The following is a 50,477-nucleotide window of genomic DNA, read 5'->3' on the forward strand; positions in this document are numbered from 1 at the left end:
GCAAGGGCGCCTCCGACCACGCTCCGGTGGTCGTCGATCTGGAGGTGTGACGCTCCCACGCTCCCCGGCCGGGTCCCCGGCGGTGCGGTTCAGCCCGCGAGCAGCCGCAGGTCGACCGACTCGCCGAGGGCGCGCAGTCCCGCGTCACCGGGGTGCAGATGGTCGCCCGAGTCGTACTTGGGCGCCATCCGCTCCGGGTGGGAGGGGTCCCGCACCACCTTGTCGAAGTCCAGGACGGCGTCGAAGCGGCCGCCGTTGTCCCGGACGAAGGCGTTGACCTTCGCCCGCTTGGCCTCGACCTCCGCCGTGCAGTCGTGGTAGCCCTCACACGGCGTGATCGTCGCCACCACGACCCGCGTCCCGCGCTCGGCCGCCCGCGCGGCGATCGCCTTCATCCCCGCGATCACCTGCTCGGCCGAGGCACCCCAGCGCACGTCGTTGATGCCTTCGAAGAGCACCACCGTCCGCACATTGGTCTGGGCCAGCACGTCCCGCTCCAGCCGGTGCTGCGCGCTCACCCCCGCGGTGTCGCTGCTGACGCCGTCGCCGGGATAGCGGTCGGTGACGATGCGGTTGGCGGAGATGCCCTCGTTGAGCACCCCGAGCCGCGGCACCCTGCTCTGCGCCAGCAGCCGCCCGGCCAGCACGTCCGGCCAGCGCCGGTTGGCCCCCTCCGTGGAACGGACGCCGTCCGTGATGGAGTCCCCGAGGGTGACGACCGAGCCGGGGCCGCCCCGCACGTCGACGCCGGTCAGGAACGGCCACCGGGACAGCGAACCGGTGAAGGCCGACCCGCCGGTCTCGCCGGTGCGGTCGCCGCTGCCGTCCTCGCTCAGATACGACCGCTGCTGCGCCACGCTGTGCACCGGAGCCGCGGAGACCGGGCCGGGCAGATGGATGCTCACCAGCAGATTGGTCTCCGAGGGCACGTCGAAGCCCACGGGATCGCTGACGGCGCGTGCCCCGGCCGGGATCCGGGTGCCGGGACGGCCGCCGTCGAAGGTGAGCGGGGTCGGTCGCCGGTGTGCGGCGGCGCCGTTCTTCTGCACGGCGATCGAGGCGTGCCCGATCCGGACCGGCTGCGCGGCGAAGGTGTTCTCCAGGCGGATCCGCGCCCGGGGGCCGCCCGCCGAGGTGTGCACGACCAGCCGCAGCGTCCGGTCCCGCCACTCGCCGGTGCCGGTGTAGCCGCCGGTACCGGCGGACCAGCTCCCCGTCCACTCGGTGGCCTCGGGCCGCACGGCGAGGTCGAAGACGTGCAGGTCGGCGTCGGCGCCCGGGTCCCGGGGAAGAGTGACCGAACCGACCGTGCGGCCGTGCTCCAGGGGCACGGTGACCGCGTAGAGCCGCGCCTTCTCCGCGACCTGCCCGCCCTGCCGGGTGTTGAGGTGGGGCAGTGCGACGGCCTTGGTGGCCAGCGGACCGCCGCGCCAGTCGCCGGCGGTGAGCGTGTAGCTGCTCCGGGATCCGTCCCGGTACCGGACGGTGCCCTTGCCGCCCGCGGCGTTCGCCGGGCCGTGCGGGGAGGTGGCGGCCACCAGGAACGTGAGCGCTTCGCCCCGGCCGCCGACCCGCACCCGCTGCCCGTCCGCGCGGACGTTGTCGGGGCGGCCGGGTGCCCGGTCCGGCCAGCGGAGTTCGGCCGCGTCCAGGTCCAGCCGGGCGCCGGGCCCCCAGCCCGCGGCCTTGAGGTCCTGCGCGGAGAGGGAGCGTCCGGCACCGTCGAAGTCGGCGGCGTCCGGTGCGGTGTCGTCGCTGACCGCACGGTTGTCGTAGAGGCGTTCCAGGGGGAGCGGCCGCTCGGCGCCGGGGCCGGCGGGCGCCGTCTGCCGGGTGCTCTGCTGCGCGGTGGCCGTTGCCACCAGGGTCGGTGCCGTCGCGGCCACGGCGGCCACCAGGACGGTGAGGGACCGGGTCCAGGTACGTCTGCGCACGTGATGCCCTCTCGTGGGACTCCGACTGCTGCGTGCACCCCGGATTCCACCGAGGCGGGGTGAAGTTAGAGAGGCCCTGACGCGGCGTCAAGGTGTCCGGCGGCCCAAACCGGCCGGGCTTCGCACCCAGCGCGCCTATAGTGCCCACGGGCGCGAGGATGCCACGCTGATGCGCATGCACTTCCCCTTTCTGGACAACTGGCGCAAGCCCCACCCGGATGCCGAGGGGGCGGTCGCATCGAGCCGCCGGCTGTCGGAGGATCCGGAGGACGCGGCGCAGCTCCTCTCCGAGTGCGAACTCCTGCGCGAGCAGGCTCGCGGGGCGGGTGTCGAACTCGACGACTCGGTGGAGTCCCTGGCCGCGCTGGACCAGCTGCTGCCGCACTGGCGCGAGGACCCCGAGGTCACCCCGTGGCTCGGCACGGACGCCGGGCTCTACCTGGGGACCGTGATGGTGCGGTCGGTGCCGGGAGCCCGCTGGGTGCGGTGGCCGAACGGGCAGCCGGTGGTGCGGCTGCCGTCCGGACGGGAGGCGGACGTGCTGGAGGAGGGCACCAACTGGGCCGAGACGGGCTCGCCGGAGCTGTCCCAGGCGTACGCCGAGGTCAGTGAGGACTGACGCACTCCGACGGGTATGTCGCTTCGCGTGCGTGTCATCCCGGTGATGACCCATTCGGCCCGATAGTTTCCGTTCCCTATGGAACCGCTGATCGAGCTGCGCGGAGTCAACAAGCACTACGGCACGCAGCACGTGCTCAGGGACATCGACCTCACCGTCGGCCGCGGCGAGGTCGTCGTCGTCATCGGACCGTCGGGCTCCGGCAAGTCGACGCTGTGCCGCACCATCAACCGCCTGGAGACCATCGGGTCCGGCACCATCACCCTGGCGGGCCGCCCCCTCCCGGAGGAGGGCCGGGAGCTGGCCCGGCTGCGCAGCGAAGTCGGCATGGTTTTCCAGTCCTTCAACCTCTTCGCGCACCGGACCGTGCTGGACAATGTGGCGCTCGCGCCGCTGAAGGTGCGCGGCAGGAAGAAGGACGCGGCGCACGCGCAGGCCCGTGAACTGCTGCGCAGGGTCGGACTGGCCGAGCACGCGGACAAGTACCCGGCGCAGCTCTCGGGCGGCCAGCAGCAGCGGGTGGCCATCGCGCGCGCCCTGGCCATGGATCCGCAGGCGCTGCTCTTCGACGAGCCCACCTCCGCGCTCGACCCGGAGATGATCAGCGAGGTCCTGGAGGTCATGCAGCAACTCGCCCGGGACGGCATGACCATGGTCGTGGTCACCCACGAGATGGGCTTCGCCCGCTCGGCGGCGAACCGCGTGGTGTTCATGGCCGACGGCCGGATCGTCGAGGACCGCGCCCCGGGCGAGTTCTTCACCGCGCCCCGCAGCGAGCGCGCCAAGGACTTCCTCGCCAAGATCCTCCAGCACTGAGGGGGCCCGGTCGTGCCCACGCCTGCTCCGTCCACCGGTACCCGTGCCTCCCGCCGGGGTGCCGTGCACCGCCTCGCCCGCTGCCTGGCCGCCGGGCTGCTGCTCGCCGTCGCCGGGTGCGGAGCCTCCGGCAGCCCTCCCGCCCGCGGCCCGCAGCCCGGCAGCCTCCCGCACTACGCCGTCGACCGGGACTTCTCGCTGCCCGCCTCGCCCACCTGGCGGAGCGCGCACCGCAGCGGGAAGCTGACGATCGGCGTCAAGGAGGACCAGCCGGGGATGGGGGAGAAGAACCCGGCCACCGGCGTGTACAGCGGCTTCGACATCGAGATCGCCGAGATGACGGCGGCCTCGCTCGGCTTCGATCCGGACCGGCAGATCACCTACAAGGCCATCGCCTCCGCGAACCGGGAAACCGCCCTGCAGAACGGCCAGATCGACTACTACGTCGGTACCTACACCATCAACGAGGGCCGCAAGAAGCTCGTCGGCTTCGCCGGGCCCTACTACATCGCCGGGCAGCGGCTGCTGGTGCGCCGGGACGAGAAGCAGCTCACCGGCCCCGGCGGGATGGCCGGCCGGAAGATCTGCTCGGCGGTCGGCTCCACCCCGCTGCAGCGCGTCCAGTCCGACTACCCCGGTGCCGACGCGGTCGCCTACGACAGCTATGCCATCTGCGTGGACAACCTCCTCAACCACCAGGTCGACGCGGTCACCACGGACGACACCATCCTGCTGGGCTACGCGGCCAAGGACCCGGCGCAGCTGAAGGTGGTCGGCAGGGCGTTCTCCGAGGAGCCGTACGGCATCGGCGTGCCCCGCCGGGACCGGGCGCTGGCCCGCGCGCTGGATCAGGCCCTCGTGGCACGGGAGCGGAACGGCGACTGGAAGCGGGCCTACGACGTCACGCTCGGCCTCTCCGGCCGCCCCGCACCGCGGCCGCCCCGTGTCGATCCCGCGCTGACGCGCTGAGAGGAGTGCGAACAGTCTCATGGACGTACTGACAGAGAACTTCTCCCTCTACGGCGAGGGCTTCTGGGGGACCGTGCGGCTGACCCTCTACTCCTCGCTGCTGGCGCTGGCCGTCGGCGTGCTGACGGCCGGATTCCGGGTGGCGCCGGTGCGCGCGCTGCGCGCCGTCGGCACCAGCTGGGTGACGGTGTTGCGCAACACCCCGCTGACGCTGCTGTTCTTCGCCCTGCTGCTGGGACTGCCCCGCTTCGGCGTCGCGCTGCCGTTCGAGCTGTTCGCGGTGCTGGCACTGGGCTGCTACACCTCCGCGTTCATCTGCGAGGCGGTGCGCTCGGGCATCAACACGGTGCCGGTGGGGCAGGGCGAGGCGGCCCGCAGCCTGGGGATGACCTTCGGACAGACGCTGGGCGCCGTCGTCCTGCCGCAGGCCTTCCGCACCGTCATCGCGCCGATCGGCTCCACCCTGATCGCGCTCGCCAAGAACTCCGCGATCGCCGGCTCCTTCAGCGTCGTGGAACTGCTGAGCACCTACAAGACGCTCAGCGAGAACGGGTACAGCGTGATCTGGAGCTTCGTGTGGATCGCGGTCGGCTATCTGATCCTGACCCTGTCGATCAGCGCGCTCTTCCACGCCATGGAGCGGCGCTGGGGGGTGGCCCGGTGAGCCCCCGCTTCCGCTCCCGGCGGCACGCGCCGCCGGCACCCTCCGCGCTCTACGACATCCCCGGCCCCAAGGCGCGGGCCCGGCACCTGCTCTACGGGGTCCTGACGGCTCTCGCCCTCGCGGCGCTGGTGGCCTGGGTGGTCCAGCTGCTCGTCGTGACCGGGCAGTTCGCCTTCGTCAAGTGGCGGCCCTTCGGCTACACGGGGATCCAGGAACTGCTGCTGCGCGGTCTCGGCAACACCCTCAAGGCCTTCGCACTGGCGGCCGTCCTGGCGCTGGCCCTGGGCGGCCTGCTGGCCGCCGGACGGCTCTCCGCGCACCGGCCGGTGCGATGGTGCAGCACCCTGCTGGTGGAGTTCTTCCGGGCGATGCCCGTACTGGTCATGATCTTCTTCGTCTTCGTCGCCCTGGAGGTCCGGCCGCTGCCGGCCCTGGTGACCGGGCTGACCCTCTACAACGGCTCCGTGCTCGCGGAGGTCTTCCGCTCCGGTGTACTCTCCGTCGACCGCGGCCAGCGGGAGGCCGCCTACGCCCTCGGGATGCGCAAGACCCAGGTCATGGTGCATGTCCTGGTGCCGCAGGCGGTGCGGGCCATGTTGCCGGCGATCATCAGCCAGCTCGTCGTCGCACTCAAGGACACCTCGCTCGGATACCTGATCACCTACGAGGAGTTCCTGCACGCGGGGCGGCTGATCGCCATCAACATGGACTACACCATGCCGTTCATCCCCGTCGTGATCGTGATCTCGACGGTCTACATCGGACTGTGCATGCTGCTGTCCTGGTTCGCCAACTGGGTCGCACGGCGCGAGCGCGGCAACGTCAAGAACGAGGCCGTCCCGGTGGCTCCCGCCGAAGCCGCCCCCACCATGCCCGGCTCCGAACCGTGAGCACCGCCCGCCTCACTCCGCCGCCGGCGCCGTCGCCGCGCGGGTCACGTCGGCGACCAGTTCGACCACATCCGGCCCGTACGCCCGCGAGTTGACGACCTTCAGCAGCAGACAGAAGGTGCCGTTGCGGCCGTGCTTGCGGGCCAGCTTCGCATGGTGGCGCACCAGATACCGGGCGGCGGCCTGGTTGTCGACGGGCCGCTGCCCGCATATGAGGAAGACCGGCCGTGCCCCGGGCCCGTCCTGGTTCCCGGTCAGCCGGGCCAGCAGCACATGTTCGACCGTCCCCTTCTCCGCCCGGTAGCGGTCGCTGCCGATGGCGAAGACCCCCGGCGCCTCGCCGTCCATGACCACCGAGACCCCCGGCAGCAGCGACTGCAGATGCGCGGCGGTGCGCCGGTTGGAGGCCGGGCCGCCCAGGCAGAACTCGGTGCGTTCGCCGAACCCCTGGCGGGTCGTGTCGTGCCCGACGATGTCCGCCCGGGCACCGCAGTCCTTGATGATGCCGGACAGCTCCAGCAGCGCGAACACGTCGTCGGGCGCCACCTTCCACTCCTCGACGCCCGGATCCCGGTTGACCACGAGCAGGCAGGAGGAGTTCTCCGGCATCCCGAAGAAGCGCTGCTTGCGGTGGAGTACGCGGCGCCACAGGGAGCTGCGGGCCAGCCAGCCCGCGGCTGCCGTGAGCGCGGCGGCGATCAGTCCGAGTGCGAGCTCTCTCAGGTTCTCGTCCATGGGGGCGCAGCGTAGGCCCTCGGAACGGCGGAGTCCGGCCGGGTGGCCGTCCGTCCGGCTCGCCGCGGGGTGCTGACGCAGCCGAGTCGACCGCACTACGCTGCGCGGATCACGCGCGTTCCCCGGAGCACGCCCCAAGGAGGCCCGCATGACGCCCTCTCCCGCCGGCCACCCGCCGCGCCCCGACGACGGCCCACCCGCCCGCGCGGGCGGGCCCACCGCAGCCGGACCCGCCCGCCCCCGCCGTACGGCGCGCCGTCTCGCCGCAATGCTCGGCACCGGGGCCGTGGTGGCGGGTCTGCTGGGCGCGGCGCCGGCCCAGCCCGACCGGCACCCGGCCGGGCACGGTCACCCGCACGGCAAGTCCCCGGTGGCGACGGGCTACGGGGGCGCCGTCTCCAGCGTGGACGCCGACGCCTCGGCGGCGGGCATCAGAGTGCTCAAGAACGGCGGCAACGCGGCGGACGCGGCGGTGGCCACAGCCGCGGCGCTCGGGGTGACCGAGCCGTACTCGGCGGGCATCGGCGGCGGCGGGTACTTCGTGTACTACGACGCGGCCACCCGCAGGGTGCACACCCTCGACGGCCGTGAGACGGCGCCCCGCAGCGCGGACCGGAACCTGTTCACCGAGGACGGCGAACCCCTCCCCTTCGACCAGGCCGTCACCAGCGGCCTCGGCGTCGGAACCCCGGGCACCGCCGCCACCTGGGAGAAGGCGCTGCGCGTCTACGGCACCAAGTCGCTCGCCCAGGCGCTGCGCCCGGCGACTGAACTGGCGCGGCGCGGCTTCACGGTCGACCGGACCTTCCGCGACCAGACCGCGCAGAACGAGGACCGCTTCCGCGACTTCCCGGCGACAGCGAAGCTGTTCCTGCCCGGCGGTGAACTGCCCGAGGTCGGCTCCCGGCTGCGGAACCCCGACCTCGCCCACACCTACCGGGAACTCTCCCGCAAGGGCACCGACGCGCTCTACCGCGGCGGAATCGGCCGCGACCTCGTACAGGCCGTGCGCAAGCCGCCCGTGGCCGAGGGCACGGACCGCACCGTGCGGCCCGGCGATCTGACGGCCGAGGACCTGCGCGCCTACCGGGTGCTCTCCCAGCGCCCGACCCGGACCGCCTACCGCGGTCTGGACGTGTACGGCATGGCGCCCTCCTCGTCCGGCGGCACCACCGTCGCCGAGGCGCTCAACATCCTCGAACGCAGCGATCTGGGTTCCCTGAGCCGGAAGGCGTATCTGCACCGCTACCTGGAGGCGAGCCGCATCGCCTTCGCCGACCGGGGCCGCTGGGTGGGCGACCCGGCCCAGGAGGACGTACCGACCAGGGGACTGACCTCGCAGCGGTTCGCGGACGCGCGGGAATGTCTGATCGACGACGCCGCGGCCCTCCGGAGCCCGGTGGCGCCGGGCGACCCGCGGCGGCCGGAGTCCTGCGAGCGCGGGGACGCCGACCAGGCGGCGCCCACCACCTACGAGGGCGAGAACACCACTCATCTGACCGTCGCCGACAAGTGGGGCAACGTCGTCGCCTACACCCTCACCATCGAGCAGACCGGCGGCAGCGGCATCACCGTCCCGGGCCGGGGGTTCCTGCTCAACAACGAGCTGACCGATTTCTCGTTCGTGCCCAGCGCCCCCGGGGTGCACGATCCGAACCTGCCCGGGCCGGGGAAGCGTCCGCGCTCCTCGATGTCGCCGACCGTCGTCCTGCGGCACGGCGAGCCGGTGCTGGCGCTGGGCTCGCCGGGCGGATCGACGATCATCACGACGGTGCTGCAGACCCTCACCAACCATCTCGACCGCGGGATGCCGCTCCTCGACGCCATCGCCGCGCCGCGCGCCAGCCAGCGGAACACGGCGAAGACCGTCGCCGAGCCCGCGCTGATGGACAGTCCGGTACGCCGCCGACTGGCCGCGCTCGGGCACTCGTTCGAGGAGACGGCGGAGATCGGCGCCGTCACCGGAGTGCAACGGCTGCCCGGGAGGGGACACTGGCGCGCGGCGGCCGAGCCGGAACGCCGCGGCGGCGGTTCGGCGATGGTCGTACACCCGGCACGGCACTGACGGACCGGCACGGATCCGGCGGCGGGCGGGGCCGCGATGCCCTCCCGCCCGCCGGGCTCCGGCCGCTCGGTCGTCCGGCGGCCGACCGGGAGCGGCCGCCCTGCCTGCTCCGGGCCGGAGGCGGCCCGCGCCCGGCGGTCGGCAGCCCAACACCCCCGCCCGGCGGCCGGCAGCCCAACGCCCCGCGCCCGGCGGCCCGTTCCGCACCCGACCGCCGCTGCCGACCGGTTCGCGTACGCCCTGTGCTCCGTATCCCCCTGCGTCGTCCGTACGAGTCCGGCAGGTGCGCCCGCGGGCCCGTCCGGCCGGACGGGCCGGGAGCGCCGAACCGGGACGGACCGGCGTGCACCGTGCGTGGTTGCCGCCTGATCACAGGCCGTACGATCGCTCTGCAAAGCTGTGTGACGGCCCGTCGCGGCCGAACGGACCGGGGGAGAGGGCATGAGGTCCCTGCGTGCGGACGATCCTGAACGCATCGGCCAGTACCGGCTGCTGGGGCGGCTCGGCGAAGGCGGGATGGGCAGCGTCTATCTCGCCCAGTCCCCGCGCGGCCGTACCGTCGCCGTCAAGCTGGTCCGGCCGGAGCTGGCCGGACACGCCGAGTTCCGGCACCGCTTCGAGCAGGAGGTCGGCGCAGCGCGCCGGGTCGGCGGCGAGTGGACGGCGCCGGTGCTGGACGCGGACACCGAGGCGGACCCGCCCTGGGTCGCCACCGGTTACATACCGGGCATCACGCTGTACGAGGCCGTCGCCGACCGGGGGACGCCGCTGCCCGCGCGCACCCTCCGCATCCTGGCCAACCGGCTCGCCCGCGCGCTCGGTGCGGTCCACGAGGCGGGGCTCGTCCATCGGGATGTGAAGCCCTCGAACATTCTGGTCACCATCGACGGCCCGCGCGTCATCGACTTCGGTATCGCACGGGCGCTGGAGACCGTGGCGGACGCGCATCTGACGCGGACGGGCGCCGTCGTCGGCTCGCCCGGGTTCATGTCGCCCGAGCAGGTGCGCGGCGACCGGGTGACCGGGAGCAGCGACATCTTCTCGCTCGGCTCGGTGCTCGCCTTCGCCGCGACGGGACGCACCCCCTTCGGGGGCGACGGAGCCGCCGGGCACGTGCAGTTGTACCGGATCACCCAGGAGGAGCCCGACCTGGCGGGCGTTCCGGGAGAGTTGCGGGACCTGGTCGCCGACTGCCTGGCCAAGTCCGCCGCGCAGCGGCCGGGGCTGCCGCAGATCCTGGACCGGACGGCGGACCCCGAGGGCGAGCCCGGCCCCGGCGCGTCCGGTTCGGAGACCGCCGACCCCTGGCTCCCGGCAGGTCTGGTGGCCCAGTTGGGCCGGCACGCGGCACGTCTGCTGGACGCGGAGGTGCCCGGCGCCCGGGCAGCGGCGGCCCGGGTCGCCGAGGCGCCCGCCGTCCCGCCCGCTACCGGCGCCGGGCACCGGGAACCCTCGGAGCCGCCGACCCCGGCCGCGCCGGACGCTTCGCCGCCGGAGGAGCGCGCCACGGGGACGGACGGCACCGGCCCGGCCGGGTCCGAGCCGGCGGCCACTCCGGCGACCGGCTCTCCGGCCACTGCCGTCACCCCGCTGCGGCCGGCGGGCACCGACCCCGCGGCAGCCCGCCCTTCCGGCGGTACCGCCGCGACCGGTGACCCCGAAGGCGCCGGAGCCCACGGCAGCCCCGAAGCCGCCGAAGGCCCGCGCGTGTCCGGGGACGCCGGGCCGCACCAGGCCGCCGCGGCGTCCGGGGCCGGGGTGCCGCCCCCGGCGCCCGGCGAGGAACAGATGCACGGCATGCGGACCGTCACGGGACCGCCGGCCGCGCCCGTCGGCCCACATCCTCCGCCCGGCGGCGAGCCCCCCGACCCCGGCCGGCCCACCACGCCGCCGTACACCGTGCGCGACTCGGCCGCGGCCCGGCCCGGGCGCGCGCACGGGCGCGGCATGCTGCTGGGGGCGCTCGGTGTGGTGCTGGCGCTGGTGTCCGGCCTCGGCACCTTCGTCGCGCTGCGCGTGTACGACAACGGAGGGGACACCGCGCGGCAGCAGCCGGATGCCGCGGCGGAGGCGTCCCCCGGTGACGGGTCGGGAACTCCGTCGCCGGAGGACATCGGCAGCCCGGCCCCGGGCGGCGCGCTGCCGAAGGGGTACCTGGGCGCCTGGCAGGGCAGTGTCCAGGACGCCGACGGCTCCACGATCACCCGGCGGTTCGAGATCCGGCAGGGCGAGCAGGGCGAGGTCGTGGCCAAGACCGTCAACATCCGTGCCGACATGATGTGCGAGGGCGAGGCGACACTGGTGGCCTTCGACGGCGCCGACACGGGGCTGCGGATCACCAGCCGGATCACCGGCAGCCATCCCGCGTCCAGGACCTGCTCCCCCTACCAGGAGCAGAAGCTGCGGCTGCGCACCGACGGCACCCTCTCCTGGATCTATCCGAGCGGGTCCCTCTCGGCGAAGCTGCGCAAGGTGGGCGACCCCGCGGCCCCGGTGCCCCGCAGCATGGCGGGCGAGTGGCAGGGGACCACGGCGCAGGGCGAGGAGCGCACTCTCACCCTGCGCCGCGGCCGGGTCGGGACCGCCAGCGTACGGCTGGCCGGGGAGCACGCGGGCGTGTCCTGCGTGTGGGAGAACACCCTCGGCGGTGCGGAGGAGGACACCCTGACGTACGGGCCGGACCGGGTGGACGGGGCCTCGGGGCCCGGGTGCGTGGCGTCGGCCGAGTCGCTGCGGATCACCGCGGTCGGCGGCGACGCGATCCGGGTCGCCCGGGTCGGGGAGCCCGACGGGGCGGGGCGCGTCTACCGCCGGGGCGGTTCGGACTGACCCCGCCGCGGCCGGGACCCGCCGGGAGGGTCAGTGCCTGCCGCGCGTCGGCACCGTCAGCCGCGAGGGGTCGTGCGCGGGCGAGGTGAACTCCAGCCGGGCGCCGTCCGGGTTGTACTCGGCGTACAGCGGGTCGACCGTGTCGACGACGACGGCGAGCCGGTGGCCCCTGGGGACGTCGTACGCGGTGGAGAACAGCTCCAGATCCACCGGGAACGGCTTTCCGGGGGTGCGGTCGTGGAACGTGTAGGGGGCGTGGGTGATCAGCTTGCCGGTGCCCAGCGGGCCGACGTCGTAGAGGTAGGCGTAGTAGGTGCCGCTCGCCTTGTTGCTGGCCACCGTCGTGTGCAGGGTCGTCGTGCCGCGCACCGCGGTCTTTGCCCAGTAGCGCTCCGACTGCCATACGGCGGCCCGGGAGCGCGGCAGCAGCGGTACGTACACCAGGGGTGGCAGCTTGAGGAACTGGTCGAGGACGCCGGTGAGCAGTACCGTGCCGCCGTTGGCGCCGGAGTCCTTGCCGGTGGAGACCGTCTTCGTCCCGTCCAGCGGGACGGTGCGGCGGCCGCTGGAGATCTCCCGCCAGCTGCCGAAGCCCTCGTAGCCGCCGCCGGAGCGGGACTTGAGCTGCACGGGGGCTTCGGTGGCGATGCCGTTGCGCTCGCCCTTCAGGTAGCGGTCGAACCAGCGCCTGGCGTGCGACCAGGTGTCGTTGGGGAGCCCGAGCAGGCCGGTCGCCTCGGCAGTCGCGTGGTCGCCGGGGCGGAACTCCAGCCGCTTGGGGCCGCGCAGCTTCTCGTAGAAGTCGGCGTACTGGTTCGGCGGGAAGATCGAGTCGTTCCAGGCGTTGCCGAGCATGATGGCGGCGCCGTTGTCGTTGATCCGGTCGAGGTAGGTCGCGGGGGAGCGCTTCTCTCCCCACGCGATCATCTCGTCCTCCTTGTCCAGGTTGGAGGAGCGGAAGTTCTTCAGGATCTCCCGTAGTTCGGCGCTGGGGCGGCCGGTGAGCTCACCCGAGGCGCCGAGCAGTCCGGCCGCCTGGAGGTGCTGGGTGCGGCCGCTGTAGATGGCGCCGATCAGGTCGGCCCAGCCGCTGAGCGCGGTGACCGCCTTGATCCGCGGATCGTGTCCGGCCGCCAGCAGGCTGATGCCGGCGCCGTAGGAGACTCCGCCCATGCCGATACGGTCCTCGTCGGCCGGGGTGTGGGCCAGCGCCCAGTCGATGACGCGGGAGGCGTCGGCGATGTCCTTCGGCCCGCCGGTCTCGATGCGGCCGCCGGACTGCCAGAAGCCGCGCGAGTTGTAAGTGACCACTACATACCCGGAGTCGGCGAGCTTCCGGGCCTGTGCGAAGTACTCGATCTGCGGGGTGGCCCAACTGGTGGGCAGCACGATCAGCGGGTACTGCCGGGTGCCGCCGGTGGAGGCGCCCGCGGGAAGGAGCACGTTCGCCTTGAGGGTGATGCCGCCGGCGCCCTCGATGTCGACGAAGTCCGGCAGGGAGGCGGTTGCCGGGGTTCGCGCGGGCTGTGCGGCGGCGGTGGGGGCTGCGGCCAGACCGGTGGCGGCGAGCGTTCCGGCGAGGAGCGCCGAGGCGGTCCGCACGGAGGTGGGGGAGGGGTGCATGCACTGCTCCAGATGTCGTCGGCGACCCGGGTGGGGGAAAGTGACTGGAGAGTAAGCGGGTTGGGCTACCGGGGGTAACCCACCAGTAGGTTACGGACGGGTAAAGAGGCGGGCCGCTCGCCGCTCCGTACGGGTTCTTGCCAGGCGGGCAGAGGCGACTTACGGTCTCAACCTCACGTATGTCTACGCGTGTCGAACAGGCTGCCGCCCCGAGAGAACACCTCGTGAAGGAGCTGCTCATGCCCGACCTCGTACGTGCCGCACTCGTGCAGGCGACCTGGACAGGCGACACCGAGTCGATGATCGCCAAGCACGAGGAGCACGCCCGGGAGGCCGCCCGCCGGGGAGCGCGGATCATCGGCTTCCAGGAGGTCTTCAACGCGCCCTACTTCTGCCAGGTCCAGGACCCCGAGCACTACCGCTGGGCCGAGCCGGTACCGGACGGGCCCACCACCCGGCGGATGTGCCGGCTGGCGCGGGAGACCGGCATGGTGATCGTCTCGCCCGTCTTCGAGACCGACGGCTCCGGCTTCTACTACAACACCGCCGCCGTCATCGACGCCGACGGCACCGTGCTGGGCACCTACCGCAAGCACCACATCCCGCAGGTCCAGGGGTTCTGGGAGAAGTACTACTTCCGCCCCGGCAACCTCGGTTGGCCGGTGTTCGACACCGCGGTCGGCAAGGTCGGTGTCTACATCTGCTACGACCGGCACTTCCCCGAGGGCTGGCGCGCGCTCGGCCTGGCCGGCGCGCAGCTCGTCTACAACCCCTCGGCCACCTCGCGTGGGCTGTCGGCCTACCTGTGGCAGCTCGAACAGCCTGCGGCCGCCGTGGCCAACGAGTACTTCGTCGCCGCCATCAACCGCGTGGGCACCGAGGATCTGGGCGACAACGACTTCTACGGCACGAGCTACTTCGTCGACCCGCGCGGCCGGTTCGTCGGCGACGTCGCCTCCGACAAGGAGGAGGAGCTGCTGGTCCGCGACCTGGACCTGAGCCTGATCGAGGAGGTGCGCCGGCAGTGGGCCTTCTACCGCGACCGGCGGCCGGACGCCTACCAGGGACTGGTGCAGCCGTGAGCCGCGGGGAAGCTGCCCCGGCCGCTGCGGGATCCGGCGTCCACCGCGAACTGCTCGCCCGCCACCGGGCCGTGCTGCCCGACTGGCTGGCCCTCTACTACGCGGAGCCGCTGGAGATCACGCACGGCGAGGGCCGCCACGTGTGGGACGCCGAGGGACGCCGCTACCTCGACTTCTTCGGCGGCATCCTCACCACGATGACCGCGCACGCGCTCCCCGAGGTCACCAAGGCCGTCGCCGAGCAGGCCGGGCGCATCCTGCACACCTCCACCGTCTACCTCGACCGCCCGATGGTGGAACTCGCGGAGCGGATCGCCGCGCTCTCCGGCATCCCCGACGCGCGGGTCTTCTTCACCACCTCGGGCACCGAGGCCAACGACACCGCACTCCTGCTGGCCACAGCGCACCGGCGGTCCAACCAGGTCCTGGCGATGCGCAACAGCTACCACGGCCGCTCCTTCTCCGCCGTCGGCATCACCGGCAACAGCTCCTGGTCGCCCACCTCGCTCTCGCCCCTCCAGACCCTCTACGTCCACGGAGGTGTCCGCACCCGGGGGCCGTTCGCGCACCTGGACGACGACGCGTTCGTCGCCGCCTGCGTCGCCGACCTGGCCGACATGCTGGGCCAGGCCCGCTCGGACGTCGCCGCGCTGATCGCCGAACCCGTGCAGGGCGTCGGCGGATTCACCTCACCGCCGGACGGGCTCTACGCGGCCTTCCGCGAAGTCCTGCGGCAGCACGGCATCCTGTGGATCAGCGACGAGGTGCAGACCGGCTGGGGCAGGACCGGCGACCACTTCTGGGGCTGGCAGGCGCACGCCGCAGCCGGCCCGCCGGACCTGCTCACCTTCGCCAAGGGCATCGGGAACGGCATGTCCGTCGGCGGGGTCGTCGCCCGCGCCGAGATCATGAACTGCCTGGACGCCAACTCGCTGTCCACCTTCGGCGGCAGCCCCGTCACCATGGCCGCCGCCAACGCCAACCTCGCCCACCTCCTCGACCACGACCTCCAGGGCAACGCGCGGCGCGTCGGCGGCCTGCTGCTGGAGCGGCTGCGCGCCGCCGCGGCCGGGCTCGGGGTCGTCCGGGAGGTGCGCGGGCGCGGTCTGATGATCGGGGTCGAACTCGTGGAACCCGGCACCGACACGCCCTCGCCCGAGGCTGCCTCGCTCGTACTGGAAGCCGCCCGGGAGGGCGGGCTCCTGCTCGGCAAGGGCGGCGGCCATGCCACCGCGGGCGTGCTGCGCATCGCGCCGCCGCTCACGCTGACCGTCGCCGAGGCCGAGGAGGGCGCCGCGGTACTGGAGCGCGCCCTGCGTACCGCCGAGTCCGCACTGGCAGGAGGGCAGACCGCATGACCTCGACCCTGATCAAGGGCGGCCTCGTCGTCACCGACGCCGAGGAGACCCAGGCCGACCTCCTCGTCCAGGACGGCCGGATCGCCGCCCTCGCCGCCCGCAACAGCGCCGCCGCCGCGGCGTTCACCGCCGACCGGACCCTGGACGCCACCGGCAAGTACGTCATCCCGGGCGGTGTGGACGCCCACACCCACATGGACTTCCCCTTCGGCGGGACCTTCTCCAGCGACGACTTCGAGACCGGTACCCGGGCCGCCGCCTGGGGCGGCACCACGACCATCGTCGACTTCGCCGTGCAGACCAAGGGGCAGGCGCTCCGCGAGGGGCTGGACCGCTGGCACGCCAAGGCCGACGGCCGGTGCGCCGTCGACTACGGCTTCCACATGATCCTCTCCGACGTCGACGAGGGCACGCTCCAGGAGATGGACACCCTGGTCGAGGAGGGCGTGACCTCGTTCAAGATGTTCATGGCCTACCCTGGTGTCTTCTACAGCGACGACGGCCAGATCCTCCGCGCCATGCAGCGCACCGCGGACAACGGCGGCCTGACGATGATGCACGCCGAGAACGGCATCGCCATCGACGTGCTGGTCGAGCAGGCCCTCGCCGCGGGCCGCACCGACCCGCGCCACCACGGGGAGGTCCGCAAGGCGCTGCTGGAGGCCGAGGCCACCCACCGGGCCATCCAGTTGGCCCGGGTCGCCGGGGCACCGCTCTACGTCGTGCACGTGTCCGCCGCGGAAGCCGTCGAGCAACTGGCCCTCGCCCGCGGCAAGGACCTCCCGGTCTTCGGCGAGACCTGTCCGCAGTACCTCTACCTGAGCACCGACAACCTCGCCGAGCCCGACTTCGGCGGCGCCAAGTACGTGTGCAGCACCCCGCTGCGGCCGCGCGAGCACCAGGCGGCGCTGTGGCGGGGCCTGCGGACGAACGACCTCCAGGTCGTCTCCACCGACCACTGCCCCTTCTGCTTCACCGGCCAGAAGGAGCTGGGCCGGGGCGACTTCTCCCGAATCCCCAACGGGATGCCCGGGGTCGAGCACCGGATGGACCTGCTCCACCAGGCGGTCGTCGACGGGCACCTCACCCGGCGCCGCTGGATCGACCTCGCCTGCGCCACCCCGGCGCGGATGTTCGGGCTGCACCCCAGGAAGGGGACGCTGGCACCCGGAGCGGACGCCGACGTCGTCATCTACGACCCGCACGCCGAGCAGACCCTCTCCGCCGCGACGCATCACATGAACGTCGACTACTCCGCCTACGAGGGCAAGCGGCTCACCGGCCGCGTCGAGACGGTCCTCTCCCGCGGCGAGCCCGTGCTGGAGCGGGGCACGTACACGGGCAGGGCCGGGCACGGACGGTACGTCCCGCGCGGGACCTGCCAGTTCCTCGGCTGACGGCGCCGAACCGCCCATCCGCCGCGGCCGCGGCGTCACTCCACGTCGAACTGAGGGGCAACTGCATGGACTTCGGACTCGTCCTCCAGACGGATCCCCCCGGCGCCGCGACCGTCGGGCTGATGCGGCGCGCCGAGCGCAACGGGTTCCGCTACGGCTGGACCTTCGACTCGCCGGTGCTGTGGCAGGAGCCGTACGTCATCCACAGCAGGATTCTGGCGGAGACGGACCGGCTCACCGTCGGGCCCATGGTCACCAACCCGGGCACCCGCTCCTGGGAGGTCACCGCCTCCACGTTCGCCACTCTCAACGAGATGTACGGCAACCGCACCGTGTGCGGCATCGGTCGGGGCGACTCGGCGATGCGGGTCGCCGGGCGCCCGCCCACCACCCTGGCCCGGCTGGGGGAGGCCATGCGGACCATCCGCGAGCTGGCCGAGGGTCGCGAGACCGTGGTGGACGGCACCCCGCTGCGGCTGCCGTGGGTGGTGGGCGGCCGGCTCCCGGTGTGGATGGCCGCCTACGGGCCCAGGGCGCTGGCCCTGGCCGGACGGGAGGCGGACGGCTTCATCCTCCAGCTCGCCGACCCGCTGCTGACCGCCTGGATGGTGCGCGCGGTACGGGAGGCGGCGGCGGGTGCCGGCCGCGATCCGGCGGAGGTCACCGTCTGTGTGGCCGCGCCCGCCTACGTGTGCGAGGACACCCCGGATGCGCTCGCGCACGCCCGCGAGCAGTGCCGCTGGTTCGGCGGCATGGTCGGCAACCACGTCGCCGACCTCGTCGCCCGCTACGGCGAGCACTCCGGCGCCGTACCGGAGGCCCTCACCTCCTACATCAAGGAGCGGGACGGCTACGACTACGCGCACCACGGGCGGGCCGGCAACCCCGACACCGCGTTCGTACCCGACGGGATCGTCGACCGGTTCTGCCTGCTGGGGCCCGTCTCCGCGCAGCTGGCGCGGCTGCGGGAGCTCGCGGAGCTGGGGGTCGACCAGTTCGCCCTCTACGCCATGCACGACGCGAAGGAGGCGACCGTCGACGCCTACGGCGCCTCAATCGTCCCGGAGTTGACCTGAGGCACCGAACCGGTCCCCCGGGGGGCCGACGCTGTCCTGCTGCTTCTCGTAGACCAGCGGCTGGTAGTCGGGATGCCTGCGGATCCAGTTCGCCACGAACGGGCAGACCGGCGCCACCTTCTCGCCCGCCTCCTGCGCGGACTCCAGGATGTGGTGGGCGAGGGCGCCGCCCACCCCCCGGCCCTCGTAGGCGGGCTCGACCTCGGTGTGCGTCACCGCGAGCACCCCGGGGGCGCGCAGGTACTGCGCGACGCCCGCGAGGGCGCCGTCGATCCGGGCCTCGAAGCGGCCCTCGGCGGTGTTGTCGGAGATCTCGAACTGCTCGTCCACGGCCATCCCTCCTCGTTCTTCCCGGCGGTTCCGGCGGTTCCGGCGGTTCCGGTTCCACCGCCGCAGCCGCGGGCCCGGCGGCCGCGGCTGCTTCCTGCCCCGGTCGTCCCGGCTGCGGGCCGTCAGCCGGCGGTGTGGTGGATCTGTGCCAGGAACCGTGTCGGCTCCACGGCCTGCCCCCGGTCGTCGAGCACGGCGACGGGTTCCCCGCGGAAGAGCACGGTCGGGGTGGCCGCGACGCCGCTCTCGTCGAAGACGCGGCTGACCCGCCTGGCCCACACGCGGTACGCGCCCTCCAGCACCGCGTCGTCGAACGTGTGGCGGCGCAGCCCGGGGACGTCGTTGGCCAGGCCGAGCAGCGTCCGGTCCTCGGCGAATCCGTCGTGGCTCTCGTGCGGCTGGTTGCGGAAGAGGGTACGCAGATACCCCAGGAACTGGGCCTGGCCCACGTCGGCCGCGGCCCCCGCGGCGGCCAGCGCGTGATGCGAGCCCTGCCCGCCGAGCTGGTCGTCGAGGAACGTACCGAAGTGGTGGTGCAGCACCACTTCGCCGTCGTCGGCGAGCTGCTGCAGCGTGCCGCCCAGCCTGTTCTCCGTGCGGGCGCAGTACGGGCAGCGCAGATCCAGGTAGAGGTCCAGCACCGGCGGCCCCGGCTCGGGAGTCTCGGGGCCCGTCCCGTAGACCACCGTCGTGCCGCCTGCGCCGATCGTGTTCGCCGGGATCATGCCTCCAGCCTCGCCGTACCGTCCGCACCCGGCAACGGAGGAGCGCCCATCGGAGTGGGCCCCGGTCCGTCCCGGCAGCCCGGGTGACGCCCGCCTCGCATTGACTTCAACCTCACTTCAGCTTGCAGGCTGGAACCCTTCCGGCGCCCCGGTTCCCCCGCGGGACCGCGGCGCACCGAGACGTCCGTCCGCGGCCGGGGAGCCCGTCCGCAGTCATGAAGGAGAAGCGTGTGTTCGTGGTCATCGGAGCGACAGGCAAGGTCGGCGGACAGGTGGCGGCGCAGCTCGCGGCCCGAGGGGCCGGGGTGCGCGCCCTCGTCCGGGACCCGGCGGCCGCCCGCCTCCCGGACGGTGTCGAGGCCGTGCGCGGCGATCTGACCGATCCCGCGAGCCTGACCCGTGCCCTTGAGGGAGAGGACGTGGCCGGCGTCTTCCTCGTGTGGCCGTTGGCCGGTCCGCGGGGTGCGGCCGAGGCAGTCGGCGCCCTGGCCGCGCACACCCGCCGGATCGTCTACCTCTCCACCCGTGGCGTACCGGAGGACGACACGGCCGAACCCGCCGAGGACATCCCCGGCACCCATGCGGCGCTGGAGCGCCTCGTACGCGCCTCCGGTGCGGAATGGACGCTGCTGCGGCCCGGCGGTTTCGCGGGCAACACCCTGATGTGGGCCCCGCAGATCCGCGCCGGGGCACCCGTGCGCACCGCCTCGCCGCAGGCGGCCCGCACGCTGGTGCACGAGGCCGACATCGCCGCCGCCGCGGTTCGCGCGCTGCTGACCGGGGACCTGGTCGGGGCGGCGCCCGAGCTGACGGGACCCGAACTGCTCACCCAGGCCGAGCAGACAGCCCTCATCGGTGAGGTGCTCGGCCGTTCCGTGCCGGTCGAGAAGATCACGCGCGAGCAGGCCCGAGCCGACCTCGTCGCGGCGGGACTGCCGGAGTCCTACGCGGACGGCATCCTCGACGCGCACGAGGCGATGGAGACCCGGCCCGAGACGGTCGCCCCCGGAATGGCCGAGCTGTTGGGCCGCCCGCCGCACGACTTCCGCCGCTGGGTCGCGGACCACGCCGCCGACTTCCGGTGACGGCGGGCGCGCCGCCCCGACTTCGGGAACGGGGCGCGCGCCGCGATCCGGGCGGCAACACGGTTGCCTAAGAGTGCGAACGATCGTACGTTTAGTTCGATCCGAAGGAGGCATCCGTGCACGAGCGACGCATGGTGGAACTGGCGCAGGCGCTGGCCGACGCCAAGAGCAGGCAGGACGTGTCCGCGGCGCTGCGGCTCTTCCACCCCGACATCCTGCTGGAGGTCCCGGCGTTCGGAACCACCGCCCGGGGTACGGCCGCGAACGGGAAGGCGCTGCGGAGATTCTTCGCCTCGTTCCCGGACTACGCCGTCACACTGGAGGGTTCGGCGAGCGACGGGGACTCGCTCGTGTGCTGGGGGACCGCGCGGCTGACGATGACCGGAGACCGGTTCGGGGTGCGTCCCGACGGCAGCTGTGCCGTGCTGCCGGTGTTCATCCGCTTCACCTTCCGGGACGATCTCATCGCGAGCGAGCGGTTCTTCTTCGACCTGTCGGTGCTCTGCGCCGGGTCCGGGGTCTCCACGGACGCCGTGCGGCGCACACTCTTCCCCGGAACCCCCGGAACCGAGCGGAGCGCGCGATGAACCGGAGCCCGGACCCCGTCGCCCCCGTCCCGGCCACCGGCCCGCACGCGGAGTCGGCCGAGCGCGCCCCGTACGCGGACGGGTTCCGCACCGTGCACCTCTTCGACCTCGTCGTCGATCTGGACCCCCCGCTGTCCGTCGGCAGGGGCCTGTACGGCCGGCGGGTCGTCTTCGGGGCCGCCGGAGGCACCTTCCGCGGCCCCCGGCTGCACGGTGAGGTGCTGCCCGGGGGCGGCGACTGGGCGCTGTTCGGCCCGGACGGGACGATGACCCTGGACGTCCGGCTGACCCTGCGCACCCACGACGCGGCGCTGCTGCACATGTCCTACGGGGGCCGCCTGGTCACGCCGCCCGCCGTACGCGACACGCTGGGCGATCCCGCCGGACGGCACCGCGTCGACCCGGCCGACTACTACTTCCGTACCAACCCGCTGTTCGAGACCGGGGCCGAGCGCTACGCCTGGCTCAACGGCACCGTCGGCGTCGGCTCGGGGCACTTCGTCGAGGGAGGGGTCGCCTACCGCGTCTCCGAGGTGCTGTAGCCGAGCCGCCCGCAGCCGGGTCACCCTGCGTGCGGGGGCCGCGGCGTCCCTCAGGGCACTCTGGCGGTCCACCCCTCACTGCTGTACTTGGTGAGGGCGAGCTCCTCGGCGCGGGCCGCCTCCTGCGGGGCCACCCGGCCCTCGGCGAGCCCGTGCCGGGCCCGGAACGAGTCGACCATGCGCGCGATGACGTCGGCGCGGGGCAGGCCGGTCTGCCGGCGCAGCGGATCGACCCGCTTCTTCGCGCTCCTGGTGCCCTTGTCGGACATCTTCTCCTTGCCGATCCGTAGCACGTCGAGCATCTTTTCGGCGTCGATGTCGTAGGACATGGTCACGTGGTGCAGGACGGCACCGCCGCCGGCGGTGATCCGCTTCTGGGCGGCCCCGGCGATCTTGCCCTCCTTGGAGGCGATGTCGTTCAGCGGCTGGTACCAGGCTGTGATCCCCATGTCGGCCAGCGCGGTGAGCACCCAGTCGTCCAGGTAGGCGTAGGAGTCCGCGAAGGACATGCCGGAGACCAGCGAGGCGGGCACCGAGAGGGAGTAGGTGATGGTGTTCTCGGCCTCCACGAACATGGCGCCGCCTCCGGAGATGCGCCGTACGACGGTGACTCCGTGCCGTGCCGCGCCCTCGGGGTCCACCTCGTTGCGCAGCGACTGGAAGCTGCCGATGATCACCGCCGGGGAATCCCACTCCCACACCCGGAGTGTGGGCGAGCGGCGTCCGGCGGCGACCTCCGCGGTCAGGATCTCGTCGAGGGCCATGTGCAGCGCCGGGGACTGCGGAGGCTCGTGGACGAGCTGCCAGTGGTGGTCGCTCCAGTCGGTGGCCCGGGTCAGGGCGCGGCGTACGCAGACGGCCACTCCCTCGGCGGTGAGGCCGTACATCGCGGTGCCCGGCGGCAGCGCCGCCTCGATCCGGGCGGTGAGTCCCGCCGTGTCGGTGTCCGAGGGGGCGCCTTCCAGCGCCCGGTCGATGGCGTCGAGCGCCTCGTCCGGCTCCAGGAAGAAGTCGCCGGCCACCCGGACGTTGCGCAGCACGCCGTCCTGGTCGTCCAGGTCGACCACCACCAGCTTGCCGCCGGGGACCTTGTATTCGCCGTGCATGGAGCCGACCGCCCGTCCCAAACCGTCCGCGAACCGTTCCTGCCGGCCGCTCAGCCTACGTCGGTGACCAGCCGCCGCGCGTGGCGGGTGTGACTGACCAGCAGGAACGTGGACATCACGAGCGTGATGCCCTGGGCCACCGCGGCGAGTCTCTTGTCGTCGAACCAGACCGGGTCGTACATGTTCGGGAACGGTCCCAGCTTCCCCACGTCGATGTAGAGGTAGGCGAGCAGCAGCGCCAGCCCGCCGGCGGAGACCAGCCAGGCGAACGCGTCGGAGGGGATCCGCCACCACACCAGGACCAGCAGCGCGGCGAGCGACGCCAGCCCGGCCTCGACGCGGAAGAGGTCGCCCTGGCTGATGGTCGCCCCCACCCCGTCGTACTGGTCGGCGAGGGCGGCGTGGATGTAGGCGTTCACCACCAGCCCGCCCGCGGACAGCACCCGGGCGCCGCCCTGGACGATGCGGTACGCCCCTCCGTGGGGTGCCGGCGGAGGCGTGGGTGTCTGCGCGGTCATGGCCGCTCCTCCTCTTCTGCTGTCCGGACGTGCGGGGCACCTGCTCGCGTCAGTACCCGCCGTCGCTCTTCTGCGGCTTCTCGGAGGGCTTCTTCTTCTCCTTCTTCCCGTCGGTGATCTTCTTGCCGGACGGGTCGAGCACGAACCACTTGGCGCCGAACTGGTCGAGCCCCTGCCCGGCGGTGTCGCCGGGCTTGTCGTCCCCCTGGTAGCGGTAGAGCGGATGGCCGTCGTAGGTGAGCTGCCGACTGCCGTCCTTCCGCTCGGTGGTCCCCAGCAGCCCGCTCTCGGCGCCGTCCCCCGCCCTGGGCTTGCCCTTCCCCTCGACCACGACGGGGGGCCACGCCTTCGCACAGCCTCCCTCGCAGGTCGACTTGCCCGAGGTGTCGGCCTCGAACAGGTAGAGGGTGCGGCCGGAGCCGTCGGCCAGGATCCTGCCCAGGTCGCCTGAGCGCACCTCGACGGTCGCCGCCTCCTTCGAGGACGAGGGGGAGGGCGAGGAGCCGCCGTCCCCGCCGCCGTCCGAGCAGCCGCCGAGCGCGGCGGCCCACAGCACGGCAGTCCCGGCGTACACGGCTGTCCTGCTGGTCTTCCGCATGAAGGTTCCTCCGGTCGCCCCGCGGCCCGCAGCAGGCCGCGGGACCAGCGCATCACGCGCCTGGGGGAGCGGCCACTCGGCGGGGGCCGTCCGCGTGGGCGGCCCCCGCCGGGTCAGGCGGCGAAGCCGCCGTCCACCGCGAGCAGGGCCCCGGTGACGTACCGGGCGCCGTCGCCGACGAGATGGGCCACCGAGTCGGCGATCTCCTCCGACGTCCCGTACCGGCCCAGCAGGGTGAGGGCGGCCTGCGCCGTGCCGCTCTCCCCGTCCGCGGGGTTCAGGTCGGTGTCGACCGGCCCCGGCGACACCTGGTTGACGGTGATGCCGCGCGGCGCCAGTTCGCGGGCCAGGCCCTTGGTGAGTCCGGTGACGGCTGCCTTGCTCATGGCGTAGAGCACCATGCCCGGGAAGGGCACGTGCGCCGAGACGCAGCTGCCGATGTTGACGATCCGGCCGCCGTCGGCCATCCGGGAGGCCGCCGCCTGCGCCACGAGGTAGGCCCCCCGCACGTTGGCCGCCAGCACCCGGTCCACCTCCGCCACCGGCACCGAACTGAGCTCTCCCTGGGTGCCGGTCCCCGCGTTGTTCACGAGGATGTCCAGCCGCCCGAACGCCTCGGCTGCCCCGTCCGCGGCCGCCCGTACCGAGTCCGCGTCGGCCAGCGAGGCGCGCACCGTCCAGGCCCGGCCGCCGAGTTCCTCGATCCGCGCGGCCACCTCGCGGGCCCGGTCGGCGTTCGCCTCGTAGGTCAGCGCCACATCCGCGCCGTCCGCCGCCAGGCGGAGGGCCACGGCCGCTCCGATACCGCGGCTGCCGCCGGTGACGAGGGCGGCCCTGCCGCCGAGGGGCTTGTCCGGGGCGCTGCTGTGCATGGATTCTTTCCGTTCGCCGTGTGTTGCTCCGGTTGACATGACTCGATCCTGGTGCGGTGCGCCCCGCGGTGCTGGCGCTCTTCGGACGGCACATTCCGAGTCACGTATGATGCACTGCGTAGTACGGTGAAATGAACCAATCGCGTCGGTTGCGCACCCGGGCCGACGCGGACCGCGCGCCGGGGACGGCGAGGCCGGCGAGGACGAGGAGCGACCCAGAGATGAGCACGACCGAGGACTGGCTGGCGGCCGCCCGGATCGACCCGTCGGTCGGCGCCCTGCGCCCCGACTACCGCGCCCTGCTGATCGTCGCGGAGGGGCTGGTCCCCGGGCCGAGCGACGCCGTCAGCGAAGAACTCCTGGCCAAGGCCGAGGCGACGGCCTGTGATCCCGAGCAGCACCCGCACGCGGCGGCGTGGCGGGAGGCGTTCCGGGCATTCGGCGCCAAGCCCAAGCGCACCCGGCCCAGCGTCGACGCGCTGTTGCGACGTGCCCCCGAGGGCCTGCCCCGCATCGACCGGCTCACGGACATCTACAACGCGGTCTCCGTGGCGCACGTCGTCCCGCTCGGCGGCGAGGACCTGGACCGCTACGCGGGACCCCTGCGGCTCACCCGCGCCGAGGGCACCGAGCCCTTCGAACTGATGTCGGGCGGCGAGCCGGTGACGGAACACCCGCGGGCCGGGGAAGTGGTCTGGCGCGACGACGCGGGCGTCACCTGCCGCCGCTGGAACTGGCGGCAGTGCGTCCGCACCCGGCTGACGACCGAGACCACCCGCGCCGTCTTCCTCCTCGACGCCCTCGGCCCGATGGACGACACCGCGCTGCGCGAGGCGGGCCGTGCCCTGACCGACGCGCTGTGCGCCGCCGCCCCCGGAGCGGTGACCGCGTCCAGGCTGCTGCGCGCGGCCTGAGCCCGACCGCGCCCCGGCCTCCGGGGCGCAACGGCGCGGCGGCCCCGCCTCAGCGGTGCAGCGCGGCGAGCAGCCGGGGCAGTGCGGTGCCGATCGGCTCCCGCACCACCTCGTCCGCGAGCGGGTCGTAGGGCGTGGACTCGGCGTTCACGACGACGAGCCGGGCCCCGTGCTCGGCCGCCAGCCCGGCCAGGGACGCGGCGGGCTGCACCTGGAGACTGGTGCCGACGGCGAGGAAGACGTCGCAGGCCCGGGCCACCGCCACCGCCGCGGCCAGCACCTCCCCGTCGAGCTGCTGGCCGAACATCACCGTGGCGGACTTCAGCACGCCCCCGCACATCTCGCACGGCGGATCCGGCTCGCCCGCCGCGACCCGCTCCAGCGCCCGCGCCATGGTCGAGCGCTCCCCGCACGCCGTGCACAGCACCGTACGCGCGTTCCCATGCAGCTCCAGCACCTTGCGCTCCGGGACGCCCGCGGCCTGGTGCAGCCCGTCGACGTTCTGGGTGATGACCCGTACCGGGGTGCCGGAGCGCTCCAGCCGGGCCACCGCCTCGTGCGCCGCGTTGGGGACGGCCTCCCACACCGGGCTCTCGCCGCGCATCCGCCACGAGCGGCGCCGGATGTCCGGGTCCCCCATGTAGGAGTCGTAGGTGACCAGCTTCTCGGCCTCCGGATCGGTGCGCCACACCCCCTGCGGCCCGCGGTAGTCGGGGATGCCGGAGTCGGTGGAGATCCCGGCGCCGCTGAGGATCGCCACCAGCGGCGGACCGCCCCCGGACTCCCCCTTCCGTGGCGTGCTGTCACGTTCGCCCATGCGGCCAGCCTAGTGCGCCTCCGCACCGGCAGGCGCGTGCTTCCATGGTGGGGTGATCGACGACGAGCTGACGACAGCGGTGGAACGGGCGGTCCGCGAGGCCGTGGACGCGCAGGTCATGCCGCGCTGGCGGAAACTCGCCGAGCACGAGATCACCACCAAGACCGGCAGCCACGACCTGGTCACCGTCGCCGACCGGGAGGCGGAGCGGCAACTGGGCGACGCCCTGCGCCGGTTGCTGCCCGGCTCCGCGGTGGTCGGCGAGGAGGGCGTGCACGCCGACCCGGCCTCCTACACGGCGCTCTCCGGGCCGGACCCGGTATGGATCATCGACCCCGTCGACGGCACACGCCAGTTCGTCGCGGGCGGCGAGGGCTTCTGCACCATGGTCGCGCTCGCCCACCACGGCGAGACGCTGGCCGGATGGATTCGGGCGCCGGTCCTCGGCCTGGCCGCCACGGTGCGGCGCGGCGGCGGGGTGCTGCTCAACGGGGAGCCGCTGTACGCCGGTTCCCCCGAAGCGGGTGCACCGCTGCGCGTCGCCGTCTCGCATCCGGACTACACGGACGAGTGGCAGGAGCGCTCGCTGCGCGGGCTGCACACCGCGGGGCTGCAGGTGCGGTCCACCGGCTCGGCGGGGCTGGAATACCTCGCCATCGCCCGCGGGCGGCTGGACGCCGTCGCCTACACCTGGGAGGCCGCCTGGGACCACGCCGCGGGGCTGCTGGCGGTGGCCGAGGCGGGCGGCGCCAGCATCACCGTCGAGGGCGCGCCCTTCCGCCTCGCGGGAGGCAACGCGCTGCCGTTCACCGCGGCGCGTGACGCGGACACGACCCGGCGTATGGTGGGGCTGCTGCGGAACAAGAGCGAGGACCACCGGAGCCGACCCCGCTGACCGGGGTCCGGCGAGCCGGGCGAGGGGAGCCGCAAGTGCCATCGATCCGGGACGCGGTGGTCGTGGGAGCCGGCCCCAACGGGCTGACGGCAGCCGTGGAACTGGCCCGGCGCGGCTTCCGGGTCGAGGTGTTCGAAGCGGGCGGCACCGTCGGCGGCGGCGCCCGTACCGAGGAGCTGACCCTGCCGGGCTTCCGGCACGACCCCTGCTCGGCCGTCCACCCCACCGGCGCCGGGTCACCCGCCTTCGGCTCGATGCCGCTGGAGCGGTACGGGCTGGAGTGGCTGCATCCCGAACTCCCGCTGGCGCACCCGTTCCCGGACGGCACCGCTGCCGTGCTGGCCCGGTCGGTCGGGGAGACGGCGGCCTCCCTCGGCCCGCGCGACGCGGGCGCCTACCGCCGCCTCGTCGCGCCCTACCTCGGCCGGTGGAGCACCCTGGCGGAGGACTTCTTCGGCTACGGCTCCGCGTTCAACGGCCGGTTCCCCGCCGATCCACTCCAGCTCGTGCGGTTCGGGCTGACCGGGCTGCAGCCGGTCACCTGGGCCAGGGCCCGCTTCCGGGACGAGAAGGCGCGGGCGCTGCTCGCGGGCATGGCCGGGCACGTCATCGCGCCCCTGAACAACCTGTTCATGACGGCCCCCGCCCTGGTCTTCGCGCTCGCCGCACACGCGGTCGGCTGGCCGTTCCCGCGCGGCGGCTCGCAGGCGATCTCCGACGCGCTGGCCGGGTACCTGCAGGCGCTGGGCGGCACCATCCACACCGGCACCGAGGTCAAGCGCCTGGACGAGCTGCCGCCCGCCCGCGCCTACGTCTTCGACACCTCGCCGACCGCGCTCGCCCGGATCGCCGGGCTGGGCAGCGCCTACGACTCGGTCCGCTACGGCGCCGGCGTCTTCAAGCTCGACTACGCGCTGGACGGACCCGTCCCGTGGACCTCTCCGGACGCGGCGCGGGCCGGGACGGTGCACATCGGGCCGACCCTCGGGGACATCGACACCGCGCTGCGCGACGCCGTGGTACGCGGCCGGGCCCCCGAGCGGCCCTTCCTGATCACCGCCCAGCCCAGCCTGACCGACTCCACCCGGGCTCCCGAGGGCAAGCACGTCTTCTGGGCCTACGGCCATCTGCCCAACAACTGGCAGGGGGACGCGACCGAGGCGGTGGAACGCCAGATCGAGCGCTTCGCGCCGGGGTTCCGGGACCGGGTGCTGGCCCGGGCCGCCGCGGGGCCGCCGCAGCTCGCCGCCCGCAACGCCAACTACGTCGGCGGCGACATCTCCTGCGGTTCGGCCGCCGGGCTGCGGCTGCTGATCCGGCCCAAGCTCAAGCGCGTCCCGTACGAGACCGCGCACCCGTCGGTCTACCTGTGCTCCTCCGCTGCGCCGCCCGGCCCCGGGGTGCACGGGATGGCGGGTCATCATGCCGCCCGGGCCGTGTGGCGCCGCCTCCGCCGGGAGCGGTGAGGCCGGGGACAGTGCGGCGTCCGGCCGCGCGGCGCGTAGGGTGCGGTGCGGCGCGTGCGCGGCGGAGGGGACGCGCCCCTGCGGCCATGGCGCCATGGTCGGGGGAGGCGTCGGACAGATAGGGTCCCCAAGGCGCGACTGCCTGTTCGAACAACAGAGAGACCCAGGGGCAGAACCATGACAACGACGGCGCGAACCACATCGGCGCGCGTGCTGATCGCCGCGGACAAGTTCAAGGGATCGCTGACGGCCGTCGAGGTCGCAGAGCATCTCACGGCGGGCATCCGGAAAGCGCGCCCGGAAGTGGACGTCGAAGCTCTGCCCGTGGCCGACGGCGGTGACGGCACCGTCGCGGCGGCGGTCGCCAACGGCTTCACCCGCCACGAGGTCGAGGTGACCGGGCCCCTCGGCGCCTCCGTGACGGCCGCCTTCGCGCTCCGCGAGGGCACCGCGGTGGTGGAGATGGCCGAGGCGTCCGGCCTCCAGCACCTGCCGCCCGGGGTCTTCGTGCCGCTGACGGCCACCACCTACGGTGCCGGTGAGCTGCTGCTGGCGGCCGTCGAAGCGGGCGCGACCACGATCATCTTCGGCGTCGGCGGCTCCGCGACCACCGACGGCGGTGCCGGGATGCTCGACGCGCTGGGGGCCCGGCTGCTCGACGAGGACGGCGACTCGATCCCGTGGGGCGGCGGAGGGCTGCGCGAACTCGTCTCCGCCGACCTGTCCGGTATGGACCCACGGCTGAAGAACGTCGAGGTCGTCCTGGCCAGCGACGTCGACAACCCGCTGACCGGCCCGAAGGGCGCCGCCGCCGTCTACGGCCCGCAGAAGGGCGCCACGGACGAGGACGTGAAGCTGCTGGACGCCGCGCTCGCCCACTTCGCCGAGACCCTCGGCGAGCAGGACGCCGCCGCCTCGCCCGGGGCCGGAGCCGCGGGCGGCATCGGGTTCGGCGCTCTCGTCGGGCTGCGCGCCCGGTTCCGGCCCGGCATCGAGATCCTGATGGAGGAGCTCGGCGTCGAGGCCGCCATCGGCCGGGCCTCTCTGGTGATCACGGGGGAGGGCTCGCTGGACGAGCAGACGCTGCACGGGAAGGCTCCCGCCGGTGTCGCCGCCGCGGCCCGCGACGCGGGGAAGCCGGTGGTCGCCGTCTGCGGCCGGGTCGCCATCGGGAAGAAGGAGCTCGCGGCCGCCGGAATCGAGAAGGCGTACGCGCTCACGGACCTCGAGTCGGACGTCGAGCGCTGCATCGCCGAGGCCGGACCCCTGCTGGAGACCCTCGGCGAGCGCCTCGCGGCCGACCGTCTGTAGCGCCGGCGCCGGGCGCAACGTCCTGGCGCAGGTCCGGGACCACGGCCGGTGTCCGGCCGGGACGGTCACCGGGGTCCTCGCCGACGGCTCCCGGAGTCCGTCGGCGGTCTCCGCAGGGGCCGCTGTCGCCTTCCGAGCCCCGGCGGCCCCCTGGGCAGGCATGGGGGTGCCGGCGGCGGCAGGCGGTCCGCGCGCTGCCGCAGGGCTCCCACAGAGCCGCACGGCGCCTCCTCATGCCCCCTGTCCCGCCCGGCGAGCGCAGACCGGCTCTCCGGAGGGCGCAGCGGCCCGCAGACGGGCCCCAGGCCCCGCCAAGCTCTGCAAGGCCCCCGGACCGCCCCCGGAAGCCCGGAAAGGTCCGGGAGGGCGCGGGAGGCCGGGAGGGCCCGATACACACCCCGGGAGCCGACGCGCGGCCCCGCTCCGCGAAGCCCGCGCCCGTCCGAGAGGCCCGCGGAAGCCCGATCCCGCTTCCCGCATGCCTGCGGATCCGGCCTCAGGCATGCCTGCGGATCCGGGGAGCCCGGGAGCGCCGGGCCGGTCTCCGGGCCCCGGCACACGCGTGAGGGGCCCGCCACGTCCGTGGCGGGCCCCTCACGGGCGTCGTCCCTCGGGAAGGGGCCCTGTCAGCCCCGGGCGGCAGCCGGTCAGCCCTGCGCGGCGGCCCGCGCCTCGCGGCGGTTGTCGCGGAAGGCGTTGACCCGGCGTGCGGTCGCGAACAGCGGAATCACCGCGCCGAGGACGACCTGGAGGGCGCAGCCGGTCTGCAGGAGCAGCTCGCCTCCGGGCGCGTCGAAGGCCCAGGAGGCCAGCAGCCCCATGCTCAGCACGATCCAGCACAGCATGGCCACCGCGAGCCGGCCCTGCGGCTTGGGGTACTCGACGCGGCTGACCATCAGCCAGGCGACCCCCAGGATGCCGAGCGCCGTCGGTACGAAGGGCAGCTCCAGCAGCACAACGGAGATGACGGTGAGGGCGCCGAACGGCCCCGGCATGCCCTGGAACATCCCGTTCCGCATGGGCACGCAGGAGAACCGCGCAAGCCGCAGCACCACCGCCAGCAGGACCACGATCGCGGCGACCACGGAGATCCGCTGGTGCGCGTCGTTGGCCACCATGCCCCAGACGGCGACGAAGTAGGCCGGTGCCAGTCCGAAGCTGATCAGGTCGGAGAGGTTGTCCAGCTCGGCACCCATGGCCGAGCTGCGCAGCTTGCGCGCGACCAGACCGTCGAACAGGTCGAAGACGGCGGCCATCAGCATCAGCACCACGGCGGTGGCGGCGCTGTGCCGGGCCATGCCGCCGTCCTCGCTGCCCGTCAGATGCGGGATGAGGACACCGGTGGTGGTGAAGTACACCGCCATGAAGCCGCAGGTCGCGTTGCCCAGCGTGAGGGTGTCCGCGATGGACAGCCGGGTCGAGAGCGGCATCTCGTCGTCGGCGTCGTCCGCGTAGTCGTCGTCGGCGTACTCAGCGTATTCGGAGTACTCGGCGTAGTGCGAGTAGCCGTCGCGGTCCGCGGAGCGCTCGGCTCCGGGGGCCCAGGCTGCCTGGGCGTCGGGATCAATCACGGTCAAGGCGAGTCACCCCCGCTGTCGTGGTCTGACCGACCTCCACGGCCGTCTCGACACCCTTGGGAAGATAGACGTCCACGCGGGAGCCGAACCTGATCAGCCCGAGGCGCTCACCCTGCTCCACCTTGGCACCACTGGGCACGTACGGAACGATCCGCCGGGCCACGGCACCGGCGATCTGGACCATCTCGATGTCGCCCAGCTCGGTCTCGAAGTGCCAGACGACGCGCTCGTTGTTCTCGCTCTCCTTGTTGAACGCCGGAACGAAGCCGCCGGGGATGTGCTCGACGGACGTCACCGTGCCCGCGAGCGGCGCGCGGTTGACGTGGACGTTCAGCGGGCTCATGAAGATGGCGACGCGGGTACGGCCGTCCTGCCACGGCATGATGCTCTGCACCACGCCGTCGGCCGGGGAGATCACCCGGCCCTGGCCGATCTCCCGCTCCGGGTCCCGGAAGAACCACAGCATCCCGGCGGCGAGCGCCGTCGCGGGTACGGCGACCAGCGCGGCGCGCTTGGACCGGCGGGCGCGTACCAGGCTGAGGGCCGCCGTCGCGACGGTCGGCGCGAGCCACGGCGAGGCGCCGCGCGCGAGGCGGACCCGGGGTCCGCCGGAGGCACCGGATCCGGCCGACCCGGACGAGGGAGAGCCGCTGGGTGTGGTGGATGGGCTGTGGGGCATGAATGACCTTCGTAGCGGAGGGAGCCGCGTAGGTGACAGGGGGACGGCGGCTTTCCCGGGATGCTATCGGTTTCTGATGGCAACTGGGCAAGCCAGCCAGCCAGTCCGTGGCCGATGTCCCGGTTCGGGGTGTGATCTTGAAAGTCAAGAAAACACCCCGAAAAGGACATTCAGCCCTGGCTGCGATACTCCTCCAGGAGCCGTCGACCCACGATCATTTTCTGGATCTCCGCGGTTCCTTCGCCGATCAGGAGCATCGGCGCCTCCCGGTAGAGTCGCTCGATCTCGTATTCCTTGCTGAAACCGTACCCGCCGTGGATGCGGAAGGCGTCCTCCACGACCTCCTTGCAGTACTCGGAGGCGAGATATTTCGCCATTCCCGCTTCCAGGTCGTTGCGTTGGCCGGAGTCCTTCTTGCGCGCGGCACCCACCATCAGGGCGTGCGCCGCCTCGACCTTCGTGGCCATGTCGGCCAGTTTGAACTGAATGGCCTGATGCCCGGCGATGGGCTTCCCAAACGTGTGGCGCTGCTGTGCGTAGTCGATACCGAGCTCGAAAGCACGCTGTGCGACACCGCAGCCACGCGCCGCGACATTCACCCGGCCGACTTCCACCCCGTCCATCATCTGGTAGAAGCCGCGCCCGGTGGTGCCGCCGAGCACGCGGTCGGCCGGAACGCGCAGGTCGTCCATGACCAGCTCGGTGGTGTCGACGCCCTTGTAGCCCATTTTGTCGATCTTGCCGGGGATGGTGAGCCCGGGCTTGACCTGGCCGAAACCGGGCTCCTTCTCCACCAGGAACGTCGTCATCGACTTGTGCGGAGCGGTTCCCTCCGGATGGCCCTCGTCCGTCCGGCACAACACCGCCACCAGGGTGGCGGAGCCCCCGTTGGTCAGCCACATCTTCTGGCCGTTCAGCAGGAAGTCGCCGGAACCGTCCGCTGCGGGCGACCCCTTCGAGGTGATGGCCGAGACGTCCGAGCCCAGCCCCGGCTCCGACATCGAGAAGGCCCCGCGGATCTCACCGGTGGCCATCCTCGGCAGGAAGTGGTCCTTCTGCTCCTGGGTGCCGTGCTGCTTGAGCATGTAGGCCACGATGAAGTGCGTGTTGATGATGCCCGACACACTCATCCAGCCGCGGGCGATCTCCTCGACGCACAGCGCGTAGGTGAGCAGCGACTCGCCCAGCCCGCCGTACTCCTCGGGGATCATCAGCCCGAAGATCCCCAGCTCCTTGAGCCCCTCGACGATCTCGGTGGGGTACTCGTCCTTGTGCTCCAGCTCCGTGGCGACGGGCAGGATCTCCTTGTCGACGAAACTGCGCACCGTCGAGAGGATCTCCCGCTGTATCTCCGTCAGACCCTCGGTCTGCGCCAGCCGACCCATGTCACCTACCGCCCTTCGGTGCCGGTTCCCGCAGCTCGGGGCGGCCCGGCTGCTCTCCGCCGCGCTCCTTGACGTACGTCTCGGTTGGCACCATCACCTTGCGCCGGAAGACGCAGACCAGGGTGCCGTCCTGCTTGTAGCCCTTGGTCTCGACGTGCACGATCCCGCGGTCGCTCTTCGACTTCGACGGCGTCTTGTCCAGCACCGTCGTCTCGCCGTAGACGGTGTCTCCGTGGAAGGTCGGAGCCACGTGCCTGAGCGATTCGATCTCCAGGTTGGCGATGGCCTTCCCCGACACGTCCGGTACCGACATGCCCAGCAGCAGCGAGTAGATGTAGTTGCCCACCACCACGTTCCGGCCGAAGTCGGTGGTCGACTCGGCGTAGTGGCTGTCCAGGTGCAGCGGGTGGTGGTTCATGGTCAGCAGACAGAACATGTGGTCGTCGTACTCGGTGACCGTCTTGCCCGGCCAGTGCTTGTAGACGTCGCCGACCGTGAATTCCTCGTAGGTGCGTCCGAACTGCATGACTCAGCCCTCCGGAGGGGTGAAGGAAGTGGTGCGCCGCATGCCCGCCGCGCGGCCCTTGCCGGAGACGACCAGCGCCATCTTGCGGCTGGCCTCGTCGATCATCTCGTCGCCGAGCATCGCCGAGCCCTTCTTGCCACCGGCCTCGGAGGTGCAGTACTCGTACGCGTCCAGGATCATCTCCGCGTGGTCGTAGTCCTCCTGGGAGGGCGAGAAGATCTCGTTGGACGCCTCGACCTGGCCCGGGTGCAGCACCCACTTGCCGTCGAAGCCCAGCGCCGCGGCCCGCCGGGCCACCTCCCGGTAGCCGTCCACGTCGCGGATCTGCAGATAGGGCCCGTCGATCGCCTGGAGGTCGTGGGTGCGGGCCGCCATCAGGATCCGCATCAGGATGTAGTGGTAGGCGTCGGCCGGGTAGCCGGGCGGCTGCTCGCCCACGACCAGCGACTTCATGTTGATGGACGCCATGAAGTCGGCCGGCCCGAAGACGATGGTCTCCATCCGCGGCGAGGCCGCGGCGATCTCGTCGACGTTCACCAGGCCCTTGGCGTTCTCGATCTGCGCCTCGATGCCGATCCCGCCGACCTCCAGGCCGACCGTCTTCTCGATCTGCGTCAGCAGCATGTCCAGCGCCTGCACCTGTGCCGCGTCCTGCACCTTGGGCAGCATCACGCAGTCCAGGTTGGCGCCGGCGCCCTCCACGACGGTCACCACGTCGCGGTAGGTCCACTCCGTGGTCCAGTCGTTGACCCGCACGACGCGGGTCTTGCCGCTCCAGTCACCCTCGTTGAGGAACTTCACGATGGTGTGCCGCGCCTCCGGCTTGGCCAGCGGGGCGCAGGCGTCCTCCAGGTCCAGGAAGACCTGGTCGGCGGGGAGGCCCTGGGCCTTCTCCAGGAACCGCGGGTTGCTGCCCGGCACCGCCAGGCAGGAACGGCGCGGGCGGAGCGCTCGCTGCCGGTTGTCGCTGTTCACGGGGTGACCTCCAGTGGTTCTCGCTGATCGCGCTCACTGCGCTCGTCGCGCGTTCGGAGCTCGTGCTGACTGCGGATCTCGTCGACGATACGGCCGATGATCCCGGTGATCCCGAAGTCCTTCGGGGTGAAGACGGCGGCGACCCCCGCCTCGCGCAGCGCCCGCGCGTCCGCCGACGGGATGATCCCGCCCACGACCACGGGGACGTCGGCCGCGCCCGCCTTCCGCATCCGCTCCAGCACGTCCGGCACCAGTTCGGCGTGCGAGCCGGAGAGGATGGACAGGCCCACGCAGTGCACGTCCTCGGCGAGGGCCGCCGCGACGATCTCCTCCGGCGTGAGCCTGATGCCTTGGTAGACCACTTCGAAGCCCGCGTCCCGGGCCCGTACGGCGATCTGCTCGGCGCCGTTGCTGTGGCCGTCCAGACCGGGCTTGCCCACCAGCAGCCGCAGCTTGCCGACCCCCAGCTCCGCCGCGGTGTCCGCCGCCTTCCGCCGCACCGCGGCCAGCTCCGAACCCTCCTCGGCGCTCACCGCCACCGGAGCCGAACTCACCCCGGTCGGCGCCCGGAACTCGCCGAACACCTCGCGCAGCGCGCCCGCCCACTCCCCGGTGGTGACCCCGGCGCGGGCGCACTCCAGGGTGGCCTCCATCAGGTTGGTGTCCCCGGCGGCGGCCTCCCGCAGGGCGGCGAGGGCCTGCTCCGCACTGGGGTGGAGGCCCGGCTCCCGGGTCCCCTCGCGCCAGAACGGCTCGTCCCGGGTCTCCCGCCAGCGCTTGACCGCCTCCACGGTCGCCGCCTCGCCGGCCGGGTCCACCGTCAGGATCGCGGTGTCCAGGTCCGCGGTGAGCGGGCTCGGCTCCGTGGCCTCGTAGCAGTTGACGCCGACGATCTTCTCCTCGCCCGACTCGATCCGGGCGCGGCGCTCCGCGTGCGAGGCGACGAGCTGCGACTTGAGGTAGCCGGACTCGACGGCGGCCATCGCCCCGCCCATCTCCTCGATCCGGGCCATCTCGGCCAGCGACTGCTCGACCAGGCTGTCCACCTCCGCCTCGATCACGTGCGACCCGGCGAAGATGTCGTCGTACTCCAGCAGATCGCTCTCGTGCGCCAGCACCTGCTGGACCCGCAGCGACCACTGCTGGTCCCAGGGGCGGGGCAGGCCCAGCGCCTCGTTCCAGGCGGGCAGCTGCACGGCACGGGCCCTGGCGTCCTTGGAGAGGGTCACGGCCAGCATCTCCAGCACGATGCGCTGGACGTTGTTCTCCGGCTGCGCCTCGGTCAGCCCCAGTGAGTTGACCTGCACCCCGTACCGGAAGCGGCGCTGCTTGGGGTCGGTGATGCCGTAGCGCTCGCTGGTGACGCGGTCCCAGATGCGGGTGAAGGCCCGCATCTTGCACATCTCCTCGACGAACCGGACGCCCGCGTTCACGAAGAACGAGATCCGCGCCACGACCCGCCCGAACTCCTCGGCCGGCACCTGCCCGCTGTCCCGCACGGCGTCCAGCACCGCGATCGCCGTCGCCATCGCGTAGGAGATCTCCTGCACCGGCGTGGCTCCGGCCTCCTGCAGGTGGTAGCTGCAGATGTTGACCGGGTTCCACTTGGGCAGCCGGGCGACCGTGTAGGCGATCATGTCGGTGGTCAGCCGCAGCGAGGGCACCGGCGGGAAGACGTGCGTCCCGCGGGAGAGGTACTCCTTGACGATGTCGTTCTGCGTGGTGCCCTGGAGCTGCGACACGTCGGCGCCCTGCTCCTCCGCGACCACCTGGTAGAGCGCCAGCAGCCACATGGCGGTGGCGTTGATGGTCATGGAGGTGTTGGTCTTCTCCAGCGGGATGCCGTCGAAGAGCCTGCGCATGTCGCCCAGATGGGAGACCGGGACCCCGACCCGGCCGACCTCGCCGCGGGCGAGCACGTGGTCGGGGTCGTATCCGGTCTGGGTGGGCAGGTCGAAGGCGACGGACAGCCCGGTCTGGCCCTTGGCGAGGTTGCGCCGGTACAGCTCGTTGGACGCCTCGGCCGTGGAGTGCCCGGCGTAGGTCCGCATCAGCCAGGGCCGGTCGCGCTTCCTGGGCTCCCGTTCATCAGTCATCGCGGGGGCCTCACGCGTTCCGGCTGTGCCCGTCGGTCCGCCCGCCTTCGGCGTCGCGGAAGGTGTTGATGGCGTCCAGGTGCCGGGCCCGCTTCTCGTGGTCGCGCACGCCCAGCCCCTCCTCGGGCGCCAGCGCGAGGACGCCGACCTTGCCCTGGTGGAGGTTGCGGTGCACGTCGTAGGCCGCCTGGCCGGTCTCCTCCAGCGGGTAACTCTTCGAGAGCGTGGGGTGGATCTTGCCCTTGGCTATCAGCCGGTTGGCCTCCCACGCCTCGCGGTAGTTGGCGAAGTGCGAGCCGATGATCCGCTTCAGCGACATCCACAGGTACCGGTTGTCGTAGCTGTGCTCGTAGCCGGAGGTGGAGGCGCAGGTGACGATGGTGCCGCCCTTGCGGGTGACGTAGACACTCGCGCCGAAGGTCTCCCGCCCCGGGTGCTCGAAGACGATGTCCACGTCCTCGCCGCCGGTCAGTTCGCGGATGCGCTTGCCGAAGCGCTTCCACTCCTTGGGGTCCTGGTTGTGCTCGTCCTTCCAGAACCGGTAGCCCTCCGCCTTGCGGTCGATGATGGCCTCGGCGCCCATCCGGCGGCAGATCTCGGCCTTGTCCTCGCTGGAGACCACGCAGATCGGGTTCGCGCCGCCGGCCAGCGCGAACTGGGTGGCGTACGAGCCCAGTCCGCCGCTGGCCCCCCAGATGAGGACGTTGTCGCCCTGCTTCATCCCGGCGCCGTTGCGGGAGACGAGCTGCCGGTAGGCGGTGGAGTTGACCAGTCCGGGGGCCGCTGCCTCCTCCCAGCTCAGGTGGGCCGGCTTGGGCATCAGCTGGTTGGACTTGACCAGCGCGATCTCGGCGAGTCCGCCGAAGTTGGTCTCGAAGCCCCAGATCCGCTGCTGCGGGTCGAGCATCGTGTCGTTGTGCCCGTCGGCCGACTCCAGCTCGACGGAGAGGCAGTGCGCGACCACCTCGTCGCCCGGCTTCCAGGAGTTGACCCCCACGCCGGTGCGCAGCACGACGCCCGCCAGGTCGGAGCCGATGATGTGGTACGGCAGGTCGTGCCGCTTCGCCAGCGGCGAGACGCGGCCGTAGCGCTCCAGGAACCCGAAGGTGGACAGCGGCTCGAAGATCGAGGTCCAGACGGAGTTGTAGTTGACCGAGGAGGCCATCACGGCCACCAGGGCCTCGCCGGGGCCCAGTTCGGGCACGGGCACCTCGTCCAGGTGCAGCGACTTGCGCGGGTCCTTGTCCCGCGCCTCCAGCCCTTCGAACATCCCGGCCTCGTCCTTGTGGACGGTCACGGCCCGGTAGGACTCGGGCAGCGGCAGGGCGGCGAAGTCGTCCGGCGAGGTGTCGGACGCGAGGATCGCGTCGAGGATCTGGTTCACGGTATGCCTCCGGCGAAGCGTGGAGCGTGGCGTGGGGACGCCTCCGGCCGCGGCCGGAGGAGCCCTGTCGGGGGACGTCGGTGGTGAGGCAGCGCCGTCGGTTCGGCTGTTGCTGGTGCGCGAGGGTGCGCGCGGTCGCTCGTGACGCCGAGCGGTCCGGGGCACACGGTGTGGGCCGCGGGGACAGCGCCCGGACTGCTGCCAACGTATGACACCCAGTGCCAGCACACAAGACACCGCGTGCCGTGAATTCTCACATGGCGTGGATCGCTCTCATCTGAGCGATGATCGATCAAATCGCCCTGCCCCGCAGGTCAGGGCACCTGGTGCGCCGACGGCTCGTCCCCCTGCCGCACCCGGCTGCGGCGCCGCCCGTACCCCGCGTAGAGCACGGCCCCCAGTGCCATCCACACCGCGAACCGGGCCCAGGTCTCCGACGGCAGGTTCAGCATCAGCCACAGCGAGGTCAGCACCGAGGCGATCGGCAGCGCGGGCACCAGCGGTGTGCGGAAGGCACGCGGCAGATCCGGCCTGGTGCGCCGCAGGATGATCACCCCGATCGCCACGACCACGAACGCGAAGAGCGTCCCGATGTTCACCAGCTCGGCCAGCTCCGTGAGGCTGACGAAACCCGCCACGACGGCGACGAGCACCCCCAGCAGCACCGTCGACCGGTAAGGGGTGCCGAACCGCGGATGCACCCGGGCGAACAGCGGCGGCAGCAGCCGGTCCCGGCTCATCGCGAAGAACACCCGGGACTGGCCCAGCAGCAGGATCATGCACACCGTCGTCAGCCCCACCGCCGCACCGAAACTGATCAGCCCCGCCCAGAACGGCTCGCCGACGGCCTTGAACGCGTCGGCCAGCGGCGCGTCCACGGTCAGCTCGGTGTACTTGCGCATCCCGGTGACCACGATCGAGACCGCGATGTACAGCACCGTGCAGACGATCAGCGAACCCAGGATGCCGCGCGGCATGTCGCGCTGCGGATTGCGGGTCTCCTCGGCCGCCGTGGCCACCACGTCGAACCCGATGAAGGCGAAGAAGACGACGGCGGCACCGGTGAAGATCCCCATCACGCCGAACGTGGTGGGCGCGTAGCCGGACATCACCTGGATCAGCGGCGTCGCGAACCCGGAGGTGGAGTCCGCGGTTCCCTGCGCGGGCGGGATGAAGGGATCGTAGTTCTCGGCCGTGACGAAGAACGCCCCGGCGACGATCACCAGCAGCACCACCCCCACCTTGATCGCCACGACGGTGGAGGTGACCCGGGCCGACAGCTTCATGCCGACCACCAGGATGCCCGTCAGCAGCAGTACCAGGGCGCAGGCCAGCAGGTCGAAGCCGAAGCCGTTGGTGTCGCTGGTGCCCGAGAGCCAGCCGGGAAGCTGCCAGCCGATGCTGTCCAGCAGCGACCGCACGTACCCGGACCAGCCGACCGCCACCACCGCGCAGCCCAGCGCCAGTTCCAGCACCAGGTCCCAGCCGATGATCCAGGCGGGCAGTTCACCCAGCGAGGCGTACGCGAAGGTGTAGGCCGAGCCGGCCACCGGAACCGTGGAGGCGAACTCCGCATAGCACAGCGCGGCGAGGGTGCACACCACTCCCGCGGCGGCGAAGGAGAGGGCCACCGCCGGACCGGATGTCGTCCTGGCGACCTGGCCCGTCAGCACGAAGATGCCGGTGCCGATGATCACACCGACGCCGAAGACCGTCAGGTCGCGCGCCGACAGCGAGCGGGGCAGCCCCTGCTCGGGGTCGTCCGTGTCGATGATCGACTCTTCGACGGATTTGGTCCGCAACCACTGCCTGGGGCTCTTCTCCCCACCTGGCGCCACCGACACTGCCGCACCTCCACGTCGCCTTCGCGCCATGGTTTCCACCCGGCGGCCCGGCGGCGGGTACGCGCGGCGGGGCACGGGTGCAATTCACCCGACTCCCTCGCCCGCGGGCCGGGGCCGGGACCGGGGTGACCGGGGACGGGGAGGCCGTGCGGAACCCCTCTCCGGAGGCGGCGCCGAGCCGGAGCCGCCCCTGACCGGAGCCCCCCTGACCGGAGCCGGTCCTGGCCGGGCCCGCGGGGGCGGGCGGCCGGTCAGTCCCGGGAGAGTGCGCGTTCGATGGTGGACATGATCTCGCCCAGGGGCGCGTCGGTGCGCGCGACGGTCACCAGCACCTCGTCCCTGCGCGTCACGGATGCCGCCGGCTGCTCGCCGGACGGGCGGTGCGCGCCGAAGCCGGTGCCGAACGTGCGCCGTACGATCGCGAAGGCGTGGTCGAGCTGCGTCATCACGTCCCCCTCGGCGCCCGAGCGCAGCCACCGCCGCAGCACATGGTTGTGCGCGGTGACCACGGCCGAGGCCGCCACCTCCGCGAGCAGCGGCTCGTCGTAGCCGCTGACGCCGTCGCGGTGCGCCTCCTCGTCGAAGTGGCCCAGCAGATAGCGGGTGAACAGCCGCTCGTAGCGGGCCACCGAGGCGATCTCCCGCTCCCGCAGCGCGGGCACCTCGCGGGTGAGCTTGTACCGCTCGACGCTGCCCTTGGGGGAGGCGGCGTACATCTTCATGACTTCCTTGATGCCCCGGCACACGGTGTCCAGCGGGTGCTCGTGCGCGGGCGCGGCCTCCAGCACGGCCTGCGCGCGCACGAGGGTGTCGTCGTGGTCGGGGAAGATCGCCTCTTCCTTGGAGCGGAAGTGCCGGAAGAACGTGCGCCGGGCCACCCCCGCGGCGGCCGCGATCTCATCCACCGTGGTGGCCTCGTAACCCTTCGTGGCGAAGAGCTCCGTGGCAGCGGCGGCCAACTCACGGCGCACCCTCAACCGCTGGGTGGCGGCGCCGCTCGCACGCTGGCCGGTCGTACGGGAGTTCTTCTCGGGCTCTGGCATGTGGTGAACGCTACACGCCGTGACGGGGTCGGGGGGCGGGCCGTGGGGCAGGCCGCCGGCCGCCGGCTCCAACAGTCCGCCCCACCCGGCGATGCCGCCGGTCACCGGCGTGCGTACTCGCGGAAGCCGCGCCCCGTCTTCCTGCCCAGACAGCCCGCGGCGACCAGGTGCTCCAGCAGCGGTGCGGGCGCCAGCCCGGGGTCGCGGAACTCCTCGTGCAGCACCCGCTCGATCGCGAGCGAGACGTCCAGACCCACCACGTCCAGCAGTTCGAAGGGCCCCATCGGGTAGCCCCCGCCGAGCTTCATCGCCGCGTCGATGTCGTCCAGCGAGGCGTAGTGCTCCTGGACCATCTTCACGGCGTTGTTCAGGTAGGGGAAGAGCAGCGCGTTGACGATGAAGCCCGCGCGGTCGCCGCAGTCCACCGGGTGCTTGCGGACCTTCCGGCACACCTCGCGGACGGTTGTGTGGGCCTGCGGGTCGGTCAGCACCGTGCTGACCACCTCGACCAGCTTCATGGCGGGCGCCGGGTTGAAGAAGTGCATCCCGATCACGTCCTGCGGCCGGGCCGTGGCGCGGGCGCAGGCCACCACGGGCAGCGAGGAGGTGGTGGTGGCCAGCACCGCCCCCTGCTTGCAGACCGCGTCCAGCCGCTCGAACAACCGCCGCTTGACCTCCAGGTCCTCGGCCACGGCCTCGACCACCAGGTCGGCCTCGCCCAGCGCATCCAGCGAACCGGCCGGGGTGATCAGCGCCAATGCGGTGTCCCGGTCCTCGGCCGTCATCCGGCCCTTGTGGACCGAGCGCTCCAGCGACCGGGCGACGCGCTCCTTGGCGGTCGCCGCCTTCTGCTCGCTGCGCGCCGCCAGCACCGTCGGGTAGCCGGCCTTGGCGAAGACCTCCGCGATACCCCCGGCCATCGTTCCCGAACCCACGACACCCACCGTCGCGACGGGACGGCCCGGCGCGCGTTCGGCCGCCGCGTCGGGGGTCAGCGCGTCGGGCAGCACTTCCGAGCTGCCGGGCGCCGCGTAGGTGTAGAAGCCGCGGCCCGCCTTGCGGCCGGTCAGCCCCGCCTCGCTCAACTGCCGCAGGATCGGCGCGGGAGCGTGCAGCCGGTCGCGCGACTGCTCGTACATCGCCGCCAGCACGGTGCGTGCGGTGTCGATCCCGATCAGATCGAGGAGGGCCAGCGGGCCCATCGGCAGACCGCACCCCAGCTGCATGGCGGAGTCGATGTCCTCGCGGGTGGCGTAGCGGGACTCGTACATCGCGGCGGCCTGGTTCAGATAGCCGAACAGCAGCCCGTCGGCGACGAACCCGGGACGGTCACCGACCGCGATGGGATCCTTGCCCAGATCCCGGGCCAGCTCGGTGACCGCGGCGATCGCCTGCGGTGAGGTGAGCACCGAGGAGACGATCTCCACGAGCTTCATGGCGGGCGCCGGGTTGAAGAAGTGCAGCCCCAGCACGCGCTCGGGCCGGTCGGAGTCGGCCGCCAGCCGCGTCACGGACAGCGCGTTGGTGCCGGTGGCCAGGACGGTGTCCGGCTTGACGACGGTGTCCAGTTCGGCGAACACCTGGCACTTGGTGTCGTAGTCCTCCGGCACCACCTCGATGACCAGGTCCGCCTCGGCAGCCGCTGCGAGGCCGGTGAAGGTGCGGAACCGCGCCAGCACGTCCCGGCGCTCGCTCTGCGTCATCCGCTCGCGCTCCACCGAGCGCGCCGTGGAGGACTCCAGTGCGGCGACGGCGTGCCGAGCGGCTGCTTCGTTCGTGTCGATGCCGATGACCTCACGCCCGGCGCGGGCGAGAATATCGGCGATGCCGGTACCCATCGTGCCGAGGCCGACGACGGCGATCGTGCGCAGGGGAGGACGGTCCATCAGGGGACTCCAGAGGGTGTGACACTGGCCCCTACAGGGGCACGGGTGATGAGGGTGAGGGTTTCGTGCACTACCGGGCGCGCGGGCGTACGTACGCGCAGGGCAGGGGAGTTACCGGTCACGCCCCGCTGCGCGGCCCTGTCCCGGGGCCCGGTCACGAGGCGGCCCGTACGGCTCCGACGCGCTCCTGCGCGTGCCGGGTCCGCTGCCGAACCGACGTCACTCTCGGCGGCTGCGTCACCAAACCGCCTGAGCGGGGGTACCGCTCTGATGAGCACCTTAACTCGTGGGTAACCATAAAGCCAGGGGTAGGAACACTTCCACCGCTGGGTAACTCAGCACGTGAAGGGGGAGCCGGAGTGGCCGACGCGTTCCGAACGCTGATCGACCGTGTGCGGCCCGAGGCCGAGCCCGTCGAGTACGCACGCCTGGTCACGCTGGCCAGGCAGCGCAGCACGGAGGCGCGCGACCAGCTCGCCGCCGTACTCGTGCAGAGCGAACGGCCTCTGTGGGCCCGCGAGATCGCGGCCTTCGCACTGGGCAGCGCGGGGGACCGGAGGGCCTTCGAGACCCTCGTCTTCATGCTCAACTACCGGGACCCGGTGTGCTGCGCCAGCGCCGCCCAGGCCCTGGAGCGGCTGCGCGACCCCCGTACGGCCAAGGCCGCGGCGGCCCTGGCCACCAACGAACTGCGCACCGCCTACGCGCTCTACCCGGTCCGGCTGCTGACGGCGCTGCGCGCCCCGGAGTCGGTGCCCACCCTGATCAACGTGCTCCAGCGCCTCCTGATCGGACCCCTGCACTACTGGCCGATCGCCGAGGCGTGCGTCGTCGGCCTCGGCGCCCTGGGCGACAAGCGCGCCATCCCCGTCCTCGACGCGGCGGCCCGGCACCACCGGCTGTCCCCCTCCGCCAAGGCGGCCCTGGCACGGATCCCCGGCTGAGCCGCCGCGGAGCGGGGCCGGGGCCCCGCTCCGGGGACGGCGGCCTCGGTGCCCTCGGCGGCCTCGGGCTGTCGCGGACGGCACGCCTACCCGTGGTCTCGTCCGGGCCCCGCTTCCGGCTTCCGGCCCCCGCCGAGGACGGTGAGGTAGCGCACCTCGGGGACCTCCGCACCCCCCACCTCGAACGCCGCGGTGAGCCCGTCCGCGGCGAAGCCGGCCCGCTCGTAGAAGCGGCGCGCACGGGCGTTGCCCTCCAGCACCCACAGGAACATCCGCGGGCAGCCCCGCGCGGCGGCGTCCTCCAGCACCGCCGCCAGGAGCAGTCGGCCCACCCCGGTGCCGATGCGGTCCGGGTGGACGTACAGCGCGTAGAGCTCCTCGTCACCGCCGGGCGGCCCGGGGCGCGGGGTGTCGCCCCGGGTGCGCCGGGGCCCGGCCGCGGCCCAGCCCGTGAGCTGTCCGCCACCGGCCCCGTCCGCGGCCACCAGGTTCCGCACCACTCCCCGGCCGGCCGCGAAGAAGCGTCGCCGCCGCGCCGCCTCCGCTGCCGGTGACATCGCGTCCAGATACGGCTGCGGCACCAGCCCCCGGTACGCGCTCCGCCAACCGCGCACCCGCACTTCGGCCACGGCTTCGATGTCGTCCTCGGTCATCTCCCGCACATGCATGTGCCGAGGGTGCTCCCACGGACCCCGGGGCCGCACCGCCTTTTCCCGGCCGTCTCACCCTGCCCGCCGTCGAACACCCGACAGGAGATGTCCGGTTGCCTCGCCGGAGTGGGCGCATGACGACGACACACCCCCACGGAAGCCCCCTCCGGCCCCGGTGCGAGCTGGGCCGGATGCGAACAGGCGGAGCCCTGTCTCGCGAGTACCGTGCGCCGGTGGTTCGGGCAGTACCGCCACCACTCAGGACGGGGACACGGCGAGCGCCTCGATCTCGATGAGCAGTTCCGGCCGGACGAGCCCGGCGACCTGCACGGCGCTGCACGCGGGGAGCCGCCCGGGGTCGAGGTACCGGTCGCGCACGGTGCGCAGTGCGGGCATGACGGCCAGGTCGGTCACGAAGAAGGTGAACTTCACGACGTCGCCGAAGTCGGCTCCGGCCGCCTCCAGACAGCGCCGCAGATTGCCGAACACCTGCTCCGCCTGGGCCTCGGGATCGTCCGCGCCGACGACCTCACCGTCCGCGTCGAGCGCAACCTGGCCGGAGACAGCGATGAACCTGCCCTCTCCGAGGACGACATGGCTGTACCCGTTCCCGGGCGGAAGGCCCTCGGGGGTGGTGATGTGGGTGAGCGATGACATCCTGGCATGCTCTCAGAGCAGGGTGAGCTGTGTGCAGCGGTTTTCCGCCGCCGGCTCCTCGGGGGCGGTCCCGCTCCCGTCGCCGTCACCTGCGCCGTCCTCGTCGCCGTCTGCCGGAGCGGGCGGCGCCGTCCGCCGGGCGGTGCCGGGGCCTGTGGGGCCCACACCGTACTCGGCGGCCAGTTCGTGCACCTGCCGGGTGATGCGGCGCTGATACCACTTGGGCGCGTACGCCCCGTCCGCGTAGAGCGCCTCGTAGTGCCGCACCAGCCGCGGGTGGTGCTGGTGCAGCCAGCGGAAGAACCACTCGCGCGCTCCGGGCCGCAGGTGCAGCGCGAGTGGTGTGACGGAGGTCGCCCCGGCGGCGGCCAGAGCCCGCACCGTGGCCCGCAGTTGTGCGGGGGAGTCGCCGAGGAAGGGGATCACCGGTGCCATCAGCACCCCGCACGGGATGCCGTGCTCCGTGAGCCGCCGTACGACATCCAGCCGCCGCTGCGGCGCCGGAGTGCCCGGCTCGACGGTGCGCCACAGCTCCTCGTCGGTGAATCCGACCGACACCGAGACGCCGACGTCCGTGACGGCCGCGGCCGAGCGCAGCAGGTCGAGGTCGCGCAGGACGAGGGTGCCCTTGGTGAGCAGCGAGAAGGGGTTGGCGTGGTCGCGCAGGGCCGTGAGGATGCCCGGCATCAACCGGTACCGCCCCTCGGCCCGCTGGTAGCAGTCGACGTTCGTGCCCATGGCGATGTGCTGGCCCTGCCAGCGGGGGCTGCTGAGTTCCTTGCGCAGCAGTTCGGGCGCGTTCACCTTGACCACGATCTGGGTGTCGAAGCCCTCGCCGGGGTCGAGATCCAGGTAGCTGTGGGTCCGGCGGGCGAAGCAGTAGACGCAGGCGTGCGAGCAGCCGCGGTAGGGGTTCACCGTCCATTCGAACGGCATGCGCGAGGCGCCGGGCACTCTGTTCACCAGGGTGCGGGCCTGAATCTCGTGGAAGGTCATCCCCCGGAACTCGGGAGTGTCGAAGGTGCGGCGCGTGACGGCGGCAGCGCCGAAGAGGGTGGGCGCCCCGGCCCGGCTGTGCTCGTCGGTGTCCTTGAGCTCGTCCCAGCGCATGCGCGGCCTCCTCGGTGGTGGTGTCGCGTCCCTCTTGCTCCACTGTCGCTCTCTGCGGTCTCAGAATAGAACACGCGTTCGCATGGAAAGTGTCAAGCTCGATTTGGGGAGCCGACCCGGGGGTGATTGGCTGGCCACCCCGATCACAGGCCGTCCAGTCACAGGAGGAGTCATGGCGCAGGTCGAAGCGACCACCCAGCGGGAGATCGCGGCCGGACCCGACGAGGTGTTCGACGCGCTCGCCGACTACAGCGAAACCCGGGCCGAACTGCTCCCCGCCCCCTTCAGCGAGTACGAGGTCAGGGAGGGCGGCGACGGCGAGGGCACGCTCGTGCACTGGAAGCTCCAGGCGACCAGCAAGCGCGTCCGGGACTGCCTGCTCGACGTCACCGAGCCCGCCGACGGCGAGTTGGTGGAGACCGACCGCAACTCCTCGATGGTGACCACCTGGCGGGTGACCCCCGGTGCTCGGGAGAAGACCGCCCGGGTCACGGTGACCACGGTCTGGAACGGCGCCGGCGGCATCGGCGGCTTCTTCGAGCGGACCTTCGCGCCCAAGGGTCTGGCCCGCATCTACGACGACGTGCTCCAGCGGCTGGCCGCCAGGACGGAGCAGGGCGGCTGACTCCCCGACGCCCCCGGCGCGCCCTCACTGGATCGGGTGGTTTCCGGTGATGGGTGCCGCTGCCGCAGGGGGCGGCCCGTCACGGGAAAACCCCTGATCGGCAGCCCGACGGGCGCCCCGGGCAACCGAATTGCGCCCCACCCGTCCCACGGCGCGCACCTGAACCGTGCTTGAACGTGCTTGTCGTGCAATGCGAGAAATACTCCCCCAGAAGCAGCGGCAAGGGGAGTGGGATGGGCGGTACCGGCGGGGCGACCCTCGACACCAGGGGTGATGGAAACCCCGTAACCGGCAGGGGACTTCATCCCGGGCCCGTGGCTGCCGCGGCTCCGGCCGCGGTCGAGGTCACCGTGGAACTGCCCGGCCGGCCGGAGGCCCCGGCAGCGGCAACACCGATCCCGGCGCCCGCGCCGGGCGCCGCCGCCCCGTCGACGACCCCGGGCGCCACCCCTGCGGGGGCGGCTGCGGCGCTGAGCGGACCGGCGGAGTACGGATCGACGGGCCACCCCGTGCCTGGGTCAGGAGCGGCGGGCTCCGGGGCGGCCCGGTCAGCGCCGACCGCCGTCCCCGGCACGTCCGGGGCTGACCCGGCCGACCCCCGGGCGCCGTACCCGACCCAGCGCATCCCGCAGGATGCCCCGTCGGCTGCCGTTGCGCAGGGCACTCCGCGGGGCGTCCCCGTGCAGGAGGCCGCGGCGCCGGACGGCGGCCCGCCGCAGGCGCCGTTGTCACCGCGCCGCCTCCGGCTCGTCTTCGGCGCGCTGATGCTGGCCATGCTGCTGGCCGCGCTCGAACAGACCATCGTGGCCACGGCGCTGCCCAAGATCGTCGGCGAACTCGACGGCCTGCGCCGGATGTCCTGGGCCGTCACGGCCTACCTCCTGGCCGCGACCATCGTGCTGCCCGTCTACGGCAAACTCGGCGACCTCTTCGGCCGCAAGGGGCTCTTCCTCTTCGCCATCGGCGTCTTCACCGCCGGCTCCGCCCTCGCCGGATGGGCCGGTTCCATGGAGGAGCTGATCGTCTACCGCGCCGTGCAGGGCACCGGAGCCGGCGGACTGATGATCGGGGTGCAGGCGATCATCGCGGACGTCGTACCTGCCCGCGACCGCGGCCGCTACATGGGCCTGATCGGCGCCGCCTTCGGGCTCGCCTCGGTGGCCGGTCCGCTGCTGGGCGGCTGGTTCACCGACGACCTGTCCTGGCGCTGGTGCTTCTGGTTCAACGTACCGGTGGGCCTGCTCACTCTCCTGGTGACCTCGCTCGCCCTCACCCTGCCCAGGCCCCGGGTGCGGCCCCGGCTCGACATCCTCGGCGCGCTGCTGATGGCGACCTTCTCCACCTGTGCGGTCCTGCTCACCAGTTGGGGCGGCACGACCTACGACTGGGGCGACCACGTCATCCTCGGCCTGGCCGCCGGTGCCCTCGTCAGCGGTGGGCTCTTCCTCGTCACCGAGCACTACGCGCCCGAACCCGTGCTTCCGCTGCGGCTGTTCCGGGACTCCGTCTTCAACGTCACCGGTCTGGTGGGCGCGGCCATCGGCATCGCGCTCTTCGGCGCCGCCAGCTATCTGCCCAGCTTCCTCCAGATGGTCGAGGGCGTCAGCGCCACCACCTCGGGGTTGCTGATGCTGCCGCTGATGTCCGGGGTCGTCATCTCCTCGCTGCTCTCGGGCCAGCTCATCACCCGCACCGGGCACTACAAGATCTTCCCCGTGCTGGGCTGCGCCCTCTCCGCCGAAGGGATGTGGCTGCTCTCCAAGCTGGACGCGGACACCTCGCGCCAGATGTTCGGCATCTGGTCGGGCATCCTCGGCCTGGGGATCGGCTTCGTGCTGCCCGTGCTGGTGCTGGCCGTGCAGAACTCGGTGCGATCCACCGACGTCGGCGCGGCCACCAGCGCCAACAACTACTTCCGGCAGATCGGCGGCAGCATCGGGGCCGCGCTGTTCGGCACCCTGCTCGCGCACCGGCTCGCGGACGCGCTCGCCCGGAGGCTCCCCCGGGACCAGGGCGAGTTGCCCGACCCCGACTCCCTGACCCCGCAGCTCGTGCGCGCACTCCCCGCACCGCTGCGCGACGGCTACGTCGCGGCGTACGCGGAAGCGATGCCGCGGATCTTCCTCTACCTCGTTCCGGTGCTCGTCCTCGGGCTGGCACTGTCCCTCTTCCTCAAGGAGAAACCACTGGTGTCCCAGCACACGTCCGTGCCTCCGGCCCGCAGCGCCGAGGCACCCGCAGCGCCCGCGCCCGACGGCGCCGCGCCGCAGCCGCAGCCCGCGCCCTACGCCGCAGGCGTTCCGGTCTGCGGCGCCGTGCGGCACCACGACGGCACCGCCGTTCCCCGCGCGGCGCTCACCCTGGTGGACACCGTCGGACGGCAGATCGGGCGGGGGGCCACCGGCGAGGACGGGCGGTACGCGCTGAGCACCCCCGGCGAGGGCGCGTACGTACTGATCGCGTCGGCGGGCGGGCACCAGCCGCGCGCGGTCAGCGTCAGCGTGGGCGAACGGCCCGTCGACCTCGACGTGGTCCTGGGCGGGGCGGGCCGGCTGGCGGGCAGTGTGCTGACCGCCGACGGCAACCCCGTCAAGGACGCCATCGTCACGCTCACCGACGTGCGCGGCGAGGTCGTCGCGACCACCCGCAGCAGCCGGGAGGGCGGCTACGTCATCTCCGAACTCGTCGCCGGCGAGTACACACTGGCGGCCAGCGCTCCCGTCTACCGCCCCGCCGCCCTCCCGGTCTCCGTGCAGGCGTCCCGCGAGACCCGGCAGGACGTCGAGCTCGCCGGTGGCGCCGTGCTGCGCGGCACCGTCCGGGCCTCCGGCGGGCGGCCCGTGGAGGACGCGCGGGTCACCCTGCTGGACGCTGCGGGGAACGTCGTCGACACCGCGACGACCGGCGCCGACGGCATCTTCCGCTTCGTCGACCTGGCCTCGGGCGAGTACACGGTGGTGGCCGCGGGGTATCCGCCGGTCGCGACCGTGCTGCAGATCGCGGGCGGCGGGCGCACCGAACGCGACCTGCAACTGGGGCACGAAGACTGACCCTCCGGACGGTCCGGGGCGACCGGGCGGACCGGGCCGACCGGGCGGGCCCCGGCGCGGCTTCCCGGCGTACCGGGGGCGTCCGGGGGTGGGGGGGGGGGGGCGCGCCGCCCCCCCCCCCCCGGCCCCCCCGGGGGGGGGGGGGGGGGGGGGGGGGGTGCGGCGCGGGGGGGGGGGGGGGGGGGGGGAGGGGCCGGGGGAGATGGGGGGGGGGGGGGTTGTT

At 72.7% G+C, this 50,477-nt stretch carries 45 protein-coding genes (1 of these 45 only partly in view); 22 read left to right on the forward strand and 23 right to left on the reverse strand.

The genetic code is table 11. The features are described 5' to 3' along the window. Positions 1-50: the end of an exodeoxyribonuclease III gene (locus ACFYNS_RS21560; RefSeq protein WP_019357141.1), read on the forward strand. The gene continues 730 nt to the left of window position 1, outside the view; 50 of the gene's 780 nt are visible here — the last part of the coding sequence; its start codon lies off the left edge, out of view; its stop codon occupies positions 48-50. Positions 51-89: 39 nt separating this feature from the next. Here the strand turns inward: ACFYNS_RS21560 and ACFYNS_RS21565 are convergent, their stop codons facing one another. Then, positions 90-1,934 (reverse strand): SGNH/GDSL hydrolase family protein, encoded by a 1,845-nt coding sequence (locus ACFYNS_RS21565; RefSeq protein WP_388604577.1) that lies wholly within the window; start codon positions 1,932-1,934, stop codon positions 90-92. A 175-nt stretch (positions 1,935-2,109) separates the two neighbouring features. Here ACFYNS_RS21565 and ACFYNS_RS21570 point away from each other — a divergent pair, with 175 nt between their 5' ends. From ACFYNS_RS21570 to ACFYNS_RS21590, 5 genes are all read left to right on the forward strand, one after another. Then, positions 2,110-2,553, forward strand: a complete 444-nt coding sequence (locus ACFYNS_RS21570) for a DUF6278 family protein (RefSeq protein WP_360298910.1) — start codon at positions 2,110-2,112, stop codon at positions 2,551-2,553. Positions 2,554-2,631: 78 nt separating this feature from the next. Further along, a complete protein-coding gene (locus ACFYNS_RS21575) occupies positions 2,632-3,369 on the forward strand; it encodes an amino acid ABC transporter ATP-binding protein (RefSeq protein WP_360298907.1) in 738 nt (245 codons plus the stop codon). Between the two features lie 63 nt (positions 3,370-3,432). Further along, on the forward strand, positions 3,433-4,338 hold the full coding sequence (locus tag ACFYNS_RS21580; protein WP_388604613.1) for a glutamate ABC transporter substrate-binding protein: 906 nt from the start codon (positions 3,433-3,435) through the stop codon (positions 4,336-4,338). 19 nt (positions 4,339-4,357) lie between these two features. Beyond that, entirely contained in the window at positions 4,358-5,002 is a 645-nt protein-coding gene (locus ACFYNS_RS21585) for an amino acid ABC transporter permease (protein WP_360298904.1), read from the forward strand. Then, on the forward strand, positions 4,999-5,892 hold the full coding sequence (locus ACFYNS_RS21590; protein ID WP_360298902.1) for an amino acid ABC transporter permease: 894 nt from the start codon (positions 4,999-5,001) through the stop codon (positions 5,890-5,892). Before ACFYNS_RS21585 ends, ACFYNS_RS21590 begins: the two co-directional genes overlap by 4 nt. Positions 5,893-5,904: 12 nt before the next feature. On the opposite strand, the gene ACFYNS_RS21595 is transcribed toward ACFYNS_RS21590, so the two are convergent. Next, entirely contained in the window at positions 5,905-6,627 is a 723-nt protein-coding gene (locus ACFYNS_RS21595) for a hypothetical protein (protein ID WP_360298900.1), read from the reverse strand. Positions 6,628-6,895: 268 nt separating this feature from the next. Between ACFYNS_RS21595 and ggt the strand changes: the two genes are divergently transcribed. Both ggt and ACFYNS_RS21605 read left to right on the forward strand, forming a co-directional pair. After that, positions 6,896-8,692: a gamma-glutamyltransferase gene (ggt, locus tag ACFYNS_RS21600; protein ID WP_388604615.1), complete on the forward strand. Its 1,797-nt coding sequence runs from the start codon at positions 6,896-6,898 to the stop codon at positions 8,690-8,692. 441 nt (positions 8,693-9,133) lie between these two features. After that, positions 9,134-11,521: a protein kinase gene (locus ACFYNS_RS21605; protein WP_388604581.1), complete on the forward strand. Its 2,388-nt coding sequence runs from the start codon at positions 9,134-9,136 to the stop codon at positions 11,519-11,521. A gap of 30 nt (positions 11,522-11,551) precedes the next feature. On the opposite strand, the gene ACFYNS_RS21610 is transcribed toward ACFYNS_RS21605, so the two are convergent. Continuing rightward, a complete protein-coding gene (locus ACFYNS_RS21610; protein ID WP_388604583.1) occupies positions 11,552-13,144 on the reverse strand; it encodes an alpha/beta fold hydrolase in 1,593 nt (530 codons plus the stop codon). Between the two features lie 239 nt (positions 13,145-13,383). Between ACFYNS_RS21610 and ACFYNS_RS21615 the strand changes: the two genes are divergently transcribed. The 4 genes from ACFYNS_RS21615 (at position 13,384) to ACFYNS_RS21630 (ending at position 18,057) form a co-directional block, all read left to right on the forward strand. Continuing rightward, positions 13,384-14,226: a nitrilase-related carbon-nitrogen hydrolase gene (locus ACFYNS_RS21615; protein ID WP_360292067.1), complete on the forward strand. Its 843-nt coding sequence runs from the start codon at positions 13,384-13,386 to the stop codon at positions 14,224-14,226. Beyond that, positions 14,223-15,584, forward strand: coding sequence for an aspartate aminotransferase family protein (locus ACFYNS_RS21620; RefSeq protein ID WP_388604585.1), 1,362 nt, complete (start codon positions 14,223-14,225; stop codon positions 15,582-15,584). The genes ACFYNS_RS21615 and ACFYNS_RS21620 overlap by 4 nt, the downstream gene beginning before the upstream one ends. Then, complete coding sequence (gene hydA / locus ACFYNS_RS21625; RefSeq protein ID WP_360292069.1) at positions 15,581-16,981, forward strand: dihydropyrimidinase; 1,401 nt, start codon at positions 15,581-15,583, stop codon at positions 16,979-16,981. The genes ACFYNS_RS21620 and hydA overlap by 4 nt, the downstream gene beginning before the upstream one ends. 65 nt (positions 16,982-17,046) lie before the next feature. Further along, a complete protein-coding gene (locus ACFYNS_RS21630) occupies positions 17,047-18,057 on the forward strand; it encodes a TIGR03842 family LLM class F420-dependent oxidoreductase (protein ID WP_360292072.1) in 1,011 nt (336 codons plus the stop codon). On the opposite strand, the gene ACFYNS_RS21635 is transcribed toward ACFYNS_RS21630, so the two are convergent. Both ACFYNS_RS21635 and ACFYNS_RS21640 read right to left on the reverse strand, forming a co-directional pair. After that, positions 18,034-18,387: a GNAT family N-acetyltransferase gene (locus ACFYNS_RS21635; protein ID WP_388604588.1), complete on the reverse strand. Its 354-nt coding sequence runs from the start codon at positions 18,385-18,387 to the stop codon at positions 18,034-18,036. The two genes, ACFYNS_RS21630 and ACFYNS_RS21635, sit on opposite strands and share 24 nt — an antisense overlap. Before the next feature lie 122 nt (positions 18,388-18,509). Continuing rightward, positions 18,510-19,112, reverse strand: coding sequence for a DsbA family protein (locus ACFYNS_RS21640; protein ID WP_388604590.1), 603 nt, complete (start codon positions 19,110-19,112; stop codon positions 18,510-18,512). A 215-nt stretch (positions 19,113-19,327) separates the two neighbouring features. Here ACFYNS_RS21640 and ACFYNS_RS21645 point away from each other — a divergent pair, with 215 nt between their 5' ends. The 3 genes from ACFYNS_RS21645 (at position 19,328) to ACFYNS_RS21655 (ending at position 21,326) form a co-directional block, all read left to right on the forward strand. After that, complete coding sequence (locus ACFYNS_RS21645) at positions 19,328-20,197, forward strand: NAD(P)H-binding protein (protein ID WP_360292080.1); 870 nt, start codon at positions 19,328-19,330, stop codon at positions 20,195-20,197. Between the two features lie 116 nt (positions 20,198-20,313). After that, positions 20,314-20,784, forward strand: a complete 471-nt coding sequence (locus tag ACFYNS_RS21650; RefSeq protein WP_388604592.1) for a nuclear transport factor 2 family protein — start codon at positions 20,314-20,316, stop codon at positions 20,782-20,784. Next, the gene (locus ACFYNS_RS21655; protein ID WP_388604594.1) at positions 20,781-21,326 is read left to right on the forward strand and encodes a DUF3237 domain-containing protein; all 546 of its coding nucleotides are present in this window, start codon (positions 20,781-20,783) and stop codon (positions 21,324-21,326) included. Before ACFYNS_RS21650 ends, ACFYNS_RS21655 begins: the two co-directional genes overlap by 4 nt. Before the next feature lie 50 nt (positions 21,327-21,376). Here ACFYNS_RS21655 and ACFYNS_RS21660 read toward each other — a convergent pair whose 3' ends face one another. The 4 genes from ACFYNS_RS21660 to ACFYNS_RS21675 all read right to left on the reverse strand — a co-directional run bounded on the left by ACFYNS_RS21660 (position 21,377) and on the right by ACFYNS_RS21675 (position 24,420). Beyond that, the gene (locus ACFYNS_RS21660) at positions 21,377-22,432 is read right to left on the reverse strand and encodes a biotin/lipoate A/B protein ligase family protein (protein ID WP_360292089.1); all 1,056 of its coding nucleotides are present in this window, start codon (positions 22,430-22,432) and stop codon (positions 21,377-21,379) included. Between the two features lie 50 nt (positions 22,433-22,482). Further along, positions 22,483-22,950, reverse strand: coding sequence for a hypothetical protein (locus ACFYNS_RS21665; protein WP_360292092.1), 468 nt, complete (start codon positions 22,948-22,950; stop codon positions 22,483-22,485). A 49-nt stretch (positions 22,951-22,999) separates the two neighbouring features. Next, the gene (locus ACFYNS_RS21670) at positions 23,000-23,548 is read right to left on the reverse strand and encodes a hypothetical protein (RefSeq protein ID WP_360292095.1); all 549 of its coding nucleotides are present in this window, start codon (positions 23,546-23,548) and stop codon (positions 23,000-23,002) included. Between the two features lie 113 nt (positions 23,549-23,661). After that, the gene (locus ACFYNS_RS21675; RefSeq protein ID WP_388604596.1) at positions 23,662-24,420 is read right to left on the reverse strand and encodes an SDR family NAD(P)-dependent oxidoreductase; all 759 of its coding nucleotides are present in this window, start codon (positions 24,418-24,420) and stop codon (positions 23,662-23,664) included. A gap of 221 nt (positions 24,421-24,641) precedes the next feature. Between ACFYNS_RS21675 and ACFYNS_RS21680 the strand changes: the two genes are divergently transcribed. Further along, positions 24,642-25,334 carry a B3/4 domain-containing protein gene (locus ACFYNS_RS21680; protein ID WP_388604598.1) on the forward strand — a complete coding sequence of 231 codons (693 nt, stop codon included), beginning with the start codon at positions 24,642-24,644 and terminating at the stop codon, positions 25,332-25,334. 49 nt (positions 25,335-25,383) lie between these two features. Here ACFYNS_RS21680 and ACFYNS_RS21685 read toward each other — a convergent pair whose 3' ends face one another. Next, on the reverse strand, positions 25,384-26,151 hold the full coding sequence (locus tag ACFYNS_RS21685; RefSeq protein ID WP_360292103.1) for a Sir2 family NAD-dependent protein deacetylase: 768 nt from the start codon (positions 26,149-26,151) through the stop codon (positions 25,384-25,386). Positions 26,152-26,203: 52 nt separating this feature from the next. Here ACFYNS_RS21685 and ACFYNS_RS21690 point away from each other — a divergent pair, with 52 nt between their 5' ends. From ACFYNS_RS21690 to ACFYNS_RS21700, 3 genes are all read left to right on the forward strand, one after another. Beyond that, on the forward strand, positions 26,204-27,046 hold the full coding sequence (locus ACFYNS_RS21690; protein ID WP_388604599.1) for an inositol monophosphatase family protein: 843 nt from the start codon (positions 26,204-26,206) through the stop codon (positions 27,044-27,046). 35 nt (positions 27,047-27,081) lie between these two features. Continuing rightward, positions 27,082-28,512, forward strand: coding sequence for a phytoene desaturase family protein (locus ACFYNS_RS21695; protein WP_388604601.1), 1,431 nt, complete (start codon positions 27,082-27,084; stop codon positions 28,510-28,512). Positions 28,513-28,689: 177 nt separating this feature from the next. Then, positions 28,690-29,823 (forward strand): glycerate kinase, encoded by a 1,134-nt coding sequence (locus ACFYNS_RS21700; protein ID WP_388604603.1) that lies wholly within the window; start codon positions 28,690-28,692, stop codon positions 29,821-29,823. Positions 29,824-30,470: 647 nt separating this feature from the next. On the opposite strand, the gene ACFYNS_RS21705 is transcribed toward ACFYNS_RS21700, so the two are convergent. The 10 genes from ACFYNS_RS21705 to ACFYNS_RS21750 form a co-directional block, all read right to left on the reverse strand. Next, positions 30,471-31,400 carry a CDP-alcohol phosphatidyltransferase family protein gene (locus ACFYNS_RS21705; RefSeq protein WP_360292111.1) on the reverse strand — a complete coding sequence of 310 codons (930 nt, stop codon included), beginning with the start codon at positions 31,398-31,400 and terminating at the stop codon, positions 30,471-30,473. Further along, entirely contained in the window at positions 31,387-32,079 is a 693-nt protein-coding gene (locus ACFYNS_RS21710; RefSeq protein WP_360292114.1) for a phosphatidylserine decarboxylase, read from the reverse strand. Before ACFYNS_RS21710 ends, ACFYNS_RS21705 begins: the two co-directional genes overlap by 14 nt. A gap of 170 nt (positions 32,080-32,249) precedes the next feature. After that, complete coding sequence (locus ACFYNS_RS21715; RefSeq protein ID WP_360292117.1) at positions 32,250-33,464, reverse strand: acyl-CoA dehydrogenase family protein; 1,215 nt, start codon at positions 33,462-33,464, stop codon at positions 32,250-32,252. 1 nt (position 33,465) lies between these two features. Next, a complete protein-coding gene (locus ACFYNS_RS21720) occupies positions 33,466-33,990 on the reverse strand; it encodes a MaoC family dehydratase (protein WP_360292120.1) in 525 nt (174 codons plus the stop codon). A 3-nt stretch (positions 33,991-33,993) separates the two neighbouring features. Beyond that, a complete protein-coding gene (locus tag ACFYNS_RS21725) occupies positions 33,994-34,965 on the reverse strand; it encodes a CoA ester lyase (RefSeq protein ID WP_360292123.1) in 972 nt (323 codons plus the stop codon). Further along, a complete protein-coding gene (locus ACFYNS_RS21730) occupies positions 34,962-37,061 on the reverse strand; it encodes a protein meaA (RefSeq protein ID WP_360292125.1) in 2,100 nt (699 codons plus the stop codon). The genes ACFYNS_RS21725 and ACFYNS_RS21730 overlap by 4 nt, the downstream gene beginning before the upstream one ends. Positions 37,062-37,071: 10 nt before the next feature. After that, on the reverse strand, positions 37,072-38,445 hold the full coding sequence (gene ccrA, locus ACFYNS_RS21735) for a crotonyl-CoA carboxylase/reductase (protein WP_360292128.1): 1,374 nt from the start codon (positions 38,443-38,445) through the stop codon (positions 37,072-37,074). A 314-nt stretch (positions 38,446-38,759) separates the two neighbouring features. Continuing rightward, positions 38,760-40,289 (reverse strand): amino acid permease, encoded by a 1,530-nt coding sequence (locus tag ACFYNS_RS21740; RefSeq protein ID WP_360292131.1) that lies wholly within the window; start codon positions 40,287-40,289, stop codon positions 38,760-38,762. Between the two features lie 251 nt (positions 40,290-40,540). Next, complete coding sequence (locus ACFYNS_RS21745) at positions 40,541-41,332, reverse strand: TetR family transcriptional regulator (protein WP_388604606.1); 792 nt, start codon at positions 41,330-41,332, stop codon at positions 40,541-40,543. Positions 41,333-41,433: 101 nt separating this feature from the next. Next, the gene (locus tag ACFYNS_RS21750; RefSeq protein WP_388604608.1) at positions 41,434-43,218 is read right to left on the reverse strand and encodes a 3-hydroxyacyl-CoA dehydrogenase family protein; all 1,785 of its coding nucleotides are present in this window, start codon (positions 43,216-43,218) and stop codon (positions 41,434-41,436) included. Positions 43,219-43,577: 359 nt separating this feature from the next. Between ACFYNS_RS21750 and ACFYNS_RS21755 the strand changes: the two genes are divergently transcribed. After that, positions 43,578-44,162, forward strand: a complete 585-nt coding sequence (locus tag ACFYNS_RS21755; protein ID WP_360292138.1) for a HEAT repeat domain-containing protein — start codon at positions 43,578-43,580, stop codon at positions 44,160-44,162. A gap of 86 nt (positions 44,163-44,248) precedes the next feature. Here the strand turns inward: ACFYNS_RS21755 and ACFYNS_RS21760 are convergent, their stop codons facing one another. The 3 genes from ACFYNS_RS21760 to ACFYNS_RS21770 form a co-directional block, all read right to left on the reverse strand. Next, positions 44,249-44,830 carry a GNAT family N-acetyltransferase gene (locus ACFYNS_RS21760; protein ID WP_360292140.1) on the reverse strand — a complete coding sequence of 194 codons (582 nt, stop codon included), beginning with the start codon at positions 44,828-44,830 and terminating at the stop codon, positions 44,249-44,251. 240 nt (positions 44,831-45,070) lie between these two features. Then, entirely contained in the window at positions 45,071-45,469 is a 399-nt protein-coding gene (locus tag ACFYNS_RS21765) for a RidA family protein (protein ID WP_360292143.1), read from the reverse strand. 12 nt (positions 45,470-45,481) lie between these two features. Next, positions 45,482-46,579: an Rv2578c family radical SAM protein gene (locus ACFYNS_RS21770; RefSeq protein ID WP_388604610.1), complete on the reverse strand. Its 1,098-nt coding sequence runs from the start codon at positions 46,577-46,579 to the stop codon at positions 45,482-45,484. Between the two features lie 172 nt (positions 46,580-46,751). Here ACFYNS_RS21770 and ACFYNS_RS21775 point away from each other — a divergent pair, with 172 nt between their 5' ends. Together ACFYNS_RS21775 and ACFYNS_RS21780 are read left to right on the forward strand one after the other, a co-directional pair. Beyond that, positions 46,752-47,204: an SRPBCC family protein gene (locus tag ACFYNS_RS21775; RefSeq protein ID WP_360292148.1), complete on the forward strand. Its 453-nt coding sequence runs from the start codon at positions 46,752-46,754 to the stop codon at positions 47,202-47,204. Positions 47,205-47,437: 233 nt separating this feature from the next. Continuing rightward, positions 47,438-50,254 (forward strand): MFS transporter, encoded by a 2,817-nt coding sequence (locus tag ACFYNS_RS21780; protein ID WP_360292151.1) that lies wholly within the window; start codon positions 47,438-47,440, stop codon positions 50,252-50,254. Positions 50,255-50,477: the final 223 nt, after the last annotated feature.

It is taken from the genome of Streptomyces sp. NPDC006925 (assembly GCF_042869575.1).
Taxonomy (GTDB): Bacteria; Actinomycetota; Actinomycetes; order Streptomycetales; family Streptomycetaceae; genus Streptomyces.

Coding starts and splice junctions, on each gene's coding strand:
- ACFYNS_RS21780 (WP_360292151.1), top strand. CDS start 47,438: ATGGGCGGTACCGGCGGGGCGACCCTCGACACCAGGGGTGATGGAAAC.
- ACFYNS_RS21745 (WP_388604606.1), bottom strand. CDS start 41,332: ATGCCAGAGCCCGAGAAGAACTCCCGTACGACCGGCCAGCGTGCGAGC.
- ACFYNS_RS21610 (WP_388604583.1), bottom strand. CDS start 13,144: ATGCACCCCTCCCCCACCTCCGTGCGGACCGCCTCGGCGCTCCTCGCC.
- ACFYNS_RS21575 (WP_360298907.1), top strand. CDS start 2,632: ATGGAACCGCTGATCGAGCTGCGCGGAGTCAACAAGCACTACGGCACG.
- ACFYNS_RS21680 (WP_388604598.1), top strand. CDS start 24,642: ATGAGCACGACCGAGGACTGGCTGGCGGCCGCCCGGATCGACCCGTCG.
- ACFYNS_RS21655 (WP_388604594.1), top strand. CDS start 20,781: ATGAACCGGAGCCCGGACCCCGTCGCCCCCGTCCCGGCCACCGGCCCG.
- ACFYNS_RS21630 (WP_360292072.1), top strand. CDS start 17,047: ATGGACTTCGGACTCGTCCTCCAGACGGATCCCCCCGGCGCCGCGACC.
- ACFYNS_RS21585 (WP_360298904.1), top strand. CDS start 4,358: ATGGACGTACTGACAGAGAACTTCTCCCTCTACGGCGAGGGCTTCTGG.
- ACFYNS_RS21720 (WP_360292120.1), bottom strand. CDS start 33,990: ATGCAGTTCGGACGCACCTACGAGGAATTCACGGTCGGCGACGTCTAC.
- ACFYNS_RS21665 (WP_360292092.1), bottom strand. CDS start 22,950: ATGACCGCGCAGACACCCACGCCTCCGCCGGCACCCCACGGAGGGGCG.
- ACFYNS_RS21700 (WP_388604603.1), top strand. CDS start 28,690: ATGACAACGACGGCGCGAACCACATCGGCGCGCGTGCTGATCGCCGCG.
- ACFYNS_RS21715 (WP_360292117.1), bottom strand. CDS start 33,464: ATGGGTCGGCTGGCGCAGACCGAGGGTCTGACGGAGATACAGCGGGAG.
- ACFYNS_RS21710 (WP_360292114.1), bottom strand. CDS start 32,079: ATGCCCCACAGCCCATCCACCACACCCAGCGGCTCTCCCTCGTCCGGG.
- ACFYNS_RS21660 (WP_360292089.1), bottom strand. CDS start 22,432: ATGCACGGCGAATACAAGGTCCCCGGCGGCAAGCTGGTGGTGGTCGAC.
- ACFYNS_RS21645 (WP_360292080.1), top strand. CDS start 19,328: ATGAAGGAGAAGCGTGTGTTCGTGGTCATCGGAGCGACAGGCAAGGTC.
- ACFYNS_RS21640 (WP_388604590.1), bottom strand. CDS start 19,112: ATGATCCCGGCGAACACGATCGGCGCAGGCGGCACGACGGTGGTCTAC.
- ACFYNS_RS21615 (WP_360292067.1), top strand. CDS start 13,384: ATGCCCGACCTCGTACGTGCCGCACTCGTGCAGGCGACCTGGACAGGC.
- ACFYNS_RS21670 (WP_360292095.1), bottom strand. CDS start 23,548: ATGCGGAAGACCAGCAGGACAGCCGTGTACGCCGGGACTGCCGTGCTG.
- ACFYNS_RS21685 (WP_360292103.1), bottom strand. CDS start 26,151: ATGGGCGAACGTGACAGCACGCCACGGAAGGGGGAGTCCGGGGGCGGT.
- ACFYNS_RS21760 (WP_360292140.1), bottom strand. CDS start 44,830: ATGCATGTGCGGGAGATGACCGAGGACGACATCGAAGCCGTGGCCGAA.
- hydA (WP_360292069.1), top strand. CDS start 15,581: ATGACCTCGACCCTGATCAAGGGCGGCCTCGTCGTCACCGACGCCGAG.
- ACFYNS_RS21730 (WP_360292125.1), bottom strand. CDS start 37,061: ATGACTGATGAACGGGAGCCCAGGAAGCGCGACCGGCCCTGGCTGATG.
- ACFYNS_RS21750 (WP_388604608.1), bottom strand. CDS start 43,218: ATGGACCGTCCTCCCCTGCGCACGATCGCCGTCGTCGGCCTCGGCACG.
- ACFYNS_RS21675 (WP_388604596.1), bottom strand. CDS start 24,420: ATGCACAGCAGCGCCCCGGACAAGCCCCTCGGCGGCAGGGCCGCCCTC.
- ACFYNS_RS21770 (WP_388604610.1), bottom strand. CDS start 46,579: ATGCGCTGGGACGAGCTCAAGGACACCGACGAGCACAGCCGGGCCGGG.
- ACFYNS_RS21775 (WP_360292148.1), top strand. CDS start 46,752: ATGGCGCAGGTCGAAGCGACCACCCAGCGGGAGATCGCGGCCGGACCC.
- ACFYNS_RS21595 (WP_360298900.1), bottom strand. CDS start 6,627: ATGGACGAGAACCTGAGAGAGCTCGCACTCGGACTGATCGCCGCCGCG.
- ACFYNS_RS21605 (WP_388604581.1), top strand. CDS start 9,134: ATGAGGTCCCTGCGTGCGGACGATCCTGAACGCATCGGCCAGTACCGG.
- ggt (WP_388604615.1), top strand. CDS start 6,896: ATGCTCGGCACCGGGGCCGTGGTGGCGGGTCTGCTGGGCGCGGCGCCG.
- ACFYNS_RS21570 (WP_360298910.1), top strand. CDS start 2,110: ATGCACTTCCCCTTTCTGGACAACTGGCGCAAGCCCCACCCGGATGCC.
- ACFYNS_RS21765 (WP_360292143.1), bottom strand. CDS start 45,469: ATGTCATCGCTCACCCACATCACCACCCCCGAGGGCCTTCCGCCCGGG.